Consider the following 57,671-nt stretch of genomic DNA (forward strand, 5'->3'; position numbering starts at 1 on the left):
GTCATTGTTTGCAAGCAGCTACTAGAATGCCAGTAGTTCATCACGGCTCACAAATCCGCCTTAAGTTAGCGCCATTCGGGACTGACCCGAATGGGCTATATAGAAGAGCATGGGACTTGAGTGAATATAGAAATGGCGAACCTCCGATAGGTTCTGATCTCCCCAAGTGTGGTCAGACGGTTACAGTTGAATGTAAAAAATGAAAATGGCCGGGATTCTTATAATTGAATATTATGAATATGAGCGCATTTCGTTACCTTTCATTAATTACTTTTTTTGTGTGTGGGGTCTGTCAAGCGGATCAAAATCGGCATGAGGTGGGCAGAGTAGAATTGCTTGTTTATGATGAAGTCGCGGAAGATTTTTTGTCTTTGGATGATGCCAAAAAATTGAACTCCCAAAAAAACCATGTGATTTTGGAGATAATTAGATCCGATGAAGATTCTTGGGCGGCTTCCGTTTCTAATGTGTGGTCTCTCAATGATCAAAATATCGAAGTGCTAACGATAACTAAAGGATCGGCCGCGAGAAGGGCTCCATGTCTTATTTCAGGAATTCCCAAGAATGTTGCTTATGCTTCGTTTTTTAAGTTTGGTCGAGAAGGGTTGCTGGATTGGGTGATTGTCTATGAGGTTGCAGTGAAGGAGCAAATTGAATGCTTGTGGTTGACGGATGGTTTTTGGCTTTGCGTGCTTTTTGACGAAGGCGGAGAGGTTGTGGGTGAGGGTAAACTATTTTGCCATTCGGAGAAATCAGACAAGTTATTATATGATGTTATGCCGAGTTGTAGTTTGCAATTGGTCAATGACGCGAAAAAATTAAAGGATATCAATGTCTCTCTAAGAAAAAAGGCCTCAGATAGCAATAATGATGATCCTTTCAGAAAAAAATGAACTCACATGCCAACCAATGGCTGTTCGGGCAGCTGCACGCGGAGCGTGCGGACCACGGGGGCAGGCGCTACTTACTTCACCAGCCGCTCGGCGAGTTCCCACTGCTCGTGGTAGCGCTTGAAGCTGCGGAGGGCCCATTCGGCTTCGGCGAGGACGACCCAGTGGCCGGCGGAGTCCTTGGCGAGGGCGCAGCCGCCGGGGAGGTCGTCGGTGGGGGCGTATTCGCCGGTGACGGGCTCGTCGTGCTTCATCAGCCAGCGGATGACTTGCCATGGGCAATGCTCGACGATGACCTCGGCACCGTATTCGGATTCGAGGCGGTACTTGAGCACCTCGAACTGCAGCGGGCCGATGGCGCCGAGCAGCGAGGCCGAGCCGCCCGCGGTTTCGAAGAGCTGGATGACCCCTTCGCGGACGAGCTGGTCCATGCCGGCACGGAAGCGCTTGGCGGTGGCGGTGCTGCGGCCGCGGATGTTCGCGAAGCACTCGGGCGGGAAGGTCGGGATCTCGTCGAACTTGATCGCGTTATCGGAGGTCAGCGTGTCGCCGATTTCGAAAGGCTGGTTGCCCACCAGACCGACCACGTCGCCGGCGAAGGCTTCATCGACGATCTCGCGCTCCTGGGCGAAGAGCTTCTGCGAATTCGAAAGGCGGATCTGCTTGGCCGCGGAGCCGTGCCAGACCTGCATGTCGCGCTCGAACTTGCCGGAGACGATGCGGATGAAAGCCATGCGGTCCCGGTGCTTCGGGTTCATGTTCGCCTGGATCTTGAAGACGAAGCCGCTGAAGCGCTTGTCCTCCGGCTCGATCATCGTTTCGCCGGACTTGCGGCCGGCGGGCTCGGGGGCCATCGCGAGGAATCCATCGAGCAGGAGCTGGATGCCGAAGTTGTTCGCCGCGGAGCCGAAGAAGACCGGCGTCAGCTCGCCCTTCAGCACGCGCTCCAGATCGAAGGGCGCGCCGGCGATGTCGAGCAGCTCCATTTCCTCGATCGCCTTGTCCACGAGGTCGGAATCGACGTGCTCGCGCACGGCGGGGTCGATCAGGCCCATCACCGAGACGGGCGCGCGGTAGGCGCCGGCCTTGGTCTTCTCGAAGAGATTGAGCTGTCCATCCCGCCGCTGGATGAGGCCGCGGAAGCGCGGGCCATCGCCGAGCGGCCAATTCATCGGGTGGGAGGCGATGCCGAGGACGTTTTCGATTTCATCCACCAGGTCGATCGGCGAGCGGGTCGGGCGGTCGAGCTTATTGATGAAGGTGAAGATCGGGATACCGCGGAGGCGGCAGATTTCGAAAAGCTTGCGGGTCCGGGCTTCGACGCCCTTGCCGGCATCCACGACCATGATCACGGCATCGACGGCGGTGAGCACGCGGTAGGTGTCCTCGGAGAAGTCTTCGTGACCCGGCGTATCCAGCAGGTTCACGTGGAAGCCGCCGTATTGGAACTGAAGGACGGTGGAGGAAATCGAGATGCCGCGCTGCTTTTCCAGCTCCATCCAGTCGGAGGTGGTCTGGCGACGGTCGCGGCGCGAAGTGACCGAGCCGGCGAGGTCGATGGCACCGCCGTAGAGCAGGAATTTCTCCGTGAGCGTGGTCTTACCCGCATCCGGGTGGGAGATGATGGCGAGCGTGCGGCGGATGGATGACGGATGGGACACGGACACGGCGGGCGGAGGGAAGCAGCCCGCGGGGCGGCGGGCAACCCCCAAGCGCGAGGCGGGAAATGCGGGCGGGAACAACGAAAGGGACGAAATTTCGCGAAAAATTGGGGAGATCTTCCGTGCCGGGCCACCGGAGCTCCTCTCCTTTTTTCGACACTTTCGCTCGTTTCGTTGTTCCCCTTCTCGCCGCTGCTCCCTGCGGAGGGCGGCAGCGGCGGCCCTTTTTCGTTTGCAAGCGGCGGGTCAGCGGCTTGTCTCCCGGCGAATCCCATGCCCGACCCCAAGGCCAAGACGCCGCAGGAGCATCCGCTCGCGAACATCCTGATCAACGTGCTGATCCCGGTGCTGGTGCTCAGCTACCTGAGCAAGGACCCGGAAGTGCAGCTGAAGCTCGGCAAGCCGGTGCGGCCATGGCACATCGGCCCGCTGTGGGCCATGATCCTGGCGCTGCTGCCGCCGCTCGGCTACGGCATCTGGCATTTCGTGAAGACGCGGAAGGGCAACGTCTTTTCCGCGCTGGGTTTCATCTCGGTGCTGCTGACCGGCGGCCTGACGCTGTATTTGTGGAATGCCGACGGCACCGTGAAGCCGAATGCCGGCCTGCTCTTCGGCATCAAGGAAGCGTCCATTCCGCTGGTGCTGGCGGTGGCGATCCTGACTTCGCACAAGTCGGCCAGCCCCTTGATCCGGGTGTTTCTCTACAATGACTCGATCTTCGACATCCCGAAGATCGAGCAGCGGGTGGCGCAGCAAGGAGTGGAAGGCGGCTATCAACGGCTGCTTTTGCAGGCGACGCGGTTTTTCGCCGGGTCCTTCGTGCTGAGCGCGCTGATGAATCTCGGGCTGGCGCTGTGGTTCTTCCGCGACTTCGACGCCATGGCACCGGACGCCCTGGAGAACTACAACGGTATCGTGGGCAAGCTCACCGGCTGGAGCTTCGCAGTCATCGGCGTGCCGGTGATGGCGATTCTGTTCCTGATCCTCACGCGGCTGCTGAAGGGCCTGCGCGAGCTGACCGGCATGGACGACAAGGAGCTGATGCTGCCGCGATAGTGGTCCGCACGCTCCGCGTGCGGGATGAAGCACTTGGTGGATTGTAGAATTCTGGCGATTCCGGGCAGCCCTCATGGTGGTCCGCACACTCCGTATCCGGTGGCCCGAAGCATTCGAAGGGTTTGCCAACTTGCCGCGAGAGCGGCTTCTTCCCGCACGCGGAGCGTGCGGACCACTATGGGGCTGCTACGGCAAAGTCCTTCTGGCCCTCCGCGAATCGCTTGTGGTAGGTGATCCAAACTACCCCAATGGATTTTCGCTTCTTCGATCCCTCGATCCCAGTATCCGTCACCAAGGGGCATCTGCCCCACTGGGATCAGGAGGGGGCGACGTACTTCATCACCTGGCGGACTGCGGATTCCATTCCGAAGGACGTCTGGACACGCTGGCGTTGGCAGCGATCCCGCTGGCTCCGCGAAAACGGGATCGACCCGGAGGATGCGGACTGGCGGAAGCAGGTCGAAGCGCTGCCCGAAGAGCGGCATCGTGATTTCCGCAGCTTCTCCAGGGCCTTGGAACGCGAACTCGACTCATGTCACGGGGCTTGTCCACTCCGCATTCCGGAATGCGCGGCAATCGTCGCCGGAGCGCTGCATTATTTCGATGCTGATCGCTACCTGCTCGGCGACTACGCGATCATGCCGAATCATGTTCATGTGCTGGTCGGTGGGATTCCGCGGGACCAGATGCTCCAGCAGGTCGAATCGTGGAAGCACTGGTCCGCCAGCCGGATCAATCGGCACCTCGGTCGGCGAGGGAGGTTTTGGCAGGATGAGAGCTGCGATCATCTGGTCAGGAGCGAAGCTGCGTTTCACAAACTGCGCAGCTACATCGCTGGAAACCCGGTGAAGCTGAGACCGGGAGAGTTCGTTCACTGGGTGCGGCCGTGAAGTGGTCCGCACGCTCCGCGTGCAGAAAGAAAGCTGCAAGGTGGTTGGGAAACCCTCCGGGTGCTTCGGGCCACCGCACGCGGAGCGTGCGGACCACCATGAAAAAGGCCCGCACAGGGCGGGCCTTTTCAAAAACGGGAAACGTCCGGTTGGGTTCAGTCCACCAGGTTGTCGACCCGCTGGGCGAGCTCGACGTCGGCTTCGGTCACGCCACCGGCATCGTGTGTGGTGAGCTTGAGCGTCACCTTGGTGTAGTTGATGCGGATGTCCGGATGGTGCTGCGCCTCATCGGCGATATCGGCCACGCTGTTGACGAAGTCGATGCCATCCATGAACTCCTCGAACTCGAAAGTACGGGTGATCGCATTCTTTTCGTACTCCCACTCGGGGCACTTTTTGAGGGCGGCGGAAAGGTCTTCGTCTTCGAGCAGGTCGGACATGGGAAAATCAGGGACGTTTGCGAGGCGAAATTGAGTCGGCCCTTTCACGCTTGGCAAGCGACTTTGCGGCGGAATTTTTCCGAGGCGTCCGGGTTTGCACGCAAGGTGCGCGGGGTGTATCCGGTTTGTCATGAAACTCGTGCTCTTCGCCGCACTTTCGGCGCTGGTTTTCGTGTCCTGTGCTCCGTCCACTCCGGAAGCTCGGATTGCCGCCCAGCCGGCGGTGTTCGAAGGCCTCTCCTCGAAGCACCAGCAGCTCGTCCGCCGCGGCCAGCTCGACAAGGGCATGAACACCGATGCCGTGTATCTCGCGTGGGGCCGGCCGAGCCAGGAATACGATGGCAGTGAGAACGGAGCCTCCACCCTGCGCTGGGACTACAGCGGGTCGACGCCGGTTTACACGACTTCCTTCTCCGGCGGCTGGGGCTACGGGTATGGAGGTGGCTACGGCTACGGGCGCTATGGCCGCTACGGGTATCCCGGCTATGGCTATGGCTTCGGTTTCGGCCCGGACGTGACCTACGTCCCGTATCGCCGCGCCTCCGTGCTCTTCCGCAACGGTCGCGTCACCTCGTGGGAGCGCAGCCGCAATTAAGAGATCGAAAAGAAAATGCCGCGGCCACCCCACAGGCGGCCACGGCATTGGAAAAAAGCGGTCCTAGCAGGGCGGGCGGATCAGAAGTTCCACATCTTGCCCTGTTGGGCGTCGCGGAAGACCTGCGGGCTGAGCAGGTAGGACATCGGCGGATTTGGCAGCGCGCTGTCGTCCAGCACCGGCAGCGATTTGCCGATCGTCTGATCCCACGGCTGGCTGCGGGCGACGTCCACCGGGGTGCCGACCTTTACCAGATTGAAGATCTTGCGCGCCGAATTCAGCGGCAGCCGCACGCAACCGTGGGTGGCGGGGTAGGGCTTCACGAAGCCCCAGTGCATGCCGTAGGCGGGGCTGTAGAATTCCATCCAGTAGGTCATCGGGTAGCCGGCGCCGGGGCTGCTGGCGCGGCGGCGCTCGGCCTTCTTGGCGCGGATCGGGAAGGTGCCGAGCGGCGTGGGCGTGGAGGCCGTGCCCACGCAGATCGGCGTGGCGAGCAGGACTTGATCGCCCTGCACCACATACAAGCGCTGCGCACCGGTGCTCATCTTCACCCGGATGTTGGCTGTGCTGGTCGTCTCCTTCACCGGCGGGTCGAACTTGAAGGAGGTGTTCGCGCTGCCGCGCGGGGTCGTGTTGGTGCAGGAACTTAGGGCGAGGGCAGCACCGGCAAAGAGGAGTGCGGACAGGGATCGGAAACCGGGGAATTTCATAAGGGAAAGAGAAGTGAAGTGATGGAAACGGTCTTTGAGACGGGACTTGCCCGCATGAAAGGCAATCCAAGGGCAGATGCAAACGGGATTTTTCACGGCGCGACCAACAGCTTTACCGCCAGCGCGGCGAGAGCGATTCCGAAAATCCCGTCGATCCAGCGTGCGGACTTTTCGTAGCGCGACCTGAGGGGCCGCCACTGGAGCAGCCAGGCCCACAGCGCCCACAGCGTGCCGCCCTGCACGATGACCAGACCGGCGATCGCAAACGGCCACCACGACGGGTGATCGCCGGTCAGGAAGGGCGCGCAGGTCGCGGCGAGGAAGATCACGGCCTTCGGGTTGAGCAGATTGCAGATCAGGCCGCGGAGAAACGGGCCGCGTGATGAGGGCGGGCTGCCGGGGTTTTCATCGACGGCGGCGGAAGTAGCGAAAGCCGAGCGCAGCAGGCAGTACGCGAGCCATAGCAAATAAGCCGCCGCCGCCCACGAAATCGACCGACGCAGCCCGGGGCTTTGCTCGAAAGCCACCGCCAAGCCCGCCACCGCGATCGACGCATGCACGGTCAGGCCAGTGGCGATCCCCAGCGCCATGATGGCCCCGGCCTTCGCGCCCTCGGCGAGCGCGGTGCGGGTGAGCAAGATCATGTCCGGCCCGGGACTGAATTGCCCCAGCGCCATCAATCCGGCGAAAGCCGCGAGTTCGAGCGCGGGATTCACCTCGTCGCGGCCAGCAGGTAAGCGGTCAGTGCCTTTTCGTCGGCCTTGGATATCCCGGCATTCCACGCCATGCCGGGTGCCACCACGTGCCAGTCTTCCTTGCTCACGTCCTTCGGGAGAATGTGTTCGTGGCAGCGGCCGCAGTGAGCCACGTAGACGGCATGGCCCCGCTGGAGGGATTCGACGTTCTGCCCGCTTCGCGTGGCCATCGCCACATCGGGCACCGGCGCGGTTTTCGTAGCGGCGCAAGATGCCAGCAACACGCAGGTGAACAGGAGAGGGAGGTTTCTCATTGGGGGGAAGCTAGGGAAACCGGAAGGCATCACGCAATTGATTCTGTTAGTCCGCCATCGCCACCTTCGGGATCTTCTTCTTCTGTTCCCGCAGCGCGCGGATGATCGCCGGGGCGGCGGTCACGCGGAGGCGGATCCGGTCGCCTTCGTCGCGTGACCATTTCAAGTGCAGGTCCACCGTGCGGCCCTTCACTTCCACGGGGAAGACTGCCTGCCGCACCTCGTAGGGGCGATGGTAATCGATCCGTTCGAGCAGCGAGAGCATCTGCTTGTCTTCAAAGCCGCTGTCCACGACCTCGCGGATCCGCTCGAAGACGAACGGCAGGTACTCGGTGGGCGTGCGGATCAAGAGGCTGCGCCGCGTCGCCCAGGCTTTCTCCAGCTCGGCGAGCATCTCCTCCGAGGTCGATTCGCCGAGCCGTTCGTAACGCTCCAGCCAGCGCCGTCGCCAAATCCACGCCAGCGTCAAGCCGATCGGCCACGCGAAGATCACCATCCAGATGATCAGCTTGGAAACGTGAGTGGAATCGAACGGCGGCATCACCCGGGACGGTAGCTGATGCCGGGCGGAAGGGAAGGACACAGATTCCCTGCATCGTGGCCTCGATGACACGAACGTTTGCGCAGCGAATTGACGGCACCACGCAGGTTCCTAGCGTGAGAGACATGAAGGAGTTATCCCGGCGTTCCCTGTCGTGGCTGTGTGTCGGGGGCTTCGTGCTGGCGGGCGCGGGATGGACCAAGGCATGGATGAACGGCCGGGCTCTGGAGGAAGCCGGAGGAAAAAGCTCGTCTGAGGATGCACCGCGCAATGGCAAGTCGGCGCCGCGAGCACCGTCCGACCGCTTGGCCATGGTAAGCGATCCGCGCAGCCAGCGCCTGCTGGCATGGATGAGCGAGATGGATGCCTCGGCCCAGCCCGGCAAGCCGAACCCTGCCTTCGTGAAAGCGGCGGTCACCACGCTCGATGACTCGCTCTTTCACCGTCGGCAGCGCGATTTCCGCCTGCTCATGGAAAAGCTGCGTCCTGAGGACGCGCGGGCGATCCACGATCACTTCAAATCACTGGAGCGCGACGGCCGCTACTTCGGCGACGAGTATGCCGCCTTTGCGATGCGCTGGGGCCAGATTGCCGGTGGAGATGCGCTCAACGAGTGGCTGCAATTTGCTCCGCCGGATCGCAGTCATGGAAATCTCATCAGCCTCATGACGGGCTGGGGGACCTCCGAGCCGGAAAAGGCGCTGGCTTGGGTGGAAGAACACCAGAGCGAGTTCGGCGGCATGAATGCCTACCGGCCGTTGCTCGTCGGGTGGCTCAATGCCGATCCGATGGCCGCGACCGCTTGGCTGCAGAGTGCCAAGCTGGATCCCCAGCAGCTCGCCGATTGCGTGGGTGGTGCGATGCTCGACAAGGTCTATTCCGATGGCCTCGAAGGAGCGAGCGAGTGGCTGGCCTCATTGCCGGACGACAGCGACGAACTGGCCACCGGGGCGCGCATCGGCTGGATCTCGAATGTCCGGAACATGCGCAACCTCGACCCGCAGAAGGCGGCGAATGCCTGGAGCAAGGTGGGCGGCCAGAGCTGGATGAAGGGGGAGGATTTCAAGAGCTTCTGCGCTGCCGTGGCGGCGGGCAACGGTGGCTCTCTCGATGAATTCGCGCAGAGTCTCGGCACGACTTGGCCTTCCGGCGAAGTCGCGGCGCAGTTCGAGCGCTGGGCCGCGACCAACGGCGCGACGATGTCGGACGTGCTGAAGTCGCTGCCCCCTTCCGACTTGCGTGAGGCGGGGATGACCGGCCTGTTCCGTCATATCGAGAAGTTCGACCCCGCGCGCGTGGAGGTCATGCGCAAGGACATAATCGGGGAGTGAGCGGATCTCGCCGCCGGCATGGCGCGGGTGGCAGGAGCACACCCGCGCCTTTTTCCGGACTCGCCCAACTCAATCCTGCAAGCGATAGAATGCCTTGGAAGACGTGCCGGATGGCAGCGGCGTCAGGTCGGTGAAGGTATCCGTCGCTCCCGTGGCCGCGTGGGTATCCACGGTGGTCGGGAAGGTGATCAGGTCGGTGCCGCGGAACAGCGTGTAAGTCCTGCCCGGAACCAGCCCACTGACCACGACTTCGAACTTAGTGATCTGGCCGGTGCCATCCTTGGTGGCGATGACGTTGGTCACTTGGGGGTTGGCGCCCGGCGAATTGGGATCGGTGGGGTCGGTTCCGTTCGTCACCTCATCGTCGTCGTCGATCCCGTCGCCGTCTGTGTCGGGCAGGTTCGGATTGGTGCCACGCTGGAATTCCTGGAGGTTGGTCAGGTCGTCTTCGAAGGTCAGGGCCGCGTCGCTGCCGTCTTCCGGGTTGAGGCTGTAGAGGAGTTCCCAGTCATCGGGCATGTCGTCGTTGTCGAAGTCGAAGTGGACGAGCCGTGCGGTGAAGTTGTCGAAGTGGACGTTCCGGATGGAGGACGTTCCTGCCTGAACTTTGATGACGGTTGCGGTGAGGCGGACCGTGCGTGTTCCGACCGGCGGGAAACCGACCTGACGCTTGTGCACCCAATCCGCCGCGCCGTTCGGCGTGGTGAAGGTTGAGCTGCGGCCTAAGTCCGTGCCGGTGCCATTGAGGAACTGAAGGGTGATGACGGCGTGATCGGCCGTGTCGCTGTCCCGGAATTCGTAGTCTAGGATGAAGGTCCGGTCACCGGCATCGATCGCCGCGGCAAAGGAAGAGACGTCGATGTCCTGCTTCATGCCCATGCTGGCCTCGATGCCTTGCGGGAAGGTGGTCGGCTCGACATCGGGGTTCGGTGCCCGGCGGTCGGCCGTGGCGAACTGGAGGCCGTGCTTCGGCCCTGTCGGATTGACCACGTCCGTGAAGTCGAAGGCGCGGACCACATAGAAGTCGTTCTCTTGGACCGACCAGCCCGGGACGGTGCCGCCGGAGAAGGGGGCTCCCACGTTGGCCGCGATCACTGGCTCCTCGAAGCTGCCGTTGACGATCGTGACCGCGCTTCCCGGGATAATGTTGCCGTCGTTCGGATTGAAGCCGTAGCGCAGCTCGACGGAGTCATCGAATCCATCGGCGTCGCTGTCCTTGAGGTTCGGCTTGGTGGGGCCGAAGCCTGTGGAAACGTTGTTATTGTCGGTGCCCGCCGCTTCGGGTCCGTCGAGCAGACCGTCGCCATCCGTATCGGGATTGACGGGACTGCTTTGATTGGCAAGCACGCCACTCGCGTATTCGGCGGCGTCGGACCTGCCATCGCCGTCGAAGTCCGTGGTGGCCGGGGCGTTGTTCGGCCCGGCGATGTCGTCGTAGTCATCGACCGCATCTCCTGTATCCGTGTTGATGATGAGATCCTCAAAGTAGTCCGGCAGCCCGTCGGCATCGGTGTCCTTCAGCGTCACGGTCAGCGTGCCGCCGCCATTAACGAAATTGGCCCCGAGTCCGGTAAGGCCGGCACCCGTGTAAGTCCCGGCTGGGATCGTCACCCCGTTTGCCACCAGCTTGCCCTCCTCGATGGTGAGGGACTGCGTCACATTGAGCTTCGCGGTGGTTTGAAGAGTCAGGGTATTGGTGAAGGTGTAGCCAGCCCCGAGCTCGAATTGAATGGGGGATTGGACCGTCAAGACCCCGGTGTAATTGTTGATTCCGGTGATTTTGACGTTCCGGGCATTGGTGCCGTTCTCCGGCCGTATCGTCAGGTCACCGGTGCCCGTCAGGGTGCCATCGATCGTGAGAGTGGTGACCGTACTGCTGGGATCGATGACGGAGGCAGTGGACCCGTTGACGATGAAGTTGAAGACATCGAGCGTTGCCGCGTGGGAAGCGGGTCCGTTGGGACCGTGCGACAGTCGGCCGCCGCTCAGGGTCAGGTCTCCGTTGACCGTCGAAATCGCCCCGTTCTGGTTTTTCATCAGTGCCCGGGTGCCACTGGAGACGGTGAGCGAGCTGCCGCCGAAGGTGGAGGCGGCTCCGTTGGCGGAGATGCGGAAGGTATTGTTGCCCCCGGTGGCGGAGACATAGCTGTGTCCGGTGGCGGGTGCGGCGGCCGGGGTGCCCCACATGAGGGCGTTCCAGTCTTGATCCCACACGGTCTGGGTGAAGGTGTCGCCGCGTGCGATGGTGGTGAAGGAGGCGCAGAGGAGAAGGCCTGCCGTTAACAGGGCTCCCGGCCTTGGATAGGTCGTCTTGATCACGGGTTACATCGGGTTTGGGTTTTCGATGAGGGCCCGGTGGCCGGAGATGAACCGATGCCGCCGGAAAAACTCCCTCAGTTCGGGAGGCGAGTCCGCGACGCCAAACCCGACAGAAAACTTCTCGTGATTCGAAAATTTGCCCTCATCCCTGGCAGGCTGTGCGTCCTGCACGCCGGTGGTGGAGCCGGACCACGGCTTAAAAAAAGCTGCCGGAGCACGAAGCCCCGGCAGCTCTGGAACCGTTGGGAAACGGGCTTATTTGACCGCCTGCAGCCGGACGAAGAGCTTGCCGCCCGGTGTGGTATTGCGCGGGACGGTGACCACCACGGTGTCGAGCGCCGCTGTCGGGGAATCCTCCGTCACGTCCACCTTGGGCAGGGCATCTCCCCCACCGATGGTGGCGAAGTCATTCCAGCTACTCAGGTTGTCGGACCACTGGACCTTCAGGGTGGTATCGCTCTCCGACACATCGCTGCGCTTGAACGTTAGGACCAGGTTGTCGGTAGTAAGAGTTTGGGTCGGCAGGATGGAGGTGTTGCTGGCTCCCGCTCCGACCGGGACACCGCCCAGAACGTATTCGAGGAGGTTGCTGACGCCGTCGGCATCCGGGTCGTCATTGATGCCGTCGTTCACACCCGGGTTGAAGGGATGACCCGAGGCCCAGGTGGCATAGCCGGCTGGCTCCGGACCCACGCGGATGCTACCGCTGCCGGTGATGAAGCCGGAGTCGGTGGCGGCGCTGTAGAGACCGTCGCCCTTGGGCAGACCGTTGATCTCAAGGGCTCCCACGCGGTCGGTGCCGCCGAAGTTCAGGTTGAGCTTGCCGTTCGTTCCGATGACGACGGCCGCGGTGTCGCTCAGGGCCGCTTGGCCGAGGGACAGCACGCCCTCGGTGACGGTGGTGGTGCCGGTGTAGGTTTGGGCACCATTGATCGTCCATGTGCCGGTGCCGTTCTTGGTGACCGGCAGGTTGACGGTGGTGCCGTTGGCGACCACGCCGTTGATCACGCCGTTGCCGGGGCCGGCGAGGATCAGCGCGCGGTTGGTGACATTGGCAGTCACAAGCGGGGTGTTGATGGTGAAGGTTCCGGCGTCCGAGTAGAGCGTGGTGGCACCGACACCGCTTCTCATCGTGATCTGGTTGGTCACCGTCAGCGTGTTGTCTCCCGAGAAGTTGCGCAACACGCCGGAGGCACTGTCAGTACCCGCACCGGAAGTCTGGATCTCGGCGAACGTGGGCGAAATGCCGCCGCTGAACCGAAGTTCGGGGAACTGGTTGTTTCCCGCGTTTCCGAATGCGAAGACGGTTTTCGACGCGGCTCCCAGCGCATTGCTGTGGGTCATGACGAGGATTCCGTCAGAAATGGTCGCCGTGCCGGTGAAGGTGCTATCCCCCGAGACCGTCCAGAGGCTGTCGTTGGTCTTGGTCAGGCTGAGCACATTAAGGCCGTCGGAGACGACACCGGTCAGAAGGTTGTTCTGGTGGGTGCCTGTGAGAACCAGCGTTTTCGCGGCGTTGCCGCTGCCGATGGTTGCCGAGCCGAGGGTGATGCCAGCGGTCGTGGGACTGAGGGTGGTGTTACCCCCGGCCCCGGCGGCCAGGTTCATGCTGGGGATGGTGATCCGGGGATCGCCCCCGCTGACGTCCGCACTGGCGGCGACGTTCAGCGTCACGGCAGAGATCGCGAAGTCCCCGAGCGTGTGGTTGACGCCGGGGCTGCCAGGCGTGCCGACGCCGGACAGGATGGTGCCGGTATTCCCGGCACCGATGGTGAACGGGTAGGCGGGAATGCCGGAGTTCGTCGCCAGATCGAGCTTCCCATTGGCGCCGGTGAATCTCACCAATCCTGTGATGTCGCCGAGCGCGGCGGAGGACTTCACGACCAAGGTGCCGTCGTTGATGACCTTCTCGCCGGTGAAATTGCTGGTTCCGGTGAGAGTCAGGGTGCCGGTGCCTTGTTTGAGCAACGAGCCGGTGCCAAGAATTGCATTCCCGAATGCATAGGCGTCCGAGCGGTTGAACGCGACGGTTCCATAGTTCTCGATGTCTCCGACGATGGAGCCGGTGGTGCCGCCCACTCCAATCTGGAGGGTTCCGGCGTTCACCAGGGTTCCTCCGGTATGGGTGGCGCTGTCGGCGAGGACGAGCGTGGCACTCCCCGCCTTGGTAAGCTTGCCTGCTCCCGTGATCTGCCCGGTGAGAGTCAGATTGACATCGGTCTGGATGACCGGGAGCCCGATAAGCGCGATCTGCGGGGAATCTACCGGAACAAAGGTGCCGGTGCCGATGGAGAGAAGGGCCCCGTTATCCAGCGTGATGTTCTTGGTGAAGGAGCCGGCGGTGTTGTTTTCGAACTGTAGCGTGCCAGCGGAACCGACCGTTACCGTGCCGCTGCCGGTGACGGTGCTGCGGGTGATGGACAGCGAGCCTTGTTCGACATTGATCGGGCCCGCCGCGGTGGCCATCGAATCGATGATGCCGATTCTGTTGTTGCCCAGCTTCGTGAGCGTGTGGCCGGCCAAATCGAGCAGGCCGTCTCCCGCGACGATCGGCCGTACGTCCCAGCGGTTGGAGCCGCCGATGGTGGCGTCGGCGGCGAGCGTGAGCGAGCCGAAGCCGGTCAGATGGTCCGTTCCGCTGTTGTTGACGATGACTCCGAACCCGTCGGTCCCCGTCCCGGAAATCACGGCGTGATAGTTGCGGCTGGCATTCAACGCTCCGTTGGTGTCGAGCGTGGCGCCTGCCGCGATGGTGATGGTGTTGCCATTGGCGCCGAGCGCTTGGTTGCCGGCGGCTTTCAAGACGCCTCCGTTCACGGCGATGGCACCGGTGAAGGTGTTCACGCCGCCCAGGGTGAGCGTGCCGCTGCCGCCCTTGGTCAATCCGGTCGAGCCGGTGATATGGTTCGCGGCGTCGCCGGTGAATTCATAGTTGCTGGCGCTGTTCACGGCGATCGAGCCGGGACTGAGCGCGCCGGTCAGCGCGACGGTGCCGGCTCCCGTGTCACCGAAGGTAACGGCATCCAACTGGAAGAACCTCTGGTCGCCCTCCAGCCAGTTGGGCGTGATATCCACGTCCCAGGCGGTCCCTGACGCCCCGGTCCAAGTGCGGGACGAGGAGCCAACCGCCAGGGTGATGATGCCGGGAGTGCTGTCGCTAAAAGTGACGCTGCGATAGTTGGTGGCGCCGCCCTCCAGGGTCAGATTCGCTATACCACCCGTGAGCGTCCCGGAGTAGGAGAGGACGGTGAAGGGAGCCGTGGAGGTGGGCGACTTGGAGAGGGTCACGGTATTGATACCGCCCAGGGTGAGATTCGCTCCAGTGCCCAGGCTGCCGGGAGTGGTGGGATCCGCCGAAAAAGTCGCGTCCTGAATGCTCAATGCTCCGGTGGCAGCGACTTCCCCGCCCAGCCTGGTGCCGACATCGAGCGAGAGGCTCCCGCCGATGGGACCGGAAGAAATGTTGGTGATGCCGCCGGTGAGATTGAGGGCACCGGTGAAGCCGGAAAGACTACCGGTGAGATTGAGCGTGCCCGCCTCGCTGCGGTTGACCGTGCCGCTTCCCGTCCATGCGCCGGAGAGGTTGGTGGTGACGTTCGGGTCAAGGGAGTGGGTGCCGTTGAACGCGATGGAGGAAGCGACATCGACGATGCCGCTGCGAGGCGACAGCTTCGAGGTCCCGTTCATCACGATGGCACGGGTGATGTTCATCGTGCCGGAATTCTTGAAGATCCCCAGGACCGTCGAGCCGTTCATTGTGATGTTGCCGGGTCCCCCCACGATCAATGGCTGGCTGGAGCCGGCGTTGAATTTGAGATTCCCTTCGTCGATGACCAGGTTTCCGGCACCGGACACCGTGACGGCGGCGAAATTCAGTTGGCCGGTTCCTTTCTTGACGAGGTTGGCATTGAGCAGGAGCGATCCGCTGGGAGCGGCACCCGCGCTGTCACTGGTGCCGCGGATAAAGACGCCGTTGTCCGTGTTGGCGGTGCCTCCTACCGACCAGTTCTGGTTCGCGGATACGTTGTAGTTGCCGCGCAGGGTCAGGACGTTCGTGCTTCCCGTCAGAGCCCCGTTCGCAACGACGCCGCCACCGATGATCAGCGTGCTCGTGGTGGTATTAAGGGTGAACGCGCTGGTGCGGGTCCCGGTGGTGCCGAAGGTGAGCGAGCCGATGGTGCGGTCCGTGCCGTTGAGGCTGCCGACGCCGTTGTTCGTAGGGGGGTCGGAGATGGTGATGTTGACACCGCTGGCGGGGACGCTGGCGGGATTCCAGTTTCCGGTGTTTGTCCATGAAGGACCCGATGCTCCGGTCCAAGTGGACTGAGCGGCGAGCGGCAGGGTCATGGGCACGACCAAGCTCACGAGGCCGAGGCAATGGATGAGTCCCAGTTTGGGAGAGATCGGATGGGTCACAGGTTTCAATGGGTTGGATTTCAGTGGGGAGAGGAGCCCGGAAATCATCAGATCTCTCCGGGAAGAAGCCCCCCACCGTCCAAGAGGCGATTCCGCCGCTCCCAACCCGACAGAAACTTTTCGGCGGGCGTCAAAAATCTGTCATACGACTTCGCCTACGGCCCAATCATGGCCTCAGCTTCGCGTGCCAGGATCCGCACCACCGCCCACGCGAACCACGTGCCGATCGGAGGAAATCCAGCCTCGTCGATTTGCGCTTCCACCCGCTGCATCTCGGCCTTGGCTTTCTCCAGCTCGCCGCGGGCTTCCTTGGTCTCCCCCCGCTTGAAGCGGGCCATGGCCAGCACACAGCGGGCGGCGGATTCCCGGCTACCCGCCTTGTCCCTGATGGCGATGCATTTGTCAGCCTGCCGGATCGCTTCCTGAAACTCACCCTTCCGGTAGTGGAATAGCGCCAGCGAAAGCGCCTTCCACTCAGTCATGCCGACACTGCCGGCGCCGGATGGGCTATGCCGGCAGACTTCCGCGGAGCTCTCGAGCAGCTCAATGGTGCGGGCGTCCACCGGCAACAACAGGCAGGCTTTCAAGAGACGCTCTCCTTGGAGGCCGTTCTGGGCCGGCACATAGCGGTCGAGCATCTCGGCGCGGAGGTTCTCGTAGGCCTTTTGATCTCCGGCTTCCAAGTAGGTCGGCCCCGTCATCAGCAGGTCGACGGTCTCCAGCATCTTGGCGCGGTTGCCCAAGCGGGTGGCCTCATTCATCAGGCGGAAACAATCTGCCGCCTGCCGCCAACGGCCAAAGGTCGCATTCCAGCTTCCCAGCGACCGGAACACTTCCGCCGCTTCGGGTGAAACGTCGATCGACTCCACAGGATTTGCCCGCAACAGACGGTCGGCTTCGGCGGTTTTGCCCTCGCTCACCAGGAACACCGCCCGCGAGACATTCGCCCGGGCCTGGGCCTGACGCTTGAGGCGGGCTTGTTCGGCAAGCGCGTCCTTCTCTCGGAAATAAAGGGCAGTGGTGGTGCCAAGGCCGGCCACCAGCGACAGCAGCATGGCCACGCCGAGCACGCAGGCCGCGCGGTTCCGCTGGAAGAACTTCAGCATGAAGTACCCGCGGCTCGGCTTCCGTGCGATTACCGGCTCGTTCTGCAGGTAGCGCCGGATGTCCATGGCGAGGCTGTTTGCGGTCTGGTAGCGGCGATTCCGCTCCTTCTCCATGGCCTTGAAAACGATCCAATCGGGATCGCCTCGCAGGGTGTTCGCCCACTTCTCGCGCGTCCCGGGCAAGGTGTTTCCCTTGCCTTCTTCCGCAGCGAGCCGGGATGTCTCGGAAGGCAGCGGGGGATTGTCCTCGATCAGCGCGCGGCGCATTTCCGTGAGTCCGCTTTCCAACAGCTTCTCCGTGTCGAAGGGCGGCCTGCCAGCGAGCAGCTCGTAAAGCAAGGCACCCAGGCTGTAGATGTCCGCGCGGGTGTCGATGTCCATGCCGCCCATGTCGATCTGCTCCGGGCTCATGTAGGCCGGCGTGCCGATGAACTGGCCGAGCTGGGTCATCCCGGCGCGGCCGTGGAGCTGGCCCTGCATCGCCTTCGCGATGCCGAAGTCGATGACCTTCGGCACGTAGGTCCCGTCCAAGTTCTCGACGAGGATGTTGGACGGCTTGATGTCGCGATGGACGATGCCTTTCTGGTGGGCGTGTTGGATCGCCTGGCAGACTTTCAGGAAGAGTTCCAGCCGGGCGGGGATGTCGAGCTGCTCGGCCTCGCAGAAGGTGGTGATCCGGGCCCCGCGGACGAGTTCCATCACGAAGTAGGGCCGGCCGCTGGTCGTCTTCCCTGCATCCAGCACCCGCGCGATGTTCGGGTGCTCCATGATCTCCAAGGTCTGGCGCTCGATCTCGAAGCGGGACACGACTGACTCCGTGTCCATGCCGCTGCGGATGATCTTCAGCGCGACCGTGCGCACCATTCCGTCCTGCGCCGCTTCAAAGATTTCGCCGCCGCCGCCTTCGCCGATCTTCCGGAGCAGCGTGTAGCGGCCGATCGTGGCCCCTTCCTTTTCGCCGCTGCTGACAGCTTCTTCCCCGAGCGGAAACCCCACGTCCGGGAACTCATCGATGACTTCCTGCGCGAGCTCCGCGGTTCTCATCCGTCCTTCGAGAAAGAACGCGGATGAGGTGCCGGCCAGCTTGAGGAGATCCTCCATGCCTTCCCGTCCCCCGGGGTCGCCTTGGAAGGTACGCTCCAGGAACTCACGGCGCTGTGTCGGATCGGGGATCTGCAGGGCCGTTTCGAAGATCGCGTTCTCGATCGCCAGCGAGTCGGTCGCTTCTTCGGCTGGATCGATGATGTCTTTCATGATGGCGGGAAACCCGACGCCGGGAAGTCGTCGGTGACTTCAAGCGTTTCTTATTCTTGCGATAATCACGTCCAATAACCGACAAAAAGTTTGCCGGGAGTTTCGCATCCGGTAATCAGCGCTGGCCGCGGATCTCGCGGTAGAGCCAGGTTTTCGAGTACGCCCAGTAGCGCTCCACCGTCCGCTCGGTGACGCCCATTTCCTCAGCGACTTCCTGATTGGTAAGGCCGCCGAAGAACTTCAGCAGCACTACCTGAGCCCGGGGAGGATTCACCTTCTTCAGCTTCTCCAAGGCGGCGTTGACTTGGAGGGTGGGCTCGTCCTCGCCTTCGGCCTCGTTCTCGGCGTCGGTCATCGGGACGCGCTCGAGATCGCCGGCGTGCTTCGGGCGCTTCCGGCGTCGGGCCCGGTCGATGAGGATCCGCCGCATGGTCTCGGCGGCGGCGGTGAAGAAGTGGGCGGTGTTTTTCCAGCTCTGATCCCCGCTGGACCGCATCCGCAGCCACGCCTCGTGCGCGAGTGCGGTCGGCTGCAGGGTATTGCCCGGACGCTCGAAGGCCATCCGCTCCCCCGCCATGGCACGCAGGATCGGGTAGAGGCGACGGACGTCGTCCTCCGAGTAGTGCGAGAATTCCGCGTCCCCGTCCATGGATGAAAAGTAGTCATACAACTTCCGGCTTCAAGCCCTACCTACGGGGGCGTCGGGCTGGGTGGCTGAAAACCCCATCACCCCGGATTCGAAGAACGGGCAGGACAAACCGGTTGAATTCCTTTAACGTCCTCCCATGACCGCCCTCGAAATCGAGAAAGCCATCGAGCGCTTGCCCGAACCGGAGCAGCGGAAAATTGCCGAATGGTTCGAGGATCACCGTCTCATTGTTGCGGGCTCGGCTTTACTAGGGTCGATCTATGACGAGGAAGATGGCGGGGAGAGTCAACTTGTCGGCGAATGAACCGGGGTGAAGTGTGGCTCGCCGACCTTGGCTATGCAGGGAAAGTTCGACCGGTGCCGATCCTCAGTGTGGCGCCGGGCGATGAAGATCGCGCGTTGGTGACCTACGTGATCCGCACAACGAGCGTCCGCGGCACCGCGTATGAAGTGCCGCATACGGCGCGGGGAATGAAGCCGGGAGCTTTCGATGTCCAAGGATTGGGAACGACCGACTTCAGGCGCTTCATGCGGCCGCTGGGAAGCGTCGACGCGGAAACGATGAAGCGCATTGAGGAGCGTGTCAGGGCGTGGCTCTGCCTTTGATCATTTGGCGAGGCTTCCAAGCCGCGGCTTGGGGGGCCGCTGTATCGAATCAATCCCGCAGCACCGCCCGCAAGCGCGCAAACATCTGCGTGCTACCCGCGACGGATTCGTCCACTCGCAGCGTGATCTTTTCCAAGCTGCCATCGCCGATCGCCTCCGGCGGCCCGGCGAGACTCCATGCCCGCGAGGCCCACGAGTTCGCGGCGAGCGTCGATGAGATTTCGATCAGGAAATCCACGCCGCGTTCGATGGAATCGGCCCGCCGCACGAAGGAAAACTCCAGGTAGCGGTCGTCGGCTTCATCCTTCACGGCCATCTGCGGCGTGCGCGGTTCGCCGGAGACTGTAAAAAGATCCGACGAGTTCGGATGGCCGCCGGTGGCGTATTCCCACAGGTTCTTCATCCCGTCATGGTCGGGATCCCGGTCGGGATCCCGGTCGGCTCCTTCGAGTCCGTTTTCATCGATCCACGACTCCCATTGTTCCTGCGGGCTGACCTTTGGCACCACCCAGACATTGCGGAAGCGCACTGGGCCCGACGCCCCGCTGGTGTGCGCCTGGAGCAAGATCGGATGCAGTCCCGGGCTCTCCGCCAAGGACGCGCCGGTGGGGCCCGTGATCGCTACGTTGTCATGCACCAGCATCCCGTTCCAGCGGACGGTGACGCGGGCATGGGCGGTCTTCACGACGCCGTCCCAGCGCGCCGCGGTGAAATCGATGTCATAGCTTTGCCACCTCCCGGCTCCGAGGCTGGCATTCACATCGACCGGCTTTTGCAGGTAGATCGCGCCTGCCGAGTCCGTCTGCGGCGCTTGGGTGATGGGCGTGTTGAGGACTTGGAGTTCATAGCTGCGCTGAAGCTTCACGCCCGAGTTCCCTGCTTCCTGACCCGCACCGCCCGGCGGCGAGAGCCATTCAAGGTGGAGCTGGAAATCCCGGAAGCCGGTGATCGTCGAGATGTCGTTGGGCGAGGGATTGAGCGCCACTGCCATGGCACCGGCCGAGACCATCCACGAAGGGGCACCTCCATTCGCGTCGCGTTTCCAGTGATTCGCGAGCGAAGCCGCGGTGCCATCGAAAAGCACCGTCGCTCCGGGCGGCGGCGTGACGGGTGGTCCGCAGACATACAGGTGGTCCACGTTCGGGCCGGTCGCGAGCGTGGTGGTCAGGCGGATGGTGTTCATGCCCTCCACCAGATTGACGCTGAGTCCGTCGGTGTAGATCCACGTCGGCCATCCGCCCGATCCTCCAAAAGGAATGCCAGCATGAACCAGCTCCCCGTTCACTGTTAGAGAAAGCGGCCGGTTGGTGGTGGTGCCGTTCGCGTAGCGGAAGGAGATCCAATGCGGGCCCGCTTGCTCGGCCGGAATGGTCCACGTGACCGTCTCGCCAATCGTCGAGCCGTAGTCGGCGAAGCCGGTGCCGGTGTAGCCCGCGTGCTCGGTGTTAGAAATGGGCCCGACGCGCACGGCAGTCTCCGCCTCGTAGATCGCGGCATCCGCCGGAGGCACCGGCGAGTCCGGTTCCTCCGGGGCCACCATCGGCACGAAATCCGGTCCTACCGCCACCGGCAAAAGATTCAGCGTGTACCACGCCTCCGTCGCCCACGGCGCGACGTGCGCATCATTCATGAAGTCCTTCAGCCGCAGCGCGAGCACCCGGTCTTCCTTCAGCCCGGGGATCTTTACGAAGACCTTCCGCCGGTCTTGCGAAACATCGACGCGGGTCGCTGTTAGAGTTTCCACATCGCGCTTCGGTCCGCCATAGGTGGACTCGGGGACGTAGCGATACTGCTGCAGGACGTAGTTCGAGGGTTTCGCGGCGACCGAGTACGGCACCGGCTGCGTGAACTCGACGAGGAACCCATCGGCCCTCGCGCGGACGCTTTTCATCTCGAAGGTCTGCTTTCCATTCGGCCGCAGGCGCTGCAAGCCGGAGGTCGTGCTCTTCCAGTTCCCGTTTCCGCCGGCACCAAGGCCGCCGATGTAGAGCGAGCCATCCGGACCCCAGACGAGACGGTTCATGCCGGATTCAAGCCCTTGGGTGAATTGGAAGACCGCGCCCTGATACTCGCCGCGGACCTTTTCCATGAAGACCCGGTTTACGCCACCGTGGGTGAGCTCGGCGAAAAGCATCTGCCCGGCGAAGGTACCCGTCGGGATCAAGGTCGGCTCGGCCGGTGAATTCGAGATTTCACCGTGTGGCAACCACAGTGCCGGACGCGTGTAGGGCCGGGTATCGTCGGGGCTTTCACGATGTCCATAGTAGTTCCCGGGCTTCAAGTGATTGATCCGCGACGACGGGAGCCAGTCACCTTGGTTGTCGCCTGCGAAAAGCTCGCCGTCCAAGCCAAGGCCCATGCCATTCGGCGTCCGCAAGGCGCTCGCCACCGCTTGCCAGGTCCGCGCTACCGGATCGATTTTCAACAGCGATCCCGGCCCATCCGGCACCGGAAACGCGGGCTGCGATCCCGGCAGATACGCCGTGCTGCCATTGCGCAACGGCACCGACGTGGTCACCCACAGGAAGCCGTCCTTGCGGACGAGATTGAAGGTGAACTCGTGGTAGTTGAAGGACGCCGGCCAGCCGTGGGCGACCGCCTGGTATTCGTCCGCCACGTCATCGCCATCGAGGTCGATCAGCTTGGTGACTTCCTGCTTCTGCGTCACGTGGATGACGCCATCGATGACCCTGAGTCCGAGCGGCTCGCCGAGTCCTTCCGCGAAACGGTGCACTGTCACCGCAGCCGGATTGTCGAGGTGGTCGAGCAGATAGACCGCGCCCACGGAGTCCCACGTGGAAACCGCCAGCCGTCCATCCGGCAGGAAATCGAGGCCGCCCACCGCGGGCCTGAAACCCGCGGGCCGGAAGTTCACCAAGTCGAAGCTCGGATGGACGCCGACCAGAGGACGGCCATCGCCCGGGCCACCGGCGGTGCCGCCTTCGCCGTCCTGATAGTAGTAGTTTTTCAGCCCCGGCGAGGTGACATGCGTCTGCCCGTCCTCGGTCTGCAGCGCGCCAACCGGCACGGTTTCGAATGACGCGGCACCCGGCGGCTTCCATTCGAACAAGAGGCGCGACGAACCCGTGTTCTGATAGAAATCGACGTAGTAGCGGAAGCTTCCCGGCAGCAGGTTCAGCGTCGCGGTCGCGCTGTTCGAGCCGGGCCGGTCGTTGTCGATGACCAGCGCCGCGTCGTCGCCGAGGAACCACTTCGCGCCATCGTCGCTGGTGAGGCGGAATTCATACGTGCCGCCGGTGGCAATCGTCATGCGGCCCCAAGCATGGCCGGTGTAGTGCTCGGCCAGCGGGGTGCCATAGGTGCTCGCCCACGGGCCGGTGAAATCGATGGTGTCGAAATCCGCCGAGACAGTCGGCGTCTGCCCGTCCACCAGCACCGGCAGCTCGCGCATCTCCTCGCCGGTTTCGTAAAGCCACACGGTCACTCCCGGCTTCATGGCCGGTGTCTGCGCCATCGCACCGGCGAAGCAGAAGGCGAGGACCGCTCCAAATCGAATCAAGGAGTCCATGTGGTCTTAAGGGTTGCCTCGCCGCTCGCGGTGAAATCCAGGAAGGTCGCGCCGCCCTCCGCCCGCAATGCTGCTGCGCCACTCGAGGCGTGCTGGGCTTGGTAGCCGGTGCCATCGAGTTCCAGCGAGAGCCGGGTGCCTGCGGGCAGGCTGGTGATGGTGAATTGCCGCTGCAGCTTCACGCCGGGCATGGCCTCGGGGCGTTCTTCCACGCCGATGCGCTCGCCGCCCGGCAGCACCACGTCATAGCGGATCACGATGCCAGTGGTGCGGCCGATCAGCCGGTAGCCGCGCCAGTCGACTTTCGCGGCCACCGGATTGCCGCCGGTTTGGGCGCTCCACGCCCGGTAGTCACCGAATAGGGTCACGTCCGCGAGCGTGGCGGTGCTGCCCGTGGTATTCCGGCGGAAGCGGACCTTCACCGCGGGTCCGCTCACCTCGATCAATTTTTGGTGCCCGTCCGCCGCCGGGGCGTCTACCGACATCCACTGCTGCGCGGTCCACGTGGCGCCATTGTCCGCGGACACATCTACCAGCAGCCGGTTGTTCGCGCCCGGTGTCTGGTAGGCGAGGACCACGTGGTCGTGCTGGCGCAAATCGACTGCGGGGGAAGCGAGCATCGTCCCGGCGGCCGTGGAGAGACTCCATGACGAGGTGCCGGTGGAGATTCCGGAGGCCGTCCAGCCCGCGGGAATGCTTGCTTCACTGGTCGCGGAAAGCAGCAAGGCCTTGTTCTGCAAATGGTAGGTCGTCCCCGTGGTGGCCGAATTCTGCTGACCGAAATCGTAGACCTTGCCGCGGAAGTGGATTCCGCCGCTCCAGACCTTGTGCAGGGTGCCGTTGGCAGGATTGTAGGCCACCCACAGGTCCGGGCGGAGCGCGGCCACCAGCATCCGGGTCTTGTTCTCCAAGGTCAGCCGGAAGGCCCACGGATCGCGGCCGCGATCCGGACTTTCCTCCGCGAGGCAATTCGCCGCCAGCAGCGGAAGGAGCAACAGCCCCGCCCAAAACAAGGAAAACGGGGATCTGGACCGGGCAATCATGGGATGGTGGGAAAATTCGGCCGGAGGGTTCCGCGTCGCGGTGCGGAGCCCCCCGGCCTCTCTCTGGGACCCAAAGGACGGGAACGAACCCAAACATTCCCGCCCTATTTCCCCGAACTGGTTTCAGGCGATCCGGCGATGGGTGGCGAAGCCGACAAGTGCCGTGGAAAGGAAAGAAAGCGTGCGAGGGTTGATGGGTTTGGGTTCTGAACCGGGAAGCGAGTTTCCGGTGACCAAGCCGACAGTTATTTTCGCAGACCGGCTTTTTCCGCGGCGAGGGGACGTCTGCCGGTTGTTTACCGGCCAAGATAAACCTATGGTAGCCAAGCGACATTCCCTTCTTGACCTTTCGATGCCCGGATCGCCCGACCCCGGCTTTCGGCGGCATTTTCCCCAAACCCAAGATGAATCCTCTGTCCCGAGTCGCCGGCCTGGCCGGACTGCTCACCCTTCTTTGCACGCCTGAGCTTCGCTCCGAGGCGATGCTCCAGTATTTCAACACGGGCTGGGCGGAGGTCACCCGGAAGATGCCGGAACTGGCGGAGGCGGGCTACGATTCGCTGTGGCTGCCGCCGCCGACCAAGGGTTCGGGCGGGCTCTCGGTCGGCTACGACTGCTGGGACCGCTTCGATCTCGGGTCGAAGGACCAGCGCGGCAGCGTCCGCACTCGCTATGGGACGGAGGCGGAGCTGGTCGAGATGGTCCGCGTGGCGCACCGCTTCGGGATCCGGATCTACTTTGACAACGTGATGAATCACAACGCGTTCGACGTGCCTGGCTACAATGCCTTCACGCCGATCGACGTGTATCCTGGCTTCGTGCCGGAGGACTTCCACCTGCGCCGGACCGAGGACGGCTTTTACCGGAAGTGGGACAACACCCGCGATTGGAATGACGCGTGGCAGGTCCAGAACCTCGGGCTGGCCGATCTGATCGACATTGCGACCGAGCCCGGCACGACCAATTTCAACCACGGCTCCTACGAGGGCGACACGATCCCGAAGATCGAGTTCGTCCGCCAGCCGGGCAATCCGGAATACTACTGCTACGCCCCTTCCGGGCCGGGCCAGAAGCACGCGGCCGGGCAGGGGAACTACGTCGGCTTTGGCGCGGGCAATGGCATCACGCCGGCGTCGATCGCGGCGAACGCGTCCTTCTACTCGGAGCGGGTGGAAGATTTCCTCCACCGCGCGGCGCGCTGGCAGATCGACCGGACGAAGGCGGACGGCTTCCGGCTGGATGCGGTGAAGCACACGCCGGCGGACTTTTTCGGCGCGACCTACGGCGGCGACAAGGATTCGTCGAACTATGGCTACTCGGGCCAGATCCAGCAGCAGTTCAATCTGACCCGCGGCTTCGGCGACTGGAACAACCACCGCAATAGCGTCTTCAGCACCGAGATCCCGCGCGACGATGCGATGCTCTTCGGCGAGCACCTCGGCCAGCCACCGGCCTACAGCTCGTACATCGACTCCGGCATGCGGCTCGTCGACAACGACCTGCGCTCGAATCTGAACAACCTGTTAGGAAACCCCTCGTCCGGCATCAACGGCTACCAGAATGCAGGTGCCGGCGGCTTTACCGACAGCGTCACGGTGATGCACGCGCAGAGCCACGACAATGACTACGCCGCGCGCCGCGAGCTCCAGCATGCGATCTACTTCACCCGCTCCGGCATGGGCCTCGTCTATACCGACGGGAATTATCATGCGGAGACTCTTGGGGAGAGCGGCGGTGCCTTTCCACGCCATGCCAACACCGCCTTCCTCGGGCAGTGGGGCGATGCGCGCATTCCGAACCTGCTGAAGATTCACCGTGACTTCGCCCGCGGCTGGCAAAAGGGCCGCGAGGGCACGGGCGATCTGATCACCTACGAGCGCATCGACGACCGCGAATTCTCCGAGGGCAACCAGGCGCTAAAGGAGCGCAGGGGCGTGACAATGCTGATGGCGATCAACGACAATTACGCCAATGGCGTCGGCCTCACCGGTGGCACATCGTTTCCCACCACTGCGGGCACCGGTGCCGAGGACAGTCCCGACACCGGCGACGAGTATCTTTTCCAGTACGCCCGCGGCTACGGCAGTCAGGTTGGCTTCTACAAGTATGCCTCGGACCTGCATACCACGCTGGTGCCGGCGGGCAGCTACTTCGCCTTCGCCCCGCGCACGCCGGAGGAGTCGGACCTATGGAAAAACGCCGGTGGTTCGCCGATCACCATCTATCAAGGCGCGGACAAGGCCGGCACGGTGGAAGTCATCCGCCGCGATGGCTCGGATGGCGATGCCGCCTTCAATCCGAACGGACTGCCCGATGCGGATACCGACGACTATGCCTATCGTATTTCCGTCCCGCGGGTGACGAGTGCGAGCAACCTGCGCTTCGTGGTCCGCGCCGATGGCTCGGCTGAAAACATCCTGCTGCGGCTTGATGGAGGCATCGACCTCAATGGCACGCGCCCCGACGAAGGTGCGCCAGGAGCTACTGACGACGATCCATTCTACCGCGACCGCCGCCCGGGTTCATCGACGGATACGTTTCTCGGCTACGAGCAGCCGGTATTTGCCCATCGTCAGTTCGCGGAGAAGTTTGCGGCCAAGGATTCGAGCCGCAATCAGATCGGCTCCGCGGGGGCTGAGACCTACGCGAAAGTCGTCGGCACTCCAGGCTTCACGATCGCGAATGGACCCACGGGTGCGAATGACTTCGGCACCGATGGCGGTAACCAGGCATCCTTCCTTTATCACGACCCCGAAGCGGACGTGGGCGGTACGCCCGGTGGTGGTTGGCCCGGCGGCGTGGCGCCAAAGCAGTATGTGGAGAAGGCGTCCACCCTCTCACTGTGGGCGAAGCCCAATGGCGTCGGTGGTGGCTTCAAGATGTTCTTCTACTACACCACCGATGGCACGAATCCCGAGGGCGCGGGTGGTGGCGGTGCCGGCAGCACGCGGGTGGTGGAAATGAACTTCTCTCACAACGAGGGCGGCGACAACTGGTGGATGAGCGTCGACATCCCGAAGCCCGCCGCGGGAGCGACGCTCAAGTACAAGGTCGGCATCTACAAGGAGGGCGCCTCGAGCGTCTACCCGTCCGGCCCGCTCACGGTGGATCGCAAGAAGCGGATGATGTCGGTCTTCAAGATCGATGGCTTCAATGCCGGCACGATCGTCCACGCGCCGCACAATGACTACGGTGCCACCGAAACCGGTCTGGCCGAAGGCTTCCACGTCCTGCGGGCGCGGCCCTTCCTGAAGCGCAGCGGCAAGGCCTCGCTCTACAATACCTTCGTCCAGACGTTCTACTACGATGCTAGTAGCCCGGAAGGTCAGGTCGTATTTCCAGCTTCCAACGGCAGCACGGTCGGAGGAAGCGAATACGGCATGGTCGTTCGTGCTGACAACTCGACGACCGAGGTCTGGTACAAGATCGACGACGCCGATGCCTCGAACAACGACGCCACCACCGGGGCGTCGAATGGCAACGGTGCCTGGGTGCGCGCCTCGGAGGTCACCCCGAATGCCGCCGTGGTCCCCGCCGATCCCGATCACGGTCGCGAATTCCGCTTCAACTACGTCAACATCCCCGCCACCGGCAGCGCGACGATCCAGGTGCGCTTGAAGGAGCTGAGTTCCTCGGCCGACAACAACCTCGCCGACGGTGCCGGTCATTTCACCACGCTGACCCGTACCGTCAATGCCGCCGGGCCGGACTTGCGGATGTTCATCGCGTTTCCTCCCGCGGATGGCACCGGCATCGATGACAGCTATGTGCTGAAGGCCTACTTCTCGAAAGCTCTCGCCAATGGACTGAGCGAGGCACAGCTCAAGTCGCGCTTCCTCGTTCGCTTCGGTGCCGACGATGCTTGGCCGACCAGCGCTCAGATCCTCGACTCCACGGCGATCTCGATCGCTTATAACGAAACCGCGGACTACCACGCGCTGGCCTTCGCGTTGCCGAATCTCTACGATGGACGGCCGGAATTCCTCCATCGGGTTGAGGTCACGCATGATCGCCCCGATCCCTCCGCCGATCTCATCGCGACCCGCCGTGTGACTTCGTTGCCGAGCACCAAGCCACGGGTGACGATCCTCCAGCCGCAGGAATTCGACAGCAATGGCAAGCTGGTGGAAATCGTGCTGCCCGATGGTCCGGGAGCCGACTCGCTGGATTCCACCGTGCGGGTCGAGACGGACGTCCTCACCACGCAGGTGGATCTCGCGTTCGCCATCGGAAGCGGCGCTCTAACAGCCATCGATGCCGATCCGGGCACGGCGGGCATCCAGCCGGTGATCCAAGGTTCCAGCGCATTCTGGGATTTCACCTGGCATATCACCGCGCCGGGATCGTTCCGCCTCATCGCGACGGCCACCTCGCCCGGTGGCGTGAATACGGACAGCCGCAATGCGATGGTGATCTATCGGCAGCTCGTCGCGGAGAATCCGAATGATGCGGACGACGATGACGACGGGCTTTCCGACTTCGACGAGGGAACCATCACCCCCTTGCCGAATGGTTTCCCGACCGACGACCCACGCTACAAGCCGAATCCCGAGCAGTGGACGAACGGCGATATCCACATCCACCATGCCTACGGGAAATCCCATCCGCTGATGCCTGATAGCGATGGCGATGGTCTGCCGGATGGCCTGGAGGCCGGTTGGCGCACCGCCGCCGTGGCAACGAACATCGCCACCGACACGAATGCCGATGGGAAGCCGAACTTCATCGGCGACCTCGACCCGCCGTTTTTCAATACGCTCGACAATCTCGGCTCGGTGCCCGGCGTGAACAGCGCCAGCGAAGGCGGTGATCGCGCGAAGCGGCTCTTCGGCTCGACCACCGATCCGGGCAATCCGGACAGCGATGGCGACGGCTTGCCGGACGGCGTCGAGGATGCGAACGCGAACGGCTGGGTCGATGGCGACGGCGCATCGCTCGCTACGAACGCTGCTCCGGTCACCGACCGCAACTGGCCGAACGGCAAGATCGACAGCGGCGAGACGTGGCTCGAAACCGCCCCCACTGATGCCGACACCGACGACGACGGGCTTTCCGATGGCTCCGGCGAGGACAAGGACGCCGATGGCTTCATCACCGGTGACACCAATCACGACCGCACATGGCAGGCCGGGGAAATCTGGCTGGAAACGAATCCGCTGAAGGGTGATACCGATGGCGATGGCTTGCCGGATGGTTGGGAAGTGCGCTTCGGCCTGAACCCGCTCGACAGCGGCAGCGCGACCTTCGACGGATCTACGGCAAACGTCGTAAATGGCGGCTCGGGCGATCCCGATGGCGATGGACTTTCCAACACCCAGGAGCTTCTCGCCGGCACGGATCCGCGGGTGGATAACTCGGTGATCCTTGAGCCCGGCGAGGAGATCCTGATCGGCCCCGTCGGTGAGGACGACGCCATCGTTCACGGCAGCGTGACGAACCGCCAGGAGTTCACGGATTGGAAGAAGGAAGACCTCGTGGTGCTGGATGAGTTCGAAGGGGATGGATCCGGCAATCAAGGCGGCGACACCTACCTCGGCTACGATGGCTTCGATAGCTCGCGCGACTTGGTCGCCTTCTATGCCCGCGACGGCGGAGATACCTCGGTCGGTGGCACCGGTGACCTCTATTTCCGCGCCGACTTGCAGGATCTCAAGCCATACGCAGAGGAAGGAAACCTCGATCTCTACGTCGTCATCGACACTGGCAACCAGGCGGTTGGCGAGTACTCGCTGCCGGATCAGGTAGACACCGGCACGCTGATGCGCTGGGAAGCGGTCGTCGCCGTTTACGGATCTAACAACGGCGCGGTGTATGTGGACACGAATCCCGCGAGCAACTCGACGTCCACCAACGAGAACCTCACGCCGAGAGGTGTCGTGCGTCGCGATCAGACTACCCCCGGCGGATTCAAGAAGGCGTATTTCGATAGCAAGTTCGATGCGGTGGAGTTTTCCATCAGTCGCCAGGCTTTGCTTGATGCGGGTTGGCTCGGCGACCCGGGCAGCTTGAATTTCCAAGTCATCACCGTTCGGGATGGCACGCAGAATTCACCTGCCGGGGCAGGCGACATCGGCGGTCGCACCGATATACGCGACACGATCAACGACGACTGGCTCGCCGAGGACTACTGGCGCGAGCAAGGCTACATCGGCCAGAACAGCGAGCTGCGCACATGGTTCAACTACCACGGTCCCGACCGCGGCAAGCGCTCGAAGGTGATGATGCTCCTTCATGGAAACGACGCGATCCTCACCGCCTCTGAAATCCAGGCGAAGCTCAACAATGGTGCTGGCGCAGGTTACTACCGGCCGCTCGACGTCCATGAGGCCTATGGCGCGAAGCTAGGCCTGCACATCACGCCGACGCTCGCCTCGGCGATTGAATGGGCCTCCGTCGATCCCGCGGCGAACAAGCCATGGCGCGATGGACCGGCCTTCAACAACCGCCTCGCTGAACTCGCCGCGGACGGCACGGTGGAAATGCTTGGCACCACCTTCGCCGATGCTCCGCTGCCGTACTTCAGCCAGTCGTGGGTGAATGACAATGTCGCGCTCTCAAAGCGCACGCTGACCGCGATCTACGGCACCGCGCCGTCGGACAAGGCGTTCTGGATTCCGGAGCGCGTGATCGACGAGAGCGTCTTGTCGAAAGCTGCAGGTGCCGGATTCACCCACGTCTTCGCCGACCAGTTCCGCCACATCCTCGACCGCTTCGGCCGCCAGAGCGCCTTGCTCGATGATGGCTATCGCATCAACCGGATCAACGGGCTGAACACCATCGTCATCAACGACCAAGCGTCGGAGTTCCGCTTCCGCAACACCGACGGCGGGCTCGATGGCAGCCTTCGCCAGCTTGTCTCCCGCAAGGCGCGCAACGGCGAGCAGCACCAGCTTCTCGTCCTCCTCAGTGGCTGGGCGGATTTTTCTAACAAGGCGAATGCCGATGCCTACGATGCGAACGTCGCGTGGCTCGCCAGCCGGCCGTGGATCGAACTCGTGGGCCCTGACCAAGTGGCGCAGGGTGATGTCGATCTCTCGCTGCCTCCGGATGGCAGCGGCGACACCTTTGCCTCGCTGGAACGCGGCACCGTTTCCTTCCCGGCGAAAAAGGGTCCGCTGTGGATCGATCACAGCGCCGAGGGCAACTACGACTTCTGGTGGTTCGGCAGCGGCCAGGAGGAAAGCCTGCGCGACAAGGTCTTTGAGATCCGTCCCGGCGTGCCGGTGCCGTCGATCTTCGGCGTGCAGCATTTCAATGGCACCGGCACCGGCGTCGCGAAGAATGCATGGGACGCCGTGGCCTCGCAGCCCGACACGCCTCTCGGTCGTCTGGCGCGCGGCACCTATCACGCATCGAGCTACCTCGCCGGCTGGCACAATGAGGACAACGGCGACCTAAGGACTTACTCGACGGGTGCCTTCATCTATCCCGACGCGAGTTTCGACAATCTCGCCGGCTTCGCGAAGCAGGCCCAGTCACAGGCCCGCTTCGCCGCCGTCTATCAGGCAGTCGCAGCTTGGGCTGCCGCGCCGCCGGTGAATGCCGAGGCGGTGATGCTGGATGTCGATCTGGATGGAGAGGCCGAATACCTGCTGCGAAATAACCGCGTGTTCGCGCTCTTTGAAGCCATTGGTGGTCGTTGCACGGCCGCGTGGGCACGCGATGTGGGCACGGGTGCAGTCCGGCAGATGGTCGGCAATCCTCTTTCGTTCTCCGGCACCGAAACGGAGTTCGAAGGTGCCGCGAACCAGAACCCGGACGGCAGCGTGCTCGCCCGGCGCACCTCGGCTTTCAAGGATTGGTGGGCGGTCGGAAGTGGTGGCACGAACCAGTTCGTCAACGCGCTCTACACCGTGGCCCCGGCAGCTTCCGGCACCGGCTGGACCTTCATTTCGCCTGCCGGCGCGATCACGAAGACGATCACGCTCGGAAGTGCCAGCGACACGCTCGTCGCCGACTACGTGCTCGGCGGTGGCTATACCAAGCTGTTCGTTCGCTCCGGCCTCTCGCCCGATCTGGACAGCCTGATCACCGGCGGGCAGGAGGGCCTTGCAACGGAGATCAGTCTGCCCGAGGTGATGGTTGCGACCGGCATGTCAGGTGCCCTTTCGCTTGCCACGATGAAGCTCACTTCGGACGTCACATGCCAGCCCACGGCGACCGATGACGACTTCGGAAACCAGGATGCGATCCCCATGCGCAATCAGGCGCACGTGCATCAGGTGGAGGTCGAGAGCCAAAGTACGACATTCACCGTAGGTCTGGCCCTGTCGACCATCACCGTGGACGGAGATCTCGACGGCTTGCCGACCTCGTGGGAGGCGGCGAACGGCCTCAACGACACCGACGCGACCGGCGACAATGGCGCGGCGGGGGATCCGGATAACGATGGTGTCCCGAATTTGGACGAGTGGCTGGTGGGACTCAATCCGCAGCTAGCCGATCTTTCGGCCTTCCCGAAGCTCGGCATCGGTAAGATCGCCGGCGGCTATCGCCTGAGCTTTCCGACGCTACCGGACCGGCGCTATCAGCTCCAGGTTTCCGAGACGCTCGCCGGCTGGTCGAATTCGGGCGCGCCCGTCAGCACCGCCGGAGCGGTGGGCCCCGGCACGCTGGAAATCGACGACTCCACCGCTTTGCCCAAGCGCTTCTACCGCATGGTGATTTCCCCCGTTCCCGCTCCTTGATCCGCATGAAAGTCTTGCTCTTCTTACTGATGGGATCGGTGCTCCGGGCCGCGCCGGCAAACGTGTGGCACCTGCCGTCGAAGAACGAATCGCAGATCGCCAAGACGATGCGTGACCCAGTCTATGAGATCAAGGCGACCGATGCCACAATCTATCAGGGCTTCTTCAAGAACAATGGCGCGGGAGGTGACCAGAACGGTGGCACGCTCTTCTATCGCACTGTGCCGCGCGGTGGGTCGGCGGGCGCGTGGCAGCCGGTGATGCTTGGATTCCACTCGAATTTTCCGGGCGGTGGAGATGATGTGAACCAATACTGGAAGGCGGTCATTCCCACCACCGGCATCGCGGCTACCGATGTGATCGAGTACTACATCCGTGCGACTTTCGCCGGCGGGGCACCGGAGACCACCTACGTCTATGGACTCGATGACGATTCGGAAGTAACGACCACCGAGTCAGTCGCGCAGGCCTCACCCTTCTCGATCCGCAACCGTCCGGGCTGGATCTTCCACGCGAATAACCGGACCATCGCCGGCAACGACATCCAGGTCCGCACGAAGACCGGCTACATCGGACCTGACAATTCGCCTGCCTCGCGATGGGCGACGGCGGGTGCGGTGTATTACACAACCGATGGCACCACACCCGGTGGCGCGCTCGGCGTGGCCAGCGGCACCAGCAGTGCGGTGGCGATGATCTTCGATGGCACCGATGGCGATCCCAGCGGCAATGGCAACGCGGCATTGTGGCGGGGCACCTTGCCGAACGTAATCAATGGCCTGCCGCTCGGCGCGCAGGTGAAGTACAAGATGGGCCTGTGGAACCCGGCGACGAATGACGAGAAGTTCGCCGACCACCTTGCCGGCACCGGCAACGCGATCTTTGTCTATCAAAACGGCGTGGTCGGGCAGCCGACACTCACGATCAACGGGCTCAATGGGAACTACACGACGACCAAACTGTTCGTCGATGAGATCGCCAGTGACTCGATCCCGCTGAGCATTTCCTTCCAGCCCGGCGAAGATGTCACTGCCGCGGAAATCTATACGAACCTCAACCGAAGAGACCGCGCGGACCTCGACGCGAATGGTGACGGCTATCCCGATGGTGTCAGCGTGCCGGATGGGTCGACGCTCGTTGCGGGGGACGATGCGCATTACTTCAAGGCCTACACGATGACGTCCGCGGGTGCGGGCACCTACACGGTGAGCTTGCCGGCGGAAAGGACGGGTGCCTACCGGCTCACCGCGCGGTGGAAGGTTTCCGGCGATCCGAACTGGCGCTGGTACACGAATGGCGGCGCGAACCGCCGTGATCATGCGATCACGGTATCGCCGAAGGATGCCCGGGACATCTCCCTTTATGAGATCAACGTGCTGAACATCGAGGCCACGGGCGACACCTTCGAAACGCGCTCGACGATCGAGGATATGCACAACGCCGCCGGCGCGCCGCACAACGGAAGCAACCGCTGGGATCTCGACTACCTCAAGGGACTCGGCGCGAACTGGCTGTGGTTCCAGCCGATTCATCCCCCGGCGCGCGATGGTCGAGAGCCCTTCGGCGGCTGGGGCAGCGGCAATCCGCCCTACGAACCCGGCAGCCCTTATGCGGTGAAGAACTTCTTCGAGGTCAGCCCGATCTTCACGAAGAACTTCAGCGGCAGCCCTTTCAGCAATACTGATCTACTCAATCAGACCAACCGCGATGCCGCGATGACGGCGTGGCAGAATTTCGTCTCGGCGGCCGATGGCAAGGCGGTCGGCATCATGCTGGATGCGCCTTTTAATCACACCGCCTACGACATCGAACTCGCCGACGCCGGTGTGGAGTTGTTCCAGCCCGACGGCCAGACATGGAGCGAGACCAACGAGATCCGCAATCGCGAGGCACGTTTCTTTTCCGCCGCGGGGAACTACGGCAACCGGGCCTCCAGCGCGGCGACCATCGCGGCGGGACCGGACCGCTTCGACTTCGGCAAGTGGAATGATGTGAAGGACGTCTTCTTCGGCCGCTACGATGCGTTGGTGGAAACGGACAACGATCCCGAGCGATCGAGCCACACCAGCGAGGGTGACTGGCTAGACGCTGCCGATGCTGACTGGACGGCGAACGACTTCGTGCAGGGCGGCGAGCAAAGGAACGTGACGCACCGTGTGTGGCAGTACTTTGCCCGCTACGGCACTCATTGGCTGGAAAAAACCCGGCCTGCCGGACAGAACCGCAACAGCTCGACCGAGCCCGGTCTAACAACAGCGCAGCGTTACGCGTGGGACGCGCGCGGGATCGATGGCCTGCGCTGCGACTTCGGCCAAGGCCTGCCACCGCAGTGCTGGGAATATATCATCAACGTCGCGCGCTCGAAGAAGTGGAACTTCGTGATGATGAGCGAATCGCTCGACGGCGGAGCGGTCACGTATCGCTCGAACCGCCACTTCGACATCCTCAACGAGAACATCGTCTTCCCGCTGGCGAGCGCCTCCACCAAGAGCGACTACCGCAACATCTTCGAAGGCCGTCGCAACGCCTATGGCCAGGGGCTGGTACTGATCAACAACGTCTCGCACGACGAGGCGAACTACAGCGACCCGTGGGAAGCGCTGATCCGCTTCAGCGTGGCGGGTTCGATGGATGGCGTGCCGATGATCTTCCCCGGCCAAGAGCTCGGGATTTCCGCGACGTATGGCTACAACCACTACGAGCTGAACTTCGGGAAGCAGATCCCGCACTTCAAGCGGTTCAACTCGATGCAGCCGATCTGGAACGATGCGAATTTCGGCAACGACCAGCTTTACCCGGTCTATGCCGGCATGGGTGCCGCGCGCGCCGCGAGCCCGGCACTCCGTGCGTCGAACCGCTGGTTCCTCGATGGCGACGGCAACAACGCGAAGATCCACGCGATCGCGAAGTACGAGGCCGCCAATGCTTCACCGGCCTTCAGCGATGTGGTGGTGGCCTTTGCCAGTCTCGACCGCGGCAATAACCAGCAGGACAACTTCAAGGTGCCATCGGGACTCGCGCCACTGCTCGGCATCAAGGATGGCCGCACTTACAACGTGAAGAACAAGGCGGCCTATCTCAACGCCGGCATCGGCATGAGCGGCCGCCGCGATACCTGGCAGTGGGGCGCGGGCTACACTGGCGCGCAGTTGAAGAACAACGGTTTCTTCGTCGCGCTCAACAAGGTGCCAACGATGGACACGTCCGCCAATGCGAACGATGCGGCGTGGAACCAACGCCCCTTCGAGGCGCAGTACCTGAAGCTCTACGACGTCACCCCGCCGCCATCTCCCGCGCCGCTTGCGAACTACTATGATATTGGTAGTTCGGGCACCTTCACGTGGGTTTCCAATGCGGGGCCGGACGACAACGTCACCTCATGGCTGGTGGAAGTGTCCGACGGCGATGGCGACTCGGTCTCCTCGGCCACCGTCACCGCCGCTCAATACACTTTCAGTGGCACACCGGGAGAGATCTACCGCGCCCGGATCACCGCGATCAGCGCGGCCACCATTTCCTCCACCTCTCCCGGCCAAAGCGATGGCGGAGCGCCGAATCCCGGTTCGACGACCTCGGCCATCCAGCTCCTCTCCGCCGCGGGTGATCAGGACGGCGACGGTGAAAGTAATGCCGACGAGCAGGCCGCAGGCACGAATCCGCTCAGTCCGTTGTCGGTGTTCCGGGTGACCAGCGTTTCGCGGAACGGCGGGAACGTGGGGGTGACTTTCTCCAGCGTGGCGGGCCTGACCTATCAGGTCGAAACGAGCACCTTGTTAGAGGCCGGTTCGTGGTCGGACACGGGTGATCCACTTGAAGCCACGGGTGCGAGTTCCACGATCTCTGTCCCTGTCAGCGGCGGGCGGCGGTTCTATCGCGTGCGGGTCGAGGAGGTAGGTCCGTAGTGCTGGAACGCCTCCTTTGCACTGAGATCAACGTAGCCTTCCAGCGATCCGCCATGGCCGGCGAAATAGTCGTGCTGCGAGGCATGGGCGCGAAAGGCGTCAAGGCGTTGCGAGCGGTGAGGGCTGCCATCGATAGTTAGATCGGCGGGATCGTCGCGGTTTAACATGCCGGGCAAGGGATGGCCATCCTGCCAGGCGTGGATCGTGAGGATGTCGTGCTTCCCCTCCGATGCGAGCAAGACCGCGCTCCGGACGAGCAGGTGCGCCGGGTGCCAGTATTCGCCACCACTGCCGTGGGTGATGAGCAGCGTGGGACGGTGTTTCTCTAACAAACCCCGCAGCTTTGCCGCCAAGTCGAGTGGCGAAACGTCCGGCGCAAAAGTGCGATGCTCCAGGCCGAGCGGATCCACATGGTCGAGAAACTCGACGGATGTCGCGCCGAGCGCGGCCGCTGACGCTCGCAACTCCGCCTCGCGAATCCGTCCCAGTTCCTCGCGGCTCATCCCGCCGGTGATGCCGCCTTCACCGCGGGTCAGGCAGATGAGGTGGAAGGGGACTCCCCGTGCAGCGAGTTCGCACAGCAGGCAGGAGGCGAAGAGCTCGTCATCCGGATGAGCGAAGACGGCGATGACCGGTCCCCCGGCTTCCAGCAGATGGTCGAGCGTCACCGGCCGCGGTGCCCGTGGTGGCCGCAAGGGGCGCAGGAGCTGGAGCCAGCGCTTGCGGTAGAAGAGCGGGTCGGTGAGGCGCTGGGAAAGCTTGCTCCACATGACGTGACGACTTAGATCGGCCGGCCGAGGAAATCCTGCACGATCTCGACCAACCGCACGGCAAAGTGTTCAGGCGCGAAGCGCGCGACGTTCTCCCGCAGTGACCGCCGCAGCGGCTCGTGGGATTCCGGCTGATTCAGCACGGCGAGGATCTTCCCGGCGGCATCGGCGGGATTCTGGTAAACGAGCGATTCGTTGGCGGCGATCTCCGCGGATCCGCCTTCGGCCGGCACGAACGGAATCAACCCGGCTGCGGCCATTTCGGCGACCGCGATGCCAAATGCCTCGACCCGGCAGGCGTGGAGGCCGAACGAACGCGATGCAAACAGGGCGGTCTTTTCCTGCGGACCGAGGAAGCCGGGTGTGCGGACCCATTCGCCACGTTCGGCGACCATCTGGCGGATGCGCCGTGAGTAGCAGTCATCGCCGAACCCGCCTAGCAGATCGAGCGTCGCGGGCCGGCCAGCAGCCCGAACCCGGTCGAGAATGGCGATGATCGCTTCGATCTCCTTCTCCGGCGCGATGCGATTCATCGCGACGAAGCTGAACGGCTCGCGGTCGGCGGCTTCCGGCCCGGCAGGGGTGGACGGCGGATAGAGCACGGGAGCACGGTCCAGCGGGAAATGCTCGCGGAGGCGGGCGGCGGTCCACTTGGAATTCGCGACCACGAGATCGTCCGCTGCGAGGGTCGGCTCGTCGTGGCGACGGGCGAGGTGCTCGCCGATGGAGAGGTAGGCCTGCCGCACGAAGGACGGCCGGTGGTGTGCTTGGCCGGTGGCGGTCGGGTAGAGTGCCAGCCGGCATTTCTCGTCGAAGCTGAAGTCGCCGATGAGCTGGATCGCGCGCTGGCCGAAGTGGATCGGGTTGTAGGCGCTAATACAGGCGTCGAATTTCTCCCCCAGCGTGCGGCAGAAGCGCTCGAACCACGCCCGTTGCCAGAAGGCCAGCACGGTCCCGGAATTCACGCCGGGCAGCCGCGGCGCTTGGAGCAGGGTGACCTTGTCCGGGAAAACGCGGGTGCCGTAGGTCGCATTCAGGTCCTCCCAATCGACCGGCGAAGCGGTGGTGAAGGTCACTCGTGCGCGATCCTGCAGGGCATGCAGCGTCCACATGGCAGTCGCTTCGGAACCGCCGCGGCCCATCCACGGATGAGCGATCAGGATTTCAGGCTGGAGGGGGTTGGCCATCGGTCCGTCTCACTGGTCGCGGGTGCCCGGCGGCCCCGTGCCGTCCAGCGTGGAAATCCATTGCATGGGGGAAGATGAAGGGATGGGGTTGGAGGTTGTCGAACTTTTACCGCCCCGGCTGTGCCATCGCGTCCCATCCCCCGAAGGGGTAAGGTGTGGAACAAAACCCGGGCGGTTTTCCTCTCATACCTCATGAAGTCCCTCCTCTTCGCCGGTTTGCTGCTGCCCATTCATGCGCGGCCCATGGAAAAGCTGGACCGGGGGCTGGTCGCGGTGCGCCAGGCGGACGGCTCGGTCTACACTGGCTGGCGCTTGCTTGGCGACGATCCCGCGGGCGCTGCTTTCAATCTGTATCGCCGGGTGGGAGGGAAGGACGAGCGGGTGAATCAGGAGCCTCTGAAGGGCGCGACCAACCTGATCGACCGCGGTGCCGGAAAGGCGGAGGCCTACGTCATTCGTCCGATCGTGGACGGCAAGGAAGGCACCTCCACGAAGCCCGCGAAGGTGCTGGAGAAGAACTTCATCGAGATCCCAATCCAGCCGATCCCGGACTACCGGCCGCACGACGCCTCCGCCGCGGACCTCGATGGCGATGGCGAATACGAGATCATCTTGCACCAGGCCTCCCGCGGGCGGGACAATTCTTTCAACGGCATCACCGGCTCGCCGGTGCTCGATGCCTACAAGCTCGATGGCACCCGGCTCTGGCGGATCGACCTGGGCATCAATATCCGCGAGGGCGAGCACTACACCCAGTTCATGGTCTATGACCTGGACGGCGATGGCCGTGCGGAATTGGCGTGCAAGACGGCCGATGGCACGAAGGACGGCACCGGAAAGGTCATCGGCGACGCGTCCAAGGATTGGCGGAACAAGGAGGAGGGAACCCAGCGCTTCGGCCGCATTCTTTCCGGTCCGGAGTTCCTCACCGTCTTCGACGGGAAAACCGGGGCCGCGCTCAAGACCGTCGATTTCATCCCCGGCCGCGACCCGATCGATGGCTGGGGCGGCATCGGCGGAAACGGCGGGAACGACAGCTATGGCAACCGCTGCGACCGCTTTCTCGCCTGTGTCGCCTGCCTAGATGGAAAGCACCCGAGCCTCGTGATGTCGCGCGGCGTTTATGGCCGCACGGTATTGGCCGCGTGGGATTGGCAGAATGGTGAGCTGACCTCGCGCTGGGTTTTCGACAGCGGGGTCAGCCGGCCGCCGTTCGAGAAGGCCTCGCCCTTCTCCGGCATGGGCGGCCACGCGTTGTCGGTCGCGGATGTCGATGACGACGGCAAGGACGAGATCGTCTATCAGGCGATGACCGTGGACGACAATGGCCAAGGCCTCTACTCGACCGGACGCCGCCATGGCGACGCGATCCACGTCGGCGACTTCGACCCCGAACGGCCCGGTAAGGAGCTTTATCTCGTCACGGAGAACGAGGAAGAAACGGTCAGTTTGAAAACGCCCGGCGCGGGCCTGCACGATGCCCGCAGCGGCAGCAGCTTGTGGAGTCACAGTCCCGGTGAGGACATCAGCGATGGGGTCGTGGCGGATATTGACCCCCGCCATCCCGGTGCTGAGGTGTGGGGTGGCCCCGGCGGCTTGCGGACGATCCGCGGCAAGGAAATCGGCCCGTGTCCACGTGGCTCTGATTGGGTTATCTGGTGGGATGGCGACCTGCTGAGGGAGATCTACGACCGCTCTGCCATTTTCAAATGGCGCTGGGAAGAGGGACGTGAGGAACGGCTCTTCACCGCCGAGATGCCGGGCGGACGTGGCCGCAATGCTGGCTTCCGTCCGAATCTGGCTGCGGACTTGATCGGCGACTGGCGCGAGGAGCTGCTGCTGCCTGCCCCCGATGGTAAGTCGCTACGCCTCTACACCACCACGATTTCCACCGAGCACCGGTTGGTGACGCTGATGCACGATCCTCAGTACCGGCTTTCCATCGCGTGGCAGAATGTCTCCTACAACAAGCCGCCGCATCCCTCGTTCTTCCTCGGACATGGGATGAAGGAATGACCTTCCCATCGTCCGTTAGGCCTGCCAGCGTCGGAGGAATCCATGGCATTCTCCGCCGCGCAGAAGCACCTTTTCTACACCGAGATCGCCAAGCTCCTCGAAGCCGGCTTCGGCATCCGTGAGGCGGGCCGGGCGATGCTCGACACGCGCTTGCCGGCGCTCCAGGCGGACCTGCTGCGCCGCATGGATGCCGACCTGGAGGCCGGCAAGTCGATCGCCGACTCCTTCGGCGCGGGCGTCATCACGCCACTGGAACGCAGCATCATCGGCGCGGGCGAACGTGGCGGCCGGATGGCTCCCGCGTTCCAGCATCTGGCGGACTACTTCGGCATGCTGGCGTCGGCCCGCCGGGAGGCCTTGGGCGCGATGGCGTATCCGGCATTCCTGCTGCACCTCGGGCTTTTCGTGGGCATCCTCGCTCCGGGCATGATGAGCCAGAAGGAGTTTCCCGAAATCCTGCGGGATTTCGTGCTCACCGTGCTGGCGCTCTACGCGGTGGGGTTTTTGCTGTGGCTCGGGTTGAAGGCCTTGCTGCGGAGTGCCTCGGGCAGCACCGCGCTGGACGGTTTCCTGCGGCGCATCCCGGTGCTTGGCGGTGCCCGGCGCGCGATGGCCATGGCGCGTTTCACCAAGGTCTATCACACCTGCCTGCTCGCCGGACTGTCGATGCACGAGACGGTGGAAACTTCCTGCGAAGCCTCCCACAGCGCGATCATCCGCAATGCGGGCAAGAAGCTTGCCCAAGCTCTCAAGGACGGCGGCCCGCTGGGGCCGACCATGATGTCCTGCGGTGCCTTTCCGTCCGCCTTCGCCCGTTCGTATGCGACGGCGGAGGAATCCGGCAGCCTCGACAAGGACCTCGCCCGCTGGGCCGCAGTCTATCAGGAAGACGCCGCCCGCGGCACGAAGACAGCCGCGGGTGTGGTCTCGAAGCTGGTCTATTTCGCGGTGCTGCTCTTCGTCGCGTGGACCATCATCAGCTCCTACGGCGGATACCTCCAGCAGATCGAGGATGTGTTGGAGTGAACCCGGCCTTCAGCCCAGTTCGTCGCTCCAAGTGGAAAGCAGGGATTCGAGCCCGCGGAGACCCTCCAAGGGAAAGACGTAGTAGTCTTCGTCGCCCGGGGAACTGCGCCGGTAGATCGCCTGCATCTTGCCGTTCTTGTCCTCAGCGGCGTGGAGGAGATGCACGGTCTTCTCCGGCTCGTGCAGCTCAGCCAGCAGCTTCACCGTCCGGATGCCGTGGTTGAAGCGTACCCCCATCCGAATCGCGAACGGTAATTTCACCACCGCTCCACTTCCATCCTCCGCGACCCGCGACGCCGTCGCGAACCAGTCCCGGACGACTCCAGGTGCGAGGCCGGACAGACCGATGTGGTTGACCGTGCGCCCGGGAAAGCGGTGGTCCGAAAACCGCAACCACACAACTTCGGGGCCGTCCTTTCGCCGGTGGAGGCTGACACGCACGCTCTGCTTTCCGTCGGGGGAGATTGATACCTCCGTCCACGGCTTGACCTCCTCTCCGTACAACAGGCCTTGGGCAATGTCCTTGAGCTTTGTCAGCATGAGATGAATGACTGCGCGTTCGCACCCCGGCATATCGGACCGGCTCCCGCGGCGCCACTACTTCCGCAGCCACTTCCACAGCGCCAGCACGATCATCGCGCCGACGGTGGCGGTGGCGATCGAGCCAAGCGACGGCAGCCAGTCGCCCGGATTGTTGTCCGGCAAGAAGCCGACGTTCTTGCCGATCCATCCGCCGAGCACGGCCCCGAGGATGCCGAGCACGATGGTCACCAGGCAGCCGCCTTTTTCCTCACCCGGGATCACTCGCCGGGCGATGGCTCCGGCGAAGAGCCCCAGCAGAATCCATCCGATGAAGTCTCCCATGCTTGGGCTGTTAGCAGATTCCGCGGGGCGATGCACCCTCAATTCCCGTTGAACTCCGGCTTGCCCGCCGCGCGCGGCTGGAGATCATGCGCACCGTGGAAAGTGCCAACGACCTGCCCGACCGCTTCGGCGCGATGTTCGTCAAGGAGCTGCGTCAGAACATGCGGCGCGCCAGCTTCGTCTATCCCTTCCTCGGCATCCAGGTGCTCGCGATTGTCGCGCTCATCATCGAGTTCCAGAACGACACCGGCTACTCCTACGAGAAGTACACCGGCATGCTCAATGTCGCCATGCTCGCCCAGTCGGGTCCCTTCTGGATCGGCGTCTCGGTGGTCTGTGCGATCATCATGCCGCTCGGCGGGCTGGTGCTGATGGGCCAGGAACTGGAGGAGGGAAATCACGAACTGCTGCTGCTGACCAAGCTCAACCGCTGGAAGGTGGTGCGCGGGAAGTTCTTCACCCTATGGGGCCTCTGCGTCCTCACCTTCATCTCGCTGCTGCCCTACGTCATCGTCCGCTACAATGTCGGTGCCATCGAGTTCGTCCGGGAAATCGCCTGCTCGCTGTCGGTGATCGGCCTGTCCGCCATGATGTGTGCCGGTGCGATCGGCGCTTCGTCATTCTCCGGGCTGCTCGCACGCATCGGCGTGATGGTGCTGTTCACCGGATCGATGATCCTCGGCGGCGGAATCCCGCTCGCCGCTTCCGCGAATGTCGGGCGAAACCCGGGCTGCGGCGTTTTCTATCACCTGAACGCGGTGGGCGTGGTGATCTGCTTTACCCTGCTCGGCTTGGCGCTCGCGCGCTCGCGGTTGCGGCTGGTGATCCACGCCTATGAGGTGAAGCCGAGCTACATGGTCATCGGCCTGCTGGTGTTCACGCCTTTCGTCATCGGCATGGCCACGGCGATGACCGGCGGGTTCGCCGGTTTCGTCGGACTCATCGGCATGGCGCTGGTCGGCATTTACGCCGACGCCACGCCGAAAGCTCCAGCCTGGGTGAAGCCGCCCGCACCGAATGTGCCGAGCGCCCCTCCACCCATGCCCGGCGCGGCGGGGTGAAAGGCATAAGGAGTGTCGACCTTCGGTCGACACGGCGTGGACCGAATCTCCACGCTCCTTAACGCGGCTGCGCCGCCTCAGCCATTCAGCTTCGCCAACGCCTTCGGCAGGAACACGCCGTCCTTGCGGATGACCTTGCCGTCGAAGCGGATCTCGCCGCCGCCGTAGTCCTTGCGCTGGATGTTGACCATGTCCCAGTGGACCTGCGAGCGGTTGCCGTTGTCCGCTTCCTCGTAGGCTTGGCCGGGCGTGAAGTGGAAGGAGCCGCCGATCTTCTCGTCGAAAAGGATATCGCGCATCGGGTGCTTGATCGCGGCGTTGTAGCCCAGCGCGAATTCGCCGATGTAGCGCGCACCCGGGTCGCTATCGAGGATCTTGTTGATCTCCTTCGTCTTTCCGGGCGACTCGGCCTTGATGACCTTGCCCTTTTCGAAGGTCAGCACGATCGAGTCGAAGGGAATGCCCTGATAGATCGTCGGCGCGTTGTAGGAAATGACGCCGTTCACCGAGTCCTTCACCGGTGCGGTGAAGACCTCACCATCCGGGATATTGTGCTCGCCGGCGCAGACGATGGCCGGGATGTCCTTGATCGAGAATTTCAGGTCGGTGCCCGGCCCGGTGATGTGGACCTGGTCGGTCGCATCCATCAGCTTCTTCAGCGCGGTCGCAGCAGGGACCAGCGCCTTGTAGTCCACGAGGCAGACGTTGAAGTAGAAGTCCTCGAAGGCCTCGGTGCTCATGCCCGCTTGCTGGGCCATCGAGGGCGTCGGCCAGCGCAGCACGCACCACTTGGTCTTCTTCACCCGCCAGTCGATCACCGGGCGCAGGTGCTTCATGGCGAGCTTCATGTTTGCCGCAGGCACGTCGCTGCTTTCGGCGATGTTGTGGCTTCCGCGCACGGCGATGTAGGCGTCCATGTCCTTCATCTCTGCCAGCAGGTGCTTCGACATCACCTGATACTGCGGATCCTCGGCGCCCTTGAGCATCTCGCGGGTCAACCGCGAGTTGTGGATGCGCAGGAACGGCAGCGCGCCCTTCGCTCGCGCCTCGCGGACCAGGGCGAGCCCGATCGACTCCGGCACGTCGTAGAGATCCAGGAGGATCTTCTCGCCCTTCTGCAGCGAGGTGGAATAGCGGACAAGCTGGCGGGCAAGCTGATCGATGCGGGCGTCGTGCATGAGTTAACCGCCTATCGGGCAGGAACTGAGCGGCCAAGTTCCAAATGAATGGCGGGTTGAGTTCTCCACGAAGTCGCACTAAATGATGGGAATGGAGGAAACGAAAAGGCGGTTCAACGGGGTGGGCGCGCTCCTCGCCTTCGTGGGTTGCTGGTTGATGACTCCCATGGGACCGCTGTCGTTACTGGGAGCCGTCGCTCCGTTTTTACTCGCCGTCTATTTCTGGCGCCGGAGCAAGGGATGGGCCTTGGTTTTCGGCTTGGCGAATCCGCTGGTGCTAACGGCGCTGCTGGCGATGGGCAGCTACTTCCGTGGCACGGCGACGCTCAATTTCCACGGCTTGCCCGGCCCTCAAGCCTTTAATCTGGACCGGCAGACAATGCTGCCCAAGAGGGGTGGCGGATGCGTGGTAGATGGCAGCGAGTGGCTGGGCGACGATTGGCGCAATTTCGTCCTACGGAGCTGTGTAGCGGTGTTCGGCCCGATGAAAGGATCACCGTCGGGCCCATATCCGGAAGAGCCTGCTTTGACCGGTCTATGGACCGAAGCGGAGTGGGTGAAAGTGGCCGATCTCAGGAACGGACAGATTTCCGTGGGTGGGAAGTCGCGGGCTGTTCCAAGCGGAGCGCGTTTGCTCGAAGCCTATGCGCCATGGGCGGAGGAGGAGCAAGCGAGTCCTCCGGATGTCCTGTGGGATGACGAGGACACAGCGGTGCGGCTTCAGGCAAAGGACTTTGGCGCCGGGGCCTTCGCGGTGCGCATTGGCACCCGCTTCTACAGTCGGTCGGAGGAGACGACGGTCCTCTTTGCGGGGGAACCGGCAAGAGTCGTCGGCTATTTCTGGCCAAAGGGAATACGTCCTGCCGGCCACCGCATCCCGCCGGTTAGACCCGGAACATGATCTGGAAACGGCAATTCAATCCAAAGCCTCCACCTTCAGTCCATAGGGAATGAAGCGGGTGAAGTCGTCGTGGTTCCGCGTGGCGAGGCTGGCTCCGGATGCCATGGCGCTCGCGGCGATCATGCAATCCGTGTGCAAGCCCCGTCGGCGGCCGCCGAGATTAAAGAGCCGGGCAGCCTCCTCGCCATCGCGCCACGTGAAGTCCGCGATGCGCCCTCCCAGCACCGCAAACGCGGCGTCCTTTTGCTCGCGCGAAAGCGGCCCGTTGCAGAACTCCGACCAAGCGATGGCACACGTGCTGATCTCGCGGCCGTCCGCCAGCCACTGACGCATTCGCCGCCCGCCGTCGGAGCCCATGGTCACCAGTTCGACCAGGAAATTCGTGTCGAGGTGGATCATGCTTCCCACCAGTAACGCTTGGCTTCCCGCTCCTCACGGATGGCTGACTTGAAGGCCTCGCCTTCGGCCACCTTCAGTCCGCCGCCATCCTGTAGCCAGTCCAGCGCGGCCAAGGGCGACGGCCGCTGATCCTCGCGGTCGGCTTCTTCCTTCAGACGGCGCACGGCACGGCGCATGACCTCCGCCTTGGAAGTGGACCAACGCTTTGCCAACTCATCGAGCAAGCCGAGCGTGACGGTATCCAGCGACATGCTGGTCCGCACCAAGCGAGGGTAATGCGAACTCATGTGGTAACAAATGACCACACGTTAGCATCACGTCAAGGCTGCTTTTGGCACTTGGAACTTCTCACCTGGCACTTTGTCTTCCGGCATGCGCCTCGGCATTCTCGGCTCCGGTTCCGGTTCAAACATGCAAGCGATCCTCGATGCGATCGCGGCGGGCACTTTGGACGCCGACATCGCGCTGGTGCTTTCCGACAATCCCGAAGGCTACATTCTTGAGCGAGCGAAGAAGGCCGGGATCCCTACCGGGCTGATCGACTGTCGCGGCTTCAGGACGAAGTTTCCCGAGGAAGCCCAGGCCGAAACGGTCGCCGCCTTGAAAGCCGCGGGGGTGGACCTGATCTGCCTGGCTGGCTTCATGCGGCTGGTGAAGGCCCCGCTGCTGGAGGCCTTCCCGAATCGCATCCTCAATATCCATCCGGCGCTTTTGCCGGCCTTTCCCGGTGTGGCCGCTTGGAAGCAAGCCATCGAGGCCAAGGCCACTGAGTCCGGCTGTTCCGTCCACTTTGTCGATGGTGGCATGGACACCGGCCCGGTCATCCTCCAGGCGAAGGTGCCGGTCTTCCCGGATGACACCGCGGAGACGCTCCACCAGCGCATCCAAGTGGAGGAACACCGGCTCTATCCGGAAGCGATCCGCAAGGTAGCGGCCGCCCTTTAATCACGGCGGCGGCGGAAGCCGAGCAGGCCTGCGAACAGCAGCGCCGCGAAGGTCGAGGGCTCGGGGATGGTTGCAACCCCCGACTGGATGGTGCTGACCGTGGTGGCTGTCCCGCCGATGATCGATTTGCCGGGAATCGACACCTGTTCCTGCGTCGCCCCTGCACCGAACCCGGCGGCACCGGTATAACCACCCATTCTCGTGTAGATGAAGATGTTGGCGTTCGGAGCGGTATTCTGCGGGAAGAAGCTTTTCGGCACGAACACGAAAACGTCGCCGCCGCCGCTGCCGGAGGACAGCGTTGCGTCAAGCATCACGAAATTCTGCTGGCCGGAGGGATTCATGTCGAACTCGGGCACGCCGAGCGCGGTCATCGTCGCCGAGAGTGACGATGGCAGCGGATTGGGGTCCGTCGTTCCGCCGATCCAGATCTTCAAATCGTCCAGCGACAAGTAGCGGTCGGTGGCGTTGTTCGACTCGTTGATGTCGATGACGAAGATGTAGCTGCTCTGCGAGGCGTCTTGGACGAGTTCGCCGAACTTGAGATAGGGATCGAAGCCGTTTGGCACCGAGGTGTTCATGATGCCCGGCCGGTTGTAGCCTTGCTCGACGCTGTCCTTACCCGCCGGGGAGAGACGGTAGAGGTCGCGGAAGACTCCCGATCCTGCGCTTCCGTCCACGGAAGGGTCTCGGAACAGGGCGCCGTTGATAAAGCCGCCGCGAAAAGTCGCACCGCCGCTGCCCAAGGTATCGGGCGTTTCACCAGCGATGGTGACGTTTGTCATATTCAGGACGACGGCTCCGGCAGGGCACGCGATGCCAATGCCCGCAACAAGGCAGGGGAGAAACTTCATGGGGAGAAGAGGGAGAGAACAGCAACAACAAAGGGGTGGGAGCCCCGGACAAATTCTACAGTTTTTTAAAATAATGGCAAATGTTGATTGTCATATTTTAAATACATTTATCTGTCCAATTCCTGCGGCAATAGGCTGCGCAGTGCGTTTTGACCGGTTTTCAGGCCCCGCGAGGTCCCTTGGGTTCCGTTTTCTCCCGCCTTGAAACCCCGGCAAGTGGCCGCTAGCGTCCGCCGCCCAGCCCGCCACCATGCCCAAGGTTTATATCCGCACCTACGGTTGCCAGATGAACGAGCGCGATTCCGAACAGGTCGCGCAAATGTTCACCGAGGGCGGCTACACCGTCACCGGCGACGAGACCGATGCCGACGCCATCCTCGTGAACACCTGCTCGGTGCGCGACCAGGCGGAGCAAAAGGCGCTCGGCAAGATGGGCAACATGGGCAGCTACCGCCGGAACAAACCGCACGTCGTCTTCGGCTTCATGGGCTGCATGGCGCAGAGCCGCGGGCCGGAGCTTTTCGAGCGGATCCCGCACCTGGACGTGGTGGTCGGCACGCAGAAGTACCACAAGGTCTTCGACTACGTGGACACCATCCTCCAGCGGCGCCTCCATCGCCGGATGGACGAGCTGGAACTCTCGCTCACCGGCGAAAGCGTCTGCGATGTGGAGGAAGAGGCAGGCTCACAGAACACCATTCGCGACCACATCCCGAAGGATCTCAATGCCTCCGCCTTCGTCTCGATCATGCAGGGCTGCAACATGCGTTGCTCCTTCTGCATCGTCCCCGACACCCGCGGCAAAGAGCGCGGCCGGCCGATTGCCGAGATCGTCGAGGAGGTGAAAAGCCTGCGCGATCATGGGGTGAAGGAAGTCACCTTGCTCGGCCAGATCGTGAACCTCTACGGCCGCACCGAGTTCGAGAAGGTCGATGGCAAGTCGCCCTTCGTGCAACTTCTCGAAGCGGTTCACGCCATCGAGGGCATCGAGCGCATCCGCTTCACCTCGCCGCACCCGATCGGCTACCGCGATGACCTCGTCGCCGCCTTCACCTATCTGCCGAAGGTCTGCTCGCACATCCACTTCCCGATGCAGAGCGGCTCGGACCGCATCCTGAAGTTGATGCGCCGACCGTATAAAAACGAGAAATTCATCGAGATCTGCGAGAAGATGAAGGCCGCGCGGCCGGGCATAGCCATCACCACCGATATCATCGTAGGCTTCCCCGGTGAAGAGGAGGAAGACTTCCAGGCCACGATCGAGACCGTGAAGCGCCTGCAATTCGACAACGCCTTCGTGTTCCGTTACTCGAAGCGCAAGGACACCCCGGCCGCCGAGATGGACGGCCAGCTCCCGGAGCGGGTGAAGGAAGACCGCAACCAGCAGTTGCTCGATGTGGTCAACGAGCTCGCCAAGGCCAAGCATCAGGCGCTGGTCGGCACCGTCCAGCAAGTCCTCTGCGAGGGTCCCTCCAAGACCAACAAGCAGCGCCTGAGCGGCCGCACCGGGACCAACAAGATCCTGATCTTCGATGGCGACCCCCACAAGCTGACCGGCCAACTGCTCGACATCCGGGTCGAGGAAAGCACCGGCTTCACGCTCTACGGCAGTGTCCTATAGTGGTCCGCACTCTCCGAGTGCGGCACGAAGCAGATCTGGCGGTGATCGGAGATCTTTTGTGGCTTCCCACGACCGCACGCGGAGTGAGCGGACTGCTTTTTGCAAACCGCTCCCTGGCCCGGCTCACCGGGAGCGCGCGGGCCGGGCGAACCCGGCTTCGCGCACCCCCGGCGGGTGGCGATCCCGTGACAGCCGGTCATGAGCAGTGACGCGGACACGGAACCCCACCGAAACCTAGGGCCGGAAATCTTCAGGAGGACGTGGCTTTTCCATCATGCCGGGAACTCCTTGGGAGAGCCCCAGCAATCCGGGGAGGTAGCCCCAGGCGGAGCAAAGCGGGCGGGATAGCCAGCGGAACAGCGGGGGAGACAAGCTCACTCGTACCGATCGCTCGCCATTCGCCCCGGCCTCGGCCTCGGTCCGGCGGGGATCCGCCGGACCGGGACGAGTTGCTCCCGTTGGATCGAACCATTTCATCCGATGGGGGGCATGTTTGGGAGCGCATGAGCCGATCCATCTCTTGAAAACAGCCCCTGGGAGGGGAAAAGATCGGGATGTTTCTGGATGGGGCGGTTCATGCGCGGAGATCAGGGCTAGGGAGGGGAAACCCGAATCAGGGACAGCATTCAAAGTAGAATTACGTAGCGCCATCGGGATGATATCCGATTTGGCATGGGGGAATCTCCCATAAGGCGCGACTGGCCCTTGCGTAAAAACCCGTGTTAGGAACACTCGTGTGATGACTTCCTCCCAAGTGCTCCGCGCCAGTCTGGCATGTTCCGCGGTCTTGGCCGGCCGCGGTTTCGGACTCGGCATCGAGTTCACCTATCACGATCCCGAAGTGCTTGCCCGCGGCAATGCCGGGGTCGCTTCGAATGGGAATGCCTCGGCGGTTTACTACAACCCCGCGATGCTTGGCAGCGGCCCGGGCTCCGACCTGCTGCTCACCGGCTACGTGCTCGACTACAAGGTCGCGCACACCGGCGCCGGCGGCCATACCGATCTCAAGGATGGCCCCGCGGTGGCGGCCAGTGCCTTCGCCTCGACCCCGCTGGGCGATCGTGTTTCGCTAGGACTCGGCCTCTATTCGCCCTTCGGCCAGAAGAACGAATGGCCGGACAATTCACCGCTGCGCGCCTACGCGACGGATACCGAGCTGCTCTTCATGGCGGGCACCGCCGCGCTGGGTTTCGAGGTGACGCCGTCCTTCCGGCTGGGCCTGTCCGTGAGTGCGGTGGAAAGCACCGCCGATATCAACCGCGGCATCTTCGTCCCCGGCGATACCTTCTCCATCGAGGGCGATGGCAACGGCTGGGGCGTCGGTGGCGGCTTCGCTTGGGAGCCCTTCGAAGGTCATCGTATCGGCGGCACGGTGCGCTACTGGTCGCCGGTCACTTACGAGGGTCACGCGACCACCGTGCTGATCGTTCCCGCACCCGGCGCGACCGTCGGGCCGGTGGAGTCCGAACTCGAGTTCCCGCTGGAAGCCACGCTCGGCTACTCGTGGATGCCGAGCGACAAGTGGATCTTCGAGGTCGACGTGACCTACAACGAGTGGTCTTCGTTCGAGAATTTCACCCTCGAACAGCCCGCCGGCAATATCGTCGAGCCACTGAACTGGGAAGACAGCTACATCATCTGCGCCGGTGTGACCCGCAAGTGGGATTCCGGCTGGTGGGTCGGCGGTGGCTACTGGTTCGCCGAGAAGACAACTCCGGATGCGAATTTCAACCCGCGTCTGCCCGACGTGGACCTGCATGTTGTCAGCATCGGCACCGGCTACCGCACGGAGTGCTGGGCGGCCGAGTTCACCTATCAGTACGGCTACGGCGAGCCCCGACAGATCACCGGCAGCGCGCCGGCCCTGCCCTCGGGAGCCAGTGCCGATGGCAAATTGACGTATCACGCCCACGGCTTCTCTGCCGGGGTACGATGGTTCTGGTAGTTCGTTCATGAGTGATCCCTTCGACCACTGGATGCCGTTCCGGCGGCGGGACGGAGCATGGGATGGCTTGCGCGTCAGCGAGCGGATCCGCAGCGAGGTCATTGCTCCGTTGGCGGCGCTAGTGGAGCGAGTGAATCACCCGCGGGCGGAAATCCCGGAGGGCCCGCGACAATCGCTAGAGAATGTCTTCGCCTCGGTCAGCGAGAGCTTCGCCGCCACCGATCACGCGGGCGCGGTGGAGTCCCTCGACCAAGCGTGGCACGGCTGGGAGGCGAAGCTCCAGGGCTTCACCCGCGGCGGTGGCGAGGTATCCCTGAAGCGGCTCGGCAAGGTGCCTGACATCGGCCGCGAGGCGTCCCGCCAGCTCTACCTGGCGGTGCGCGAGGCGATCGGAAACGCGATGAAGCATGCCGTGGCCGGCCGCATCGAAGTGCTGCTGGTGCCGTGGCAAAAGGGCTGTGCCGTGACCGTGGCCGACAACGGCCGTGGAATCTCCGCTGCGAAGGGCGGCGGCATCGGCATGGAGACCATGCGCCGCCGGATGGCCCGCTGCGGAGGCGAGGTGCTGGTGCATCCCATCGAGGGCACCGTGATCGAGTTCCGCCTGCCCGAGCCGAGCCGCACGCTGTGGGAGTGGCTGCTTTCCAGCGGCCGTCTGGACCGCGGCGTGGACCGGATCCGGGCGGAGGAGATCACCGGTCGCTGGCAGGAGCGGGTGGAGCGCTTCGGCGGCCTTGAAGCCGTTTTTTCGGAGTGGCCGGTTGCCGCCGGGTGGATCGAATCGCGGCTACAGGCCGAGCGCCGGGCGCCCGACGACCTGACGAAGATTCCAGAGTGGCTCGGTGGTGAACTCCGCCACATCGGTGCGGGCGAAGTGATCGAGACCGAGCCGACCGCCGACCGCGTGCGCTGCCGGATTTCCTGGCACGGAGAAGTCGATCCGCTGCATTGGCTGGAGCTGGGCTTGGTCGCCTTGCTCGCCCGGCCGGTGGTGCTACGCGTCACCGGATCCACCAGTCTGGAACTGATCGCCGCGCGGCGGCCGGATCAACTCCCTGCCGCTGCCAATGCCGGCTCGTTCGCGTCGCTGGTCCACAATACCTGGGCCGGCGGCCTGCCCGCGGCGCGCGATGACTTTTCTTCCTACCTTCACGACGTGCTGGCGCAAGAGCTGGTGGCCGAGTCGATGCGATGGGAGATCGCCCGCGAAAGCTGCCCCCCCGGCCCGCTGAGAGCCCGCTACGACCAGTGCCAGCACGAGTTGCAGCGCATCGCCGTACTGGCGCGCGGCTTTTCGCACGAGTTGGCGGACGGGTGAATGTCAGCCGTCGAAGCCCGCGTCCACCAGCAGTCCGCGGCCGGTAGCGGCGGTCACGGCAAGGACATCACAGCGCTCGTTTTCCTTGTGACCGGCGTGGCCGCGCAGCCACTTCCATGTGACCTTGTGGATTTCCGCCGCCGTGGAAAGCCGCAGCCACAGGTCCTGGTTCTTCACCGGCCCGTTGGAGGCCGTTCGCCAGCCCTTCGCCTTCCATCCCTTGACCCAATTTTTGGTCATCGCGTCGATCACGTAGCGCGAGTCCGATAGCAGCTCGATCTCGCACGGCTCCTTGAGCGTTTCCAGCGCCACGATGGTGGCGAGCAGCTCCATCCGGTTGTTGGTGGTGCGGGTAAAGCCCTTCGACAGCTCCAGCCGGTGGCGGCCGCACACCATGACGACGCCATAGCCGCCGGGGCCGGGATTGCCCTTGCAGGCACCGTCGGTATGGATGACCACGCGTTTCATTCGGAGAAAGGCGTGCAAGGGGTAGGCAGCAGCCCGCCGGATGCAATGCTTTCTTCCCGTTTTCCAAGCTCCGCTGGAGAAGATCTGATCCCTTCAAGGCTGCGCCAGCAAGGGGTGCGTCGTGGTCACTTGGAAAAACCGGCGCGGCGCTTCCCCCAGGATCACGGCATGGGTTTCCACTCCGCCAAGGCCCGCGGTGGGCGGCGATGCCGGGGTGACGACGGGAAGTTCGCTGCCGGAGAAGAGCTGATAGGTCAGCCCTTTTCGCGTGGGATAGCTCAGCGTGAGTTCGTGCGCTCCGTTTCTTTCCAGCGTCAGCGAGGATGGCGCATCCGCGGGGATGGCGGTGCCGGTAATCACGACGTCGTCGAATTGCGCCCGGTCATCGAAGGAACCGAACGCCAGGGCCCCCGCGGGATACGTGGTGTCATTGGCAGTCAGGCGGGGGGTGACGAGATTGTCCACGAAGACGCGGATCGTGCCGGCGGCCGCGTGCTCCACGCGGATGGTTTGCCAGCTCCCGTTAAGTGCGGGTGTTGGATTTGCCTGCACATGGATCGTCGCCCGCTGGGTGCCAGCCACCTTCATGATCACGCTGTGGACGGCGTCCGCCCTGCTGGAAATGTGAGCGTAGTAGTAGTGGGTATCGTCCGCGTAGCCGAAGATGAGGACCACGTCGCGGGCGGTCGTGGTGTTGGGTTCGACGGTCTTCGCGCGAACGGTGAAGACGCAGTCGGACCACGAATGGCCCGCCAGGAAAAGATAGGAACGCGGTCGCCGCACCGGAGGGCGATCGGCTCCGGCCACCGTGAGTGCGGCGATGTGATTCCCGCTCTGTTCCTGGATCTGCCAGGTTCCGGAGTAGAAAGGAATCCAAGGACCCCAGCCTCCTTCAAAATCGGTTGAGACCGTCTCTGCACCGAGCGCTGCTCCGCCCATGAGAAACGCCACGCCGCAAGCAGCGCAGACTCGCGATCGGCGCGGAATATTGGAGAGGAGGGGTGGAGGCATGGCGGGAGGGAATCCTGCCACCCTCGCATGAGCCTGAGGGAGTTGCCACCGAATTTCACGAATAGGCAAGTCCGGCTGTTACTTGGTCGCCCCCGCCGCGCCGCGCAGCATCGCTTCCGCGATGAGCTGATAGAGCGCGGCCCACGCTTGCCGGGTCGTCGCGTCGAATTCCTTCCCCAGCACGCTGGAAAGCATCCCCAACAATGCCACGCCTACCGTCGCGTAGTGCTCGTCTTTCACGCCATAGCCGAGGTGGCGAATTCCCATCTCCTCCATGATTTCATTCAGCTCGTCCGGTTTTTCCAACATGTCCAGCAGGGCAGCGAGCATGTCCATCAGCTTGACGGCTTGCGGTTCGATGTCGGACTTGAAAAGCGGCCGCAGCATCGGGTCGAGTTCGAACAAGCGCTGGTAGAACATCAGTGCGGAGACATGAGACTGGCGTTCGACGACGGCGAAGGTCTTGCGGAGGAGGAGTTTCTGTTCGAGGTCCAACACGCGTGCATGCTGGCACGAATCGCGGATTCCGGCACGCCGAGTTTGAGTCAGAGGGTCATTTCCCCTGTTTTCCCGCACCCCGCACCCCGCGCTCCAGTCCCGGCGATCCGGCGATCCCGGAGGGATCCCAGCGAGTAGCCGGTGGTCGCAGCCGCGCAGCGACGAAGACCACCGGATCAAATAAAAACGCGGAAGGAATCCCGGAGGGGATTCCAGCCGGGCCGGAAGCACACCGGGGCATCTAACAATCCCCACCATGTCCGAACGAGGTCAGGAATGTCGGGCACGTCCGTTGTTCATGCCCGGCTTGAACCCCATCCGGGGTTCCCTTCATCGCGTCTTCTATCCGGGGGTGGCGCTCCGCTTACCCCCGGCTACTGGCTGCTTCCCCTCCGGGGAAGATGGCCTGCTCGGACTCTTGCCCACGAGACGTCAGATCACCCCCAATTCCTTGCCCGTCGCGACGAAGGCCTCGATGCCCTTGTCGAGCTGCTCCTTCGTATGGGCCGCGCTGATCTGGGTGCGGATGCGGGCCTTGCCCTGCGGGACGACCGGGTAGAAGAAGCCGATCGCATAGACACCCTTCTCCAGCAGCTTGTCGGCGAACTGCTGTGACAGCGCGGCATCGCCGAGCATCACCGGTGAGATCGGGTGATCCTTGCCAGCGATGGTGAAGCCGGTGCCGGCCATGGCGCTGCGGAAGTAGTCGGTATTCGCCTTCACGCGGTCGGCGAGTTCGGTCGAGGCTTCCAGCATTTCGAAGACCTTCAGCGACGCCGCCACGATCGGCGGGGCGATGGTGTTCGAGAAAAGATACGGCCGCGAACGCTGGCGCAGCAGGTCGATGATCTCCTTCTTGCCGGAGGTGTAGCCGCCAGACGCGCCGCCGAGCGCCTTGCCGAGCGTGCCGGTGGTCAGGTCGATCTTGCCGAAGAGCCCGCAGTGCTCATGGGTGCCGCGGCCGCGCGCGCCGAGGAAGCCGGTCGAGTGGCAGTCGTCGAAGTGGACCAGCGCGTTGTACTTCGCGGCGAGTTCGTGGACCTTCCCGAGATCGCAGATGATGCCGTCCATCGAGAACACGCCATCGGTGGTGATCAGCTTGAAGCGCGCTCCGGCGGCATCGGCCGCTTGGAGCTGGGCCTCAAGATCGGCCATGTCGTTGTTCGCGTAGCGGAAGCGCTTGGCCTTGCAGAGGCGCACGCCATCGATGATCGAGGCGTGATTCAGCGAGTCGGAAATGACCGCGTCTTGCTCGGTCAGCAGCACCTCGAAGAGGCCGCCATTCGCATCGAAGCAGCTCGGGTAGAGGATCGTGTCCTCGGTGCCGAGGAAGCGGCTGATGGTTTCCTCAAGCTCCTTGTGCAGGGTCTGGGTGCCGCAGATGAAGCGCACGCTGGCCATGCCGAAGCCCCAGCGGTCGAGCGAGGCCTTGGCGGCGGCGACGACTTCCGGGTGGTCGGCCAGGCCCAGGTAGTTGTTCGCGCACATGTTGATGACCTCGCGGCCGTCCTTGAGGCGCACGGTCGAGTTTTGCGTCGAGTCGATCAGCCGCTCGCGCTTGAAGAGGCCGGCGGCGTCGATTTCGGAAAGCGTCGTGCGGAGGTGGCTGGCGAGCGCGTCGGAGAACATGGCGGGCTTGGTCTAGCAGGGATCGGGATGGAGGAAACGCGAATGATGCGCAGGGGATTTGCGGAATTGAAAATTAACCGCAATGGGCGCAAAGGACACATAGATTGGAACAAGAGCGTGATTTGGGCGTCCCTGATTCCCTCTTTGCGATCCCTGCGAACTATTCCCCATGACGAATGCGAGCCGGGCAAAATCGGACCGAGCGCCATTTTTCTTCGCGCCGAAATGAATGCGGAATGCCGCCGCTGCGTTTAGTCCCTTTGCTCATTCAATTATGAAAATCCGCACGATCTTGATGCTGGGGTGGCTGCTGGGACTCGCAGGGGCCGCCGCGCAGGAAAAGGAAGCTGAATCCAAGGCAGTCGATCCGTTCGCCGATGATACGGCCCAGCCTCTCCGACTCCGGGTTGAAACATGGGAAGCCCCGGCCCTCGAAGTGGCGAAGCGCTTGGACGATCTTCACGATGCGGCAGGACTGGCAAAGCTGCGCGCCGAGTGTCTGGCAGGCGCTGCGGGCGTTTCTTTGATCTTCAGCCCGACAATGGCGATCGACTCATCGACCAAGAAATTGGACGAGAGCATCACGGAGCGGATCTACCCGACGGAATACGAGCCGCCGTCCCTGCCGGGCAGCTTCATTTCGGCTCCGGACAGACAGGAGATGCCTAAGAATTGGGCAGAGATGGTGGAAAACGTCCTGACGGACTGCACTCCCACATCCTTCGAAACCCGGAACACGGGTCTCACCCTGGAAGCCGAGGTGACCCCACTGCAGGGAAAGGAGAAGACCTGGAACGTCCGTCTTGCCTTGGAAAACGTGGTTCTGGTGGGAAACGACACTTTTGGCGCGGAGGCGCTCCACTTGGCCATGCCGGCCTTCAACACCTTCCGGCTGACGGGAGAGGCCCGGCTGAAGGAGGGCCAATGGCGCCTGCTTTCTGTGATGGAGCCTCCACGGGGAATCGAGGGAAAACTGTCCGGCGACCGTTGGGTCACGCTGGTTAGAATCGATGCGGATCGCTGAAACATCATTTCCCCCGCCCATTTGATCATGAAAATCCGAACGATCTTGATGTCAGGATGCTTGCTGGGACTTGCCGCGGTCGCCGGAAAGGAAGCGAAACCTGAGACGACTCCGGCAGCGAATGCAGTGCCCTCCGAAGCTCCGTATCCGGACCTTCGCCTGCGCCTTGAGACCTGGGAGATGCCCGCCTTGGAAGCCGCCAAGCGTTTGGACTCGGTTGGAAAAGCGGAAGATCTGGCGAAGCTGCGCACAGAGTGTCTGGGCGGCCTGCCAGACGTCTCATTGATGTTGAGCAGCGCGATCAATGTTGGCATGCCCGAAA

43 protein-coding genes (1 of these 43 running past the window's edge) are annotated in these 57,671 nt (G+C 63.2%); 19 read left to right on the plus strand and 24 right to left on the minus strand.

The window, feature by feature from the left end; genetic code table 11:
- Positions 1–233: 233 nt before the first annotated feature.
- Positions 234–893 (plus strand): hypothetical protein, encoded by a 660-nt coding sequence (locus OKA05_RS22550; RefSeq protein WP_264489463.1) that lies wholly within the window; start codon positions 234–236, stop codon positions 891–893.
- Between the two features lie 71 nt (positions 894–964).
- On the opposite strand, the gene OKA05_RS22555 is transcribed toward OKA05_RS22550, so the two are convergent.
- The gene (locus tag OKA05_RS22555) at positions 965–2,557 is read right to left on the minus strand and encodes a peptide chain release factor 3 (protein ID WP_264489464.1); all 1,593 of its coding nucleotides are present in this window, start codon (positions 2,555–2,557) and stop codon (positions 965–967) included.
- A 267-nt stretch (positions 2,558–2,824) separates the two neighbouring features.
- Here OKA05_RS22555 and OKA05_RS22560 point away from each other — a divergent pair, with 267 nt between their 5' ends.
- Both OKA05_RS22560 and OKA05_RS22565 read left to right on the plus strand, forming a co-directional pair.
- Entirely contained in the window at positions 2,825–3,607 is a 783-nt protein-coding gene (locus tag OKA05_RS22560; protein WP_264489465.1) for a VC0807 family protein, read from the plus strand.
- A 248-nt stretch (positions 3,608–3,855) separates the two neighbouring features.
- Positions 3,856–4,497, plus strand: a complete 642-nt coding sequence (locus OKA05_RS22565) for a transposase (RefSeq protein ID WP_264489466.1) — start codon at positions 3,856–3,858, stop codon at positions 4,495–4,497.
- Positions 4,498–4,652: 155 nt separating this feature from the next.
- Here the strand turns inward: OKA05_RS22565 and OKA05_RS22570 are convergent, their stop codons facing one another.
- On the minus strand, positions 4,653–4,937 hold the full coding sequence (locus OKA05_RS22570) for a 4a-hydroxytetrahydrobiopterin dehydratase (RefSeq protein ID WP_264489467.1): 285 nt from the start codon (positions 4,935–4,937) through the stop codon (positions 4,653–4,655).
- Between the two features lie 130 nt (positions 4,938–5,067).
- Between OKA05_RS22570 and OKA05_RS22575 the strand changes: the two genes are divergently transcribed.
- Positions 5,068–5,532: a hypothetical protein gene (locus tag OKA05_RS22575; RefSeq protein ID WP_264489468.1), complete on the plus strand. Its 465-nt coding sequence runs from the start codon at positions 5,068–5,070 to the stop codon at positions 5,530–5,532.
- An 80-nt stretch (positions 5,533–5,612) separates the two neighbouring features.
- On the opposite strand, the gene OKA05_RS22580 is transcribed toward OKA05_RS22575, so the two are convergent.
- From OKA05_RS22580 to OKA05_RS22595, 4 genes are all read right to left on the minus strand, one after another.
- The gene (locus OKA05_RS22580; protein WP_264489469.1) at positions 5,613–6,242 is read right to left on the minus strand and encodes a L,D-transpeptidase; all 630 of its coding nucleotides are present in this window, start codon (positions 6,240–6,242) and stop codon (positions 5,613–5,615) included.
- A 92-nt stretch (positions 6,243–6,334) separates the two neighbouring features.
- The gene (locus tag OKA05_RS22585; RefSeq protein WP_264489470.1) at positions 6,335–6,958 is read right to left on the minus strand and encodes a LysE family translocator; all 624 of its coding nucleotides are present in this window, start codon (positions 6,956–6,958) and stop codon (positions 6,335–6,337) included.
- Positions 6,955–7,251: a c-type cytochrome gene (locus OKA05_RS22590; RefSeq protein ID WP_264489471.1), complete on the minus strand. Its 297-nt coding sequence runs from the start codon at positions 7,249–7,251 to the stop codon at positions 6,955–6,957. The genes OKA05_RS22585 and OKA05_RS22590 overlap by 4 nt, the downstream gene beginning before the upstream one ends.
- A gap of 46 nt (positions 7,252–7,297) precedes the next feature.
- A complete protein-coding gene (locus OKA05_RS22595; protein WP_264489472.1) occupies positions 7,298–7,792 on the minus strand; it encodes a hypothetical protein in 495 nt (164 codons plus the stop codon).
- Positions 7,793–7,917: 125 nt separating this feature from the next.
- Here OKA05_RS22595 and OKA05_RS22600 point away from each other — a divergent pair, with 125 nt between their 5' ends.
- Complete coding sequence (locus OKA05_RS22600) at positions 7,918–9,123, plus strand: hypothetical protein (protein ID WP_264489473.1); 1,206 nt, start codon at positions 7,918–7,920, stop codon at positions 9,121–9,123.
- Between the two features lie 69 nt (positions 9,124–9,192).
- Here the strand turns inward: OKA05_RS22600 and OKA05_RS22605 are convergent, their stop codons facing one another.
- From OKA05_RS22605 to OKA05_RS22620, 4 genes are all read right to left on the minus strand, one after another.
- Positions 9,193–11,442, minus strand: coding sequence for a hypothetical protein (locus OKA05_RS22605; RefSeq protein WP_264489474.1), 2,250 nt, complete (start codon positions 11,440–11,442; stop codon positions 9,193–9,195).
- 255 nt (positions 11,443–11,697) lie between these two features.
- A complete protein-coding gene (locus OKA05_RS22610; RefSeq protein ID WP_264489475.1) occupies positions 11,698–15,858 on the minus strand; it encodes a beta strand repeat-containing protein in 4,161 nt (1,386 codons plus the stop codon).
- Positions 15,859–16,013: 155 nt separating this feature from the next.
- The gene (locus OKA05_RS22615; protein WP_264489476.1) at positions 16,014–18,218 is read right to left on the minus strand and encodes a serine/threonine protein kinase; all 2,205 of its coding nucleotides are present in this window, start codon (positions 18,216–18,218) and stop codon (positions 16,014–16,016) included.
- 115 nt (positions 18,219–18,333) lie between these two features.
- Positions 18,334–18,867, minus strand: a complete 534-nt coding sequence (locus OKA05_RS22620) for an ECF-type sigma factor (protein ID WP_264489477.1) — start codon at positions 18,865–18,867, stop codon at positions 18,334–18,336.
- Between the two features lie 136 nt (positions 18,868–19,003).
- Between OKA05_RS22620 and OKA05_RS22625 the strand changes: the two genes are divergently transcribed.
- The gene (locus OKA05_RS22625; protein WP_264489478.1) at positions 19,004–19,171 is read left to right on the plus strand and encodes a hypothetical protein; all 168 of its coding nucleotides are present in this window, start codon (positions 19,004–19,006) and stop codon (positions 19,169–19,171) included.
- Positions 19,168–19,473 carry a type II toxin-antitoxin system PemK/MazF family toxin gene (locus tag OKA05_RS22630; RefSeq protein ID WP_264489479.1) on the plus strand — a complete coding sequence of 102 codons (306 nt, stop codon included), beginning with the start codon at positions 19,168–19,170 and terminating at the stop codon, positions 19,471–19,473. Before OKA05_RS22625 ends, OKA05_RS22630 begins: the two co-directional genes overlap by 4 nt.
- Before the next feature lie 49 nt (positions 19,474–19,522).
- Here the strand turns inward: OKA05_RS22630 and OKA05_RS22635 are convergent, their stop codons facing one another.
- Entirely contained in the window at positions 19,523–23,002 is a 3,480-nt protein-coding gene (locus OKA05_RS22635; RefSeq protein ID WP_264489480.1) for a 3-keto-alpha-glucoside-1,2-lyase-like domain-containing protein, read from the minus strand.
- Entirely contained in the window at positions 22,990–24,045 is a 1,056-nt protein-coding gene (locus OKA05_RS22640; RefSeq protein WP_264489481.1) for a hypothetical protein, read from the minus strand. Before OKA05_RS22640 ends, OKA05_RS22635 begins: the two co-directional genes overlap by 13 nt.
- Before the next feature lie 404 nt (positions 24,046–24,449).
- Here OKA05_RS22640 and OKA05_RS22645 point away from each other — a divergent pair, with 404 nt between their 5' ends.
- A complete protein-coding gene (locus OKA05_RS22645; protein ID WP_264489482.1) occupies positions 24,450–32,732 on the plus strand; it encodes an alpha-amylase family glycosyl hydrolase in 8,283 nt (2,760 codons plus the stop codon).
- 5 nt (positions 32,733–32,737) lie between these two features.
- The gene (locus OKA05_RS22650) at positions 32,738–36,634 is read left to right on the plus strand and encodes a hypothetical protein (protein WP_264489483.1); all 3,897 of its coding nucleotides are present in this window, start codon (positions 32,738–32,740) and stop codon (positions 36,632–36,634) included.
- Here OKA05_RS22650 and OKA05_RS22655 read toward each other — a convergent pair.
- Positions 36,601–37,404: a PIG-L deacetylase family protein gene (locus OKA05_RS22655; protein WP_264489484.1), complete on the minus strand. Its 804-nt coding sequence runs from the start codon at positions 37,402–37,404 to the stop codon at positions 36,601–36,603. The two genes, OKA05_RS22650 and OKA05_RS22655, sit on opposite strands and share 34 nt — an antisense overlap.
- Positions 37,405–37,415: 11 nt before the next feature.
- A complete protein-coding gene (locus tag OKA05_RS22660; RefSeq protein WP_264489485.1) occupies positions 37,416–38,591 on the minus strand; it encodes a glycosyltransferase family 4 protein in 1,176 nt (391 codons plus the stop codon).
- A 192-nt stretch (positions 38,592–38,783) separates the two neighbouring features.
- On the opposite strand from OKA05_RS22660, the gene OKA05_RS22665 reads away from it, so the two are divergent.
- Together OKA05_RS22665 and OKA05_RS22670 are read left to right on the plus strand one after the other, a co-directional pair.
- On the plus strand, positions 38,784–40,607 hold the full coding sequence (locus tag OKA05_RS22665) for a rhamnogalacturonan lyase (RefSeq protein ID WP_264489486.1): 1,824 nt from the start codon (positions 38,784–38,786) through the stop codon (positions 40,605–40,607).
- 42 nt (positions 40,608–40,649) lie between these two features.
- Positions 40,650–41,633, plus strand: coding sequence for a type II secretion system F family protein (locus OKA05_RS22670; protein WP_264489487.1), 984 nt, complete (start codon positions 40,650–40,652; stop codon positions 41,631–41,633).
- Between the two features lie 9 nt (positions 41,634–41,642).
- Here the strand turns inward: OKA05_RS22670 and OKA05_RS22675 are convergent, their stop codons facing one another.
- Positions 41,643–42,173: a hypothetical protein gene (locus OKA05_RS22675; protein ID WP_264489488.1), complete on the minus strand. Its 531-nt coding sequence runs from the start codon at positions 42,171–42,173 to the stop codon at positions 41,643–41,645.
- A 57-nt stretch (positions 42,174–42,230) separates the two neighbouring features.
- A complete protein-coding gene (locus OKA05_RS22680; RefSeq protein WP_264489489.1) occupies positions 42,231–42,497 on the minus strand; it encodes a GlsB/YeaQ/YmgE family stress response membrane protein in 267 nt (88 codons plus the stop codon).
- An 86-nt stretch (positions 42,498–42,583) separates the two neighbouring features.
- On the opposite strand from OKA05_RS22680, the gene OKA05_RS22685 reads away from it, so the two are divergent.
- A complete protein-coding gene (locus tag OKA05_RS22685; protein WP_264489490.1) occupies positions 42,584–43,558 on the plus strand; it encodes an ABC transporter permease in 975 nt (324 codons plus the stop codon).
- Between the two features lie 77 nt (positions 43,559–43,635).
- On the opposite strand, the gene OKA05_RS22690 is transcribed toward OKA05_RS22685, so the two are convergent.
- Positions 43,636–44,736 carry an aminopeptidase gene (locus OKA05_RS22690; RefSeq protein ID WP_264489491.1) on the minus strand — a complete coding sequence of 367 codons (1,101 nt, stop codon included), beginning with the start codon at positions 44,734–44,736 and terminating at the stop codon, positions 43,636–43,638.
- A gap of 166 nt (positions 44,737–44,902) precedes the next feature.
- On the opposite strand from OKA05_RS22690, the gene OKA05_RS22695 reads away from it, so the two are divergent.
- Complete coding sequence (locus OKA05_RS22695; RefSeq protein ID WP_264489492.1) at positions 44,903–45,637, plus strand: hypothetical protein; 735 nt, start codon at positions 44,903–44,905, stop codon at positions 45,635–45,637.
- Positions 45,638–45,652: 15 nt separating this feature from the next.
- Here OKA05_RS22695 and OKA05_RS22700 read toward each other — a convergent pair whose 3' ends face one another.
- Together OKA05_RS22700 and OKA05_RS22705 are read right to left on the minus strand one after the other, a co-directional pair.
- Positions 45,653–46,036, minus strand: coding sequence for a PIN domain-containing protein (locus tag OKA05_RS22700; protein ID WP_264489493.1), 384 nt, complete (start codon positions 46,034–46,036; stop codon positions 45,653–45,655).
- The gene (locus OKA05_RS22705; protein ID WP_264489494.1) at positions 46,033–46,323 is read right to left on the minus strand and encodes a ribbon-helix-helix protein, CopG family; all 291 of its coding nucleotides are present in this window, start codon (positions 46,321–46,323) and stop codon (positions 46,033–46,035) included. Before OKA05_RS22705 ends, OKA05_RS22700 begins: the two co-directional genes overlap by 4 nt.
- Positions 46,324–46,408: 85 nt before the next feature.
- Between OKA05_RS22705 and purN the strand changes: the two genes are divergently transcribed.
- Positions 46,409–46,981, plus strand: coding sequence for a phosphoribosylglycinamide formyltransferase (gene purN / locus OKA05_RS22710; RefSeq protein ID WP_264489495.1), 573 nt, complete (start codon positions 46,409–46,411; stop codon positions 46,979–46,981).
- Here purN and mprA read toward each other — a convergent pair.
- Positions 46,978–47,835, minus strand: coding sequence for a variant GlyGly-CTERM sorting domain-containing protein (gene mprA / locus OKA05_RS22715; RefSeq protein ID WP_264489496.1), 858 nt, complete (start codon positions 47,833–47,835; stop codon positions 46,978–46,980). The genes purN and mprA overlap by 4 nt on opposite strands.
- Before the next feature lie 250 nt (positions 47,836–48,085).
- Here mprA and miaB point away from each other — a divergent pair, with 250 nt between their 5' ends.
- From miaB to OKA05_RS22730, 3 genes are all read left to right on the plus strand, one after another.
- The gene (gene miaB, locus OKA05_RS22720) at positions 48,086–49,456 is read left to right on the plus strand and encodes a tRNA (N6-isopentenyl adenosine(37)-C2)-methylthiotransferase MiaB (RefSeq protein ID WP_264489497.1); all 1,371 of its coding nucleotides are present in this window, start codon (positions 48,086–48,088) and stop codon (positions 49,454–49,456) included.
- Positions 49,457–50,195: 739 nt separating this feature from the next.
- Positions 50,196–51,401, plus strand: a complete 1,206-nt coding sequence (locus tag OKA05_RS22725; protein ID WP_264489498.1) for an OmpP1/FadL family transporter — start codon at positions 50,196–50,198, stop codon at positions 51,399–51,401.
- A gap of 7 nt (positions 51,402–51,408) precedes the next feature.
- Positions 51,409–52,719, plus strand: coding sequence for a sensor histidine kinase (locus OKA05_RS22730; RefSeq protein ID WP_264489499.1), 1,311 nt, complete (start codon positions 51,409–51,411; stop codon positions 52,717–52,719).
- A gap of 3 nt (positions 52,720–52,722) precedes the next feature.
- Here OKA05_RS22730 and rnhA read toward each other — a convergent pair whose 3' ends face one another.
- The 4 genes from rnhA to kbl form a co-directional block, all read right to left on the minus strand.
- Positions 52,723–53,187, minus strand: a complete 465-nt coding sequence (gene rnhA / locus OKA05_RS22735; protein ID WP_264489500.1) for a ribonuclease HI — start codon at positions 53,185–53,187, stop codon at positions 52,723–52,725.
- A 93-nt stretch (positions 53,188–53,280) separates the two neighbouring features.
- The gene (locus tag OKA05_RS22740) at positions 53,281–54,198 is read right to left on the minus strand and encodes a hypothetical protein (protein WP_264489501.1); all 918 of its coding nucleotides are present in this window, start codon (positions 54,196–54,198) and stop codon (positions 53,281–53,283) included.
- 78 nt (positions 54,199–54,276) lie between these two features.
- On the minus strand, positions 54,277–54,696 hold the full coding sequence (locus tag OKA05_RS22745) for a globin domain-containing protein (protein WP_264489502.1): 420 nt from the start codon (positions 54,694–54,696) through the stop codon (positions 54,277–54,279).
- Between the two features lie 432 nt (positions 54,697–55,128).
- Complete coding sequence (gene kbl / locus OKA05_RS22750) at positions 55,129–56,325, minus strand: glycine C-acetyltransferase (RefSeq protein WP_264489503.1); 1,197 nt, start codon at positions 56,323–56,325, stop codon at positions 55,129–55,131.
- A 274-nt stretch (positions 56,326–56,599) separates the two neighbouring features.
- On the opposite strand from kbl, the gene OKA05_RS22755 reads away from it, so the two are divergent.
- Positions 56,600–57,349, plus strand: coding sequence for a hypothetical protein (locus OKA05_RS22755; RefSeq protein ID WP_264489504.1), 750 nt, complete (start codon positions 56,600–56,602; stop codon positions 57,347–57,349).
- Between the two features lie 27 nt (positions 57,350–57,376).
- Positions 57,377–57,671: the beginning of a hypothetical protein gene (locus OKA05_RS22760; protein WP_264489505.1), read on the plus strand. The gene runs 464 nt beyond the window's last position; 295 of the gene's 759 nt are visible here — the first part of the coding sequence; its start codon is at positions 57,377–57,379; the stop codon falls past the right edge of the window.

It is taken from the genome of Luteolibacter arcticus (assembly GCF_025950235.1).
Taxonomy (GTDB): Bacteria; Verrucomicrobiota; Verrucomicrobiia; order Verrucomicrobiales; family Akkermansiaceae; genus Haloferula; species Haloferula arctica.

Excerpts from the sequence above, each read along its gene's own strand:
- OKA05_RS22550 (WP_264489463.1), top strand. The coding sequence starts at position 234 with ATGAATATGAGCGCATTTCGTTACCTTTCATTAATTACTTTTTTTGTG.
- OKA05_RS22560 (WP_264489465.1), top strand. The coding sequence starts at position 2,825 with ATGCCCGACCCCAAGGCCAAGACGCCGCAGGAGCATCCGCTCGCGAAC.
- OKA05_RS22565 (WP_264489466.1), top strand. The coding sequence starts at position 3,856 with ATGGATTTTCGCTTCTTCGATCCCTCGATCCCAGTATCCGTCACCAAG.
- OKA05_RS22570 (WP_264489467.1), bottom strand. The coding sequence starts at position 4,937 with ATGTCCGACCTGCTCGAAGACGAAGACCTTTCCGCCGCCCTCAAAAAG.
- OKA05_RS22575 (WP_264489468.1), top strand. The coding sequence starts at position 5,068 with ATGAAACTCGTGCTCTTCGCCGCACTTTCGGCGCTGGTTTTCGTGTCC.
- OKA05_RS22580 (WP_264489469.1), bottom strand. The coding sequence starts at position 6,242 with ATGAAATTCCCCGGTTTCCGATCCCTGTCCGCACTCCTCTTTGCCGGT.
- OKA05_RS22590 (WP_264489471.1), bottom strand. The coding sequence starts at position 7,251 with ATGAGAAACCTCCCTCTCCTGTTCACCTGCGTGTTGCTGGCATCTTGC.
- OKA05_RS22595 (WP_264489472.1), bottom strand. The coding sequence starts at position 7,792 with ATGCCGCCGTTCGATTCCACTCACGTTTCCAAGCTGATCATCTGGATG.
- OKA05_RS22600 (WP_264489473.1), top strand. The coding sequence starts at position 7,918 with ATGAAGGAGTTATCCCGGCGTTCCCTGTCGTGGCTGTGTGTCGGGGGC.
- OKA05_RS22615 (WP_264489476.1), bottom strand. The coding sequence starts at position 18,218 with ATGAAAGACATCATCGATCCAGCCGAAGAAGCGACCGACTCGCTGGCG.
- OKA05_RS22620 (WP_264489477.1), bottom strand. The coding sequence starts at position 18,867 with ATGGACGGGGACGCGGAATTCTCGCACTACTCGGAGGACGACGTCCGT.
- OKA05_RS22625 (WP_264489478.1), top strand. The coding sequence starts at position 19,004 with ATGACCGCCCTCGAAATCGAGAAAGCCATCGAGCGCTTGCCCGAACCG.
- OKA05_RS22630 (WP_264489479.1), top strand. The coding sequence starts at position 19,168 with ATGAACCGGGGTGAAGTGTGGCTCGCCGACCTTGGCTATGCAGGGAAA.
- OKA05_RS22635 (WP_264489480.1), bottom strand. The coding sequence starts at position 23,002 with ATGGACTCCTTGATTCGATTTGGAGCGGTCCTCGCCTTCTGCTTCGCC.
- OKA05_RS22640 (WP_264489481.1), bottom strand. The coding sequence starts at position 24,045 with ATGATTGCCCGGTCCAGATCCCCGTTTTCCTTGTTTTGGGCGGGGCTG.
- OKA05_RS22645 (WP_264489482.1), top strand. The coding sequence starts at position 24,450 with ATGAATCCTCTGTCCCGAGTCGCCGGCCTGGCCGGACTGCTCACCCTT.
- OKA05_RS22650 (WP_264489483.1), top strand. The coding sequence starts at position 32,738 with ATGAAAGTCTTGCTCTTCTTACTGATGGGATCGGTGCTCCGGGCCGCG.
- OKA05_RS22655 (WP_264489484.1), bottom strand. The coding sequence starts at position 37,404 with ATGTGGAGCAAGCTTTCCCAGCGCCTCACCGACCCGCTCTTCTACCGC.
- OKA05_RS22660 (WP_264489485.1), bottom strand. The coding sequence starts at position 38,591 with ATGGCCAACCCCCTCCAGCCTGAAATCCTGATCGCTCATCCGTGGATG.
- OKA05_RS22665 (WP_264489486.1), top strand. The coding sequence starts at position 38,784 with ATGAAGTCCCTCCTCTTCGCCGGTTTGCTGCTGCCCATTCATGCGCGG.
- OKA05_RS22670 (WP_264489487.1), top strand. The coding sequence starts at position 40,650 with ATGGCATTCTCCGCCGCGCAGAAGCACCTTTTCTACACCGAGATCGCC.
- OKA05_RS22675 (WP_264489488.1), bottom strand. The coding sequence starts at position 42,173 with ATGCTGACAAAGCTCAAGGACATTGCCCAAGGCCTGTTGTACGGAGAG.
- OKA05_RS22680 (WP_264489489.1), bottom strand. The coding sequence starts at position 42,497 with ATGGGAGACTTCATCGGATGGATTCTGCTGGGGCTCTTCGCCGGAGCC.
- OKA05_RS22685 (WP_264489490.1), top strand. The coding sequence starts at position 42,584 with ATGCGCACCGTGGAAAGTGCCAACGACCTGCCCGACCGCTTCGGCGCG.
- OKA05_RS22690 (WP_264489491.1), bottom strand. The coding sequence starts at position 44,736 with ATGCACGACGCCCGCATCGATCAGCTTGCCCGCCAGCTTGTCCGCTAT.
- OKA05_RS22695 (WP_264489492.1), top strand. The coding sequence starts at position 44,903 with ATGGGACCGCTGTCGTTACTGGGAGCCGTCGCTCCGTTTTTACTCGCC.
- OKA05_RS22700 (WP_264489493.1), bottom strand. The coding sequence starts at position 46,036 with ATGATCCACCTCGACACGAATTTCCTGGTCGAACTGGTGACCATGGGC.
- OKA05_RS22705 (WP_264489494.1), bottom strand. The coding sequence starts at position 46,323 with ATGAGTTCGCATTACCCTCGCTTGGTGCGGACCAGCATGTCGCTGGAT.
- purN (WP_264489495.1), top strand. The coding sequence starts at position 46,409 with ATGCGCCTCGGCATTCTCGGCTCCGGTTCCGGTTCAAACATGCAAGCG.
- mprA (WP_264489496.1), bottom strand. The coding sequence starts at position 47,835 with ATGAAGTTTCTCCCCTGCCTTGTTGCGGGCATTGGCATCGCGTGCCCT.
- miaB (WP_264489497.1), top strand. The coding sequence starts at position 48,086 with ATGCCCAAGGTTTATATCCGCACCTACGGTTGCCAGATGAACGAGCGC.
- OKA05_RS22725 (WP_264489498.1), top strand. The coding sequence starts at position 50,196 with ATGACTTCCTCCCAAGTGCTCCGCGCCAGTCTGGCATGTTCCGCGGTC.
- OKA05_RS22730 (WP_264489499.1), top strand. The coding sequence starts at position 51,409 with ATGAGTGATCCCTTCGACCACTGGATGCCGTTCCGGCGGCGGGACGGA.
- rnhA (WP_264489500.1), bottom strand. The coding sequence starts at position 53,187 with ATGAAACGCGTGGTCATCCATACCGACGGTGCCTGCAAGGGCAATCCC.
- OKA05_RS22740 (WP_264489501.1), bottom strand. The coding sequence starts at position 54,198 with ATGCCTCCACCCCTCCTCTCCAATATTCCGCGCCGATCGCGAGTCTGC.
- kbl (WP_264489503.1), bottom strand. The coding sequence starts at position 56,325 with ATGTTCTCCGACGCGCTCGCCAGCCACCTCCGCACGACGCTTTCCGAA.
- OKA05_RS22755 (WP_264489504.1), top strand. The coding sequence starts at position 56,600 with ATGAAAATCCGCACGATCTTGATGCTGGGGTGGCTGCTGGGACTCGCA.